The following is a 57242-nucleotide window of genomic DNA, read 5'->3' as shown; positions in this document are numbered from 1 at the left end:
CTCGACGCGCTGCTGGACGGCGGCCGGTCGCCGGAGGTCTCGGCGCGGGCGGCGGCGGGCCTGGACCTGCCGGAGCGCGGGCGGTACGCGGTGGTGGTGCTGCGCAGCGAGCGGCGGGACGTGGCGCACCGGCGGCTGGCCGGGGCGGGGCTGCGGTTCATCTGGCGGATGCGGACCGACTGCGAGATCGGCGTGGTGTCGCTGGACGAGGGCACGGGGCTCGACGCGCTGGCGGAGCTGATGGAGGGGCGGTGCCGGGGCCCGGGCGGCATCAGCCCCGTGGTGGTGGGCCTGACGGAGCTGGGCGGGGCGCGGCGGCTGGCGGAGCTGGCGCTGCGTACGTGTCCGGTGGACGCCCCGGCGATCGTGCGGCTGGACCGCCGGATGCCGGGCGCGCTGGTGGTCGGCCAGCCGGAGCTGGGCGCGCTGCTGGTCTCGGAAGTCCTGGGCGCCCTGCTGGACCTGGACCCGGCCGACCGGGCGGTGCTCCTGGAGACCCTGGACGTCTGGCTGGACTGCGAGGGCTCGGCGGGGCGGGCGGCGAGCCGCCTCTACTGCCACCGGAACACGGTCTTCAACCGCCTGCGCCGACTGGAGCAGCTCACCTCCCGCTCGCTGTCCCGGCCGCGGGACCTGACGGAGATGACCCTGGCCCTGGACGCCTTCCGCCTGACGGCGGGGCAGGGAACGTGAACCCCGCCGCGGGTGTCGTCCTGCTCGTCTGCCGGTGCGCCCTCCGCGCCCTGGTCCGGGGCCTCATGGGCGTCGGAGGAAGGTGACCGCCACCGTGGATCCCGTCGAGACGACCCCCGTCACCCCCGTCACCCCCGTCTGGAACGACCCCGCCCTCGACACCGGCACCCGCGTCCGTGCCCTGATCGCCGCCATGACCACCGAGGAGAAGGCCGCCCAGCTCGTGGGCGTCTGGGTCGGCGCGTCGGACGAGGGCGGCGAAGTGGCCCCCCACCAGCACGACATGGAGGACGCCGTCGACCTCGACGCCCTCCTGCCGACCGGACTGGGGCAGTTGACGCGCCCGTTCGGCACCGCCCCCGTCGACCCCGCGCTCGGCGCGCTGTCCCTGCTGCGTACGCAGGCCCGCGTCGTCGCCGCCAACCGCTTCGGCATCCCCGCCCTGGCCCACGAGGAGTGCCTGGCCGGCTTCGCCACCTGGAAGGCCACCGCGTACCCCGTACCGCTGTCCTGGGGCGCCGCCTTCAACCCCGCGCTGGTACGCCGCATGGCCGCCGCCATCGGGCGGGACATGCGGTCCGTCGGCGTGCACCAGGGCCTCGCCCCCGTCCTGGACGTGGTGCGCGACGCCCGCTGGGGCCGGGTCGAGGAGACCATCGGCGAGGACCCGTACCTCGTCGGCACCGTCGCCACCGCGTACGTCCAGGGCCTGGAGTCCGCCGGGATCGTCGCGACCCTCAAGCACTTCGCCGGCTACTCCGCCTCGCGCGCCGGGCGCAACCTCGCGCCCGTCTCCATGGGCGCGCGCGAACGCGCCGACGTCCTCCTCCCGCCGTTCGAGATGGCCCTGCGCGAAGGCGGCGCCCGGTCCGTCATGGCCGCCTACACCGACACCGACGGGGTGCCCGCGACGGCTGACGACGAGCTGCTGACGGGCCTGCTCCGCGACACCTGGGGGTTCGACGGCACGGTCGTCGCCGACTACTTCGGCATCGCCTTCCTCCGGACGCTCCACGGCGTGGCGGGCGACTGGGCCGAGGCCGCCGGGACCGCGCTGCGGGCCGGGGTCGACGTCGAGCTGCCCACGGTGAAGACCTTCGGCGCGCCGCTGCTGGAGGCCCTGTCCTCCGGACGGGTCCCCGAAGCCCTCGTCGACCGGGCCGTGCACCGGGTCCTCACGCAGAAGGCGCGACTCGGGCTGCTCGACCCGGACTTCAGCCCCGTGCCCGCGGCGCTGGCCGGAGCGGGAGACCTCGACGACCCGGCGGCACTGCGCGGCACGGTCGATCTGGACACCGACACGAACCGCGAGCTGGCGCGGGAGGCCGCCGAGCAGGCGATGGTGCTCCTCAGCAACGACGGCACGCTGCCGCTCGCGCGGCCTCGCACCCTCGCCCTCGTGGGCCCGAACGCCGACGAGCCGACGGCCGTCCTCGGCTGCTACTCCTTCCCCGTCCACGTCGGCGTCCACCATCCCGGGGTCCCGGCCGGAATCGCCCTGCCGACGCTGCGGGAAGCCCTGGAGCGGGAGTTCCCCGGGACGCGGATCGTCACCGCGCGCGGCGCGGACGTCGACGGGGACGACACCTCCGGCTTCGCCGAGGCGGTACGGCTGGCCCGGAGCGCCGATGTCGTGGTCGCCGCGCTGGGTGACCGGGCCGGGCTCTTCGGCCGCGGCACCAGCGGTGAGGGGTGCGACGCCGAGTCCCTCGCGCTCCCCGGCGTACAGCAGGCGCTGCTGGACGCGCTGCTCGACACCGGTACGCCGGTGGTGACGGCCCTGCTGGCGGGGCGGCCCTACGCGCTCGGCCGCGCCGCGGGCGAGGCGGCGGCGATCGTGCAGGCCTTCTTCCCGGGCGTGGCGGGCACCGGGGCCCTGGCGGGCGTGCTCAGCGGGCGGACGAACCCCTCGGGCCGGCTGCCGATCGGTGTGCCGCGCGGCGCCGGCGCGCAGCCCGCCACCTACCTGGCGGCCCCGCTGGCCCAGGCCGGCGAGGTGTCCAGCGTCGACCCGACCGCCGCCTACGCGTTCGGGCACGGCCTGTCGTACACGTCCTTCACCTGGAGCGAGCTGACCGTGGAGACCGGGGAGAGCGGTACGGACGGGGCCTTACGGCTCGCCTTCTCGGTGCGCAACACCGGGGACCGGGACGGCACCGAAGTCGTCCAGCTGTATCTGCACGACCCGGTGGCCTCGGTCGTCCAGCCGGTGCAGCGCCTCATCGGCTACCGGCGGGTGCCGCTGCGGCCGGGTGCGTCGTGCCGGCTGACGGTGACCGTCCCGGCGGACGTCGCCTCGTTCACCGGCCGCGACGGGCGGCGTGTCGTGGAGCCGGGCCGGCTGGAGCTGCGCCTGGCCGCGTCCAGCGCCGATCCCCGCCTCACCGCGACGGTGCTGCTGACCGGCCGGGCCCGGTACGTGGACCACACGCGGCGGTTCCACGTGGAGTGGGCGGAGGACGCCGGGTGACCGCCGGCGGAAAGGCCGCGCCGCCCGGCCCACGGTGGGCGGAGCGGCGCGGCCAAGGACGTCGTCCCGGTCGTTACGACAGGAAGTCGCGGGCGAGGTTCGCCGCCTGGCGCTCCAGCAGCGGGCCCGCCTCGGCGATGCACTTCGCCGTGTCCGGCTCCAGTTCCGTCAGGGCGTAGGCGCGGCGGATGCCCGCCTTCCCCAGCGCCTCGGGCGGCAGGGCCAGGCGGCCGCAGACCGCGACGACCTCGATGCCCGCCGCGCGGGCCGCCGCCGCGACACCGGCGGGGGCCTTGCCGTGCAGGGTCTGCTCGTCGAGGGAGCCCTCGCCGGTGATGACCAGCGTGGCGCGGGACAGGGCCGGGGCGAAGCCCAGCACGTCCAGCATGACCTCGATGCCGGGGCGGAAGCTCGCGCCGAGGGCGACCAGCGCCCCGTACCCGATGCCGCCCGCCGCACCGGCGCCCGGCGAGGCGGCCAGCTCGGTGGCCTTGGGGCCGATGGACTCGGCGAGGACGGAGGCGAAGTGGGCCAGGGCGGCGTCCAGCTCCGCGACGTCCTCCGGTGAGGCGCCCTTCTGCGGCCCGTACACCGCGGGCGCGCCCTTCGGGCCGGTCAGCGGGTTGTCGACGTCGCTGGCGAGGACCAGGTCGACGTCCTGGAAGCGGGCGTCGAGGCCCGACAGGTCGGCGGTCGCGAGGTCCCGGAGGCCCCCGCCGCCCGGCCCGACGGGCTCGCCGTCCTTGTCCAGGAACCGGGCGCCCAGCGCCGCCAGCATCCCGGCGCCGCCATCCGTGGTCGCGCTGCCGCCCACGCCGAAGACGATGGTGCGCGCGCCCGCGTCCAGCGCGGCGCGCAGCAGCTCGCCGGAGCCGTACGTGGTGGACGTCAGCGGCGCGAAGACGCCCTCGGGGAGCAGCTGGAGGCCCGACGCCTCCGCCATCTCCACCACGGCCGTCCCGTCGCGCAGCGCGTACGCGGCGGTCACCGGCGCGCCGAGCGGACCGGTCACCCGTACCTCACGCCGTTCGAACCCGGCCGCCACCGCGGCGGCGACCGTGCCGTCGCCGCCGTCGGCCACGGGCAGGGTCTCCACCTCGAGCCCGGGGACGACATGCCGGAGCCCGGCCGTCACCCGCTCCGCGACCTGTACGGCCGTGAGCGAACCTTTGAACTTGTCAGCCGCGACGAGCACGCGCGCGGCCTCAGTTACTGCTCCGTCCGTCACCCTTGCATCCCTTGCTATCGAACAGGCAGTCGCGCCGACGCCGACCCTATCCGGAGGGTGAGACACTGTGCCACTCCTGTCCGGCGTACGGACCCCCTGGTCAGGCCGCGGACCAGGGCCAGTGGGCCGCCCGCCCGGCCTCCAGCAGCGGCACCATCCGGAACGCCGCGTCCGTCAGGCCGCCGAAGGTGTGGCGGTTGCCCGTGCCGGAAGGGGCGTGGCCCGGGCGGTAGCCCGCCAGGTTCCAGGTGTAGACCGGCACGTGCGCCGGGACCTGCGCCGTCGGGTCACCGTAGTGGCTGTAGGCCGCCTGCTCGTCAGTGACGATCAGCACCCGGTCGTGGCCGCGGTAGTGGGCGCGTACCGCCTCGGTCGTGTCGGTGCCGCCCAGGCTGTGGAAGCGGCCCAGGACCTTCAGCACGGACTCGCCCGCGCGGTACGGCACGGGCGCACTGGTCGTACCGAACTCCACCAGGTCGGCGTCGGCGGCGCGCATCGCCACCGCCGTGCCGAAGACGGCCGCCGCGTCGGCGCGGTTCAGCTGGGAGCGCTGCGACAGGGGCGCCCACATGGAGCCGGAGCGGTCGACCAGGACCAGGGTGCGGCCGGGCAGCGCGGGCACGTTCGCCAGCGAGTGGCCCAGCGCCTGCTCCAGCGGGTACGACCAGCGCAGCGAGGGCGCGTGCTGGTACGCGGCCAGGCAGCGGAACGGGAACTGCCGCGAGGCGGCGACCGTCTCCGGGTCCGAGATGGTGGCGGCGGCCCGGGCGGCGGCCTCGTCGCTCACCCCGGCCTCGTCGAAGTTCCGCAGGTTGCGCAGGAGGGCCATCACGCCCATGGACGGGATGACGGCCTCCCAGGCGGCGGCGTCCAGCGGGCCCTGGAGCCAGCCGGCCAGGGCTTCCCAGGTCATGCCCGCCTCGGCCAGCCGCGCGGCCCCGTCCGGGCCGGTGACCACGGCGCGCCGCTCGGTGACCGGCAGCTCCATCAGCGCCCGGTGGGCGGTGAGCATCCGGTTGGAGGCGGGCGGGAGCGCGGTCTCGGGGTGGTGGCGGCGGTCCAGGGCGTACTGGAACAGCTCGCCCTGCCAGGGCTGCCTGGCCGGGTCGGGCGCGGCGTGCACCAGGTTGAGGATGTCGCCGAAGCGGTAGCCCTTGCCGGCCGTGTCGTACTTCAGCAGCGACCGGGCGGTGTAGAGGCGCCGGACGGCGTCCGCGATGCCCCGCTTGACGGGTTTGGGCACATTGCGCCCGTACTGGGAGGTCCAGTAGCCGAGCAGCTCGCCGGGCTCGTCCGCGCGCTGGAGGACGGAGGCGATGACCTGCCGGTTGGCGGGACCGTCGGTGGCTCCCGCGTCGAGGCGGGCCCTGACGTACTCGGCGGCGCCGACGAGCGAGGCGGTCCGCATGTGGGCCTCGGTGCGCAGCCAGCGCAGCAGGCCCGCGGTCCACTCCGGATCCTCGACGGCGAGCGTGCGGACGAGCGCGGCGAACCGGTCGTCGCGGTCGCCGCCGGACTCGTAGAAGGTCGTCTGCGTGACGAAATTGGCGACGGCGAGCAGGAACAGCTCGGAGCGCGGGTCGCGCAGCACACCGGCGCCGCCCTGGTGGGTGGTGGTGCGCCCGGTCGACCGTACGGGCGAGACCGGGCGGCCGGTGGCCACGGCGACGGACCGGCGGACGTTGAAACGTGCCATGTGAATCCCCCCGAATTCGGTTCTTCGGTGGGAACGCGCGGCGGAAGGGGCGCCCGGGGCCGATGTCCCCCACTCCGCCGCGCCTCCCGAGATCAAGGTGGCCGCGGCGTGATTTCGTTGGAGTGAAGTAGCCGCGGCCCGCGCACCGGGAGGTGCGTGACGTACAGATGTCCAGAGTTCAAGGCCGGCGGAACCGACAAAGGTGCTCTGCCGACTGAGCTACACCGACCCGAAGTCGATGACGGGACTCGAACCCGCGACCGCCCCATTAACAGTGGAAGTAGGTCCTGCCTTCGCACCTGGACGTCGATGACTCTAGGGAGGCAACTCTCCGGGCGCCATGGATTATTCGACCGCCTCGTCGCCCGAGTCGCGGGTGTGGGCCATTCGTGTGACGCTGCCATCATGACGTGGGCATCGTGGACGACGACCGATGTGTACACGGGTCGTGGCGGGGTTCGGACCGACGAGCTCGGAATCGTCACGGGCAATGTCACCGTGCACACCACCTGGGCGGGCGGCGAGGCACAGATCGCCGTCCAGTACAGCGGGGCGACCGACTGGTTCACCATGACGGGCAGCCCTGTGCCGTGCCGTTCGGAGAAGGACAGCAGGGATCTGCACGAGGCCGTGGTGGAGGCCGTACGGGCGGGCGGCGGGGCCGTCGTACCGTCCCCCTCCCTGCCCTCTCCATGACCTTGCGGGAGACACCGGCCGCATCCGTGGGCCCGGACCCGCACGACCGGGTCCTGGGCGGCTGGTCGGGGCGTATCGCCGGGAACATGCTCGGCAAACCGGTCGAGCGCGGCGACTACTGGACACGCGACCGGATCGACCGCTACCTGCGGGCGACCGACGCCCTCCCCCTGACCGACTACCTCCCCGAGCCGCCGCCGGACGCGGATGCCGCCGGTTTCGCGCTGCGGCCCGAGTGGCGGGAGTGCGTACGCGGCCGGATCCACGGCAGTTGCCGGGACGACGACGTGGACTACGCGATCATGGCCCTGCACCTGCTGGAGACGCACGGGTTCGCCTTCACCACCGAGCAGGTCGGCGAGCTGTGGCTGCTGCGCCTGCCCTACCTCCAGACGTTCACCGCCGAGCGGGCCGCCTACCGCAACCTCGCGAACGGCCTGAAGCCCCCGCTCACCGCCACCTACGACAACCCCTACCAGGAGTGGATCGGCGCCCTCATCCGCGCCGACGTGTTCGGCTGGACCTCCCCCGGCGACCCTGTCCGCGCCGCCTCCCTGGCCCGCCGCGACGCGGTACTGTCCCACACGGGCAACGGCGTGTACGCCGCGATGTGGGCGGCCGCCCTCGTCGCCGCGGCCTTCACGGCGCCCGGCCCGCGCGCCGCCGTCGAAACGGCCCTGGAGCGCATCCCCGCGAGCTGCCGCCTCGCCCGCGTGGTCCGGCACATGGTGGCGCTGCACGACGCGGGCGTGACCTGGTCCGACGCCCTGACGGAGGCGGAGCGCGAGACGGCCGGGCTGCACTGGATCCACGCCGTCCCGAACGCCGCCGTCATCACGGCAGGGCTGTTGTACGGGGACGGCGACTTCACCCGCACCATCGCGCTGACGGTGCGCGGCGGCCTCGACACCGACTCCAACGGCGCCACCGCCGGGTCGGTCGCGGGCGTGCTGTGCGGGGCGTCCGGCATCCCGCGCCACTGGACGGACCCGCTCCAGGACCGGGTGCGCAGCGCGGTGTTCGGCTTCGACGGCGTACGGATAGGTGACCTCGCCGAGCGGACGCTCGCACTAAGCTGACGCCGTGACCGCGAACGATTACGCCGCGTACATCGCCGGGCTCCCCCGCGTCCTGGCCGGCGCCGCAGCGCTCTTCCGCGACGGCGAGGGCCGTGTGCTGCTGGTCGAGCCCAACTACCGGGAAGGCTGGGTGCTGCCCGGCGGCACCATCGAGTCGGACACCGGGGAGACCCCGAGGCAGGCCGCCCGGCGGGAGACGCTGGAGGAGATCGGCCTGGACGTGGAGCTCGGCCCGCTGCTCGCGGTCGACTGGGTGCACGGGACGGGGCGTCCGCCGATCGTGGCGTACGTGTACGACGGGGGCGTGCTGAGCGGCGAGCAGTTCCGGGCGATCCGGCTCCAGGACTCGGAGCTGATCTCGTGGAAGCTGGTGGAGCGCGAGGACCTGCCCACGCATCTGCTCGGCTCGCTGGGCTTCCGCGTGACGTCCGCGCTGGACGCGCTGGTGGCCGGGCGTGGCGCACTGGAACTGGAGAACGGCCGCCCGGTGAGCCGTCCGGCGCCGTGAATTGGTTCGCGGGCGCGGGGCGACGCTGCGTAACCTCGGCCGCATGACTCTCGTCGCGATCCTCAGCGGTGCCGGTATCTCCACGGACTCCGGCATCAGTGACTACCGTGGGCCGAACGGCCTGTGGCGGCGCGATCCGGAGGCCGAGAAGCTGGTCACGTACGACTACTACATGGCCGACCCGGAGATCCGGCGCCGGTCGTGGCGGATGCGGCGCGACAGCGCGGCGCTGCGGGCCGAGCCGAACGCCGCGCACCGGGCGATCGCCGAGCTGGAGCGGACGCCGGGCTTCGCGGTGCGCGTGCTCACCCAGAACGTGGACGGCTGCACCAGCTCGCCGGGATGCCGGCGCGCAAGGTCCTCGAACTGCACGGCACCGCGCGGGCCGTGGTGTGCACCGGGTGTCATGCGCGCTCGTCGATGGAGGAGGCGCTGGCCCGCGTCGAGGCCGGCGAGGCCGACCCGGCGTGCGAGGCGTGCGGCGGGATCCTGAAGTCGGCGACGGTGATGTTCGGGGAGCGGCTGGACCCGGTGGTGCTGGGTGAGGCGATGGGGATCGCCAAGGCCGCCGAGGTGTTCCTCGCGGTCGGCTCGACGCTCCAGGTACAGCCCGCCGCCTCGCTCGCCGGGATCGCGGCGGAGCACGGGGCGCGGCTGATCATCGTGAACGCCGAGCCCACGCCGTACGACGAACTGGCCGACGAGGTCGTGCGGGAGCCCATCGGCACGGCTCTGCCGGCGCTGCTGAAGCGGCTCGCATGATGCCGTGCGTACGCCGGCCGCCGGCCCTTCGCCAGACGTCGGCCGGCCGGTTCCGCGGCGCTCCCGGTGCCTACCGGCCAGGGCAGGCGGACGCCGCGCGTGACCTCGGCGGTGCCGCCCAGGCGGATCAGCGGGCCTGGCGGGCCGTGCTGGACGGTGGCGGTGATCGTGCGAGGTTCCCGCCAGAGCCGGCACCCGGCGGCACTCGTCGTCACTCAACGGCACCTCGTCCATCACCGCGGTGGGGCAGCCGCCCCTGCCGGCGCGCATACACGCGCGGACGATCGCCACGGGCAGAGCGTCACGGCGCCCACTCCGCGGCATGGCCCCCCTCGCGCGCCCTTCCCCGTTCAGGGGATCACCATGATGCTTCCCCCACCAGAAGCACAAGACCGCCTAGAACAGGGCCCCGCTCTCGAAGGCGAGCAGGCGCTGCTTGCGTTCGAGGCCACCGCCGTAGCCGGTGAGGCCGCCGCTCGCGCCGATGACGCGGTGGCACGGGACGATGATCCCCACCGGGTTCTTGCCGTTGGCGAGGCCGACGGCGCGGGAGGCGCCAGGGCTGCCGAGGGCCTCGGCCAGTTCGCCGTACGAACGGGTCTCACCGTACGGGATCTTGCGCAACTGCTCCCAGACGCTGCGCTGGAACGGCGTACCGGCGAGGTTGAGGGGCAGGTCGAACTCGGTGAGTTCGCGCGCGTAGTAGGCGTCGAGCCGGCGGATCACCTCGCCGAAGGGGCGCGGGTCCGGGTCGCCGAAGGACTCCTCCGGCGGGCGGTGGCGCTGGTCGGTCATGTAGAGGCCGCTGAGGACGCCATCGGTGGCGACGAGGGTGAGCGGGCCGTACGGGCTGTCGGTGACGGTGTGCTGACGACGCATCGGTCGGCTTCCTTACGCGGGTAGGTGGTTGATGGGGTGGCTGTCGGTCGCCCACAGGTACTGGACGGCGTACGCGCGCCAGGGCCGCCACGCGGCGGCACGGGCCGTGAGCGCGGCGGGCGTGGAGGGCAGGCCGAGGCCGGCGGCGGCGCGCCGGACGCCCAGGTCGGTGGGGAGGAACGCGTCGGGGTCGCCCAGGGCGCGCATGGCGATCACCTCCACCGTCCAGGGGCCGAACCCGGGCAGCCGGGCCAGGTGTACGCGGGCCTCGTCCCAGTCGCTGTCCGGGCCGAGCCGGAGCGAGCCGTCGGCGAGGGCGCCGACGAGGGTGGTGAGCGTGGTGCGGCGGCTGCCCGGCAGGGCGAGCGCCTCGGGGTCGAGCGCGGCGAGCGCCTCGGGCGCCGGGAACAGGTGGGTGAGCCCGCCCTCGGGGTCGTCGACGGGTGTGCCGTGCGCGGCGACCAGGCGGGCCGCGTGGGTGCGGGCGGCGGCGGTGGAGACCTGCTGGCCGAGGACCGCGCGTACCGCGAACTCGGCGGCGTCGACGGTGCGCGGGACACGCCGGCCTGGCGCCTTGTCGACCAGCGGCGCGAGGAGGGGATCCGTACGGAGCTGGTCGTCGACCGCGACCGGGTCGGCGTCCAGGTCGAGCATCCAGCGGCAGCGGCTGATGGCGAGGGTGAGGTCGCGCAGGTCGGTGAGGGAGAGGCGGCAGGCGATGTGGTCGGGGTGCGGGGCGAGGGCGACGATGCCGTGGCCGTGCGGGAGGGCGAGGGTGCGCCGGTAGGCGCCGTCGCGCCACTCCTCGACGCCGGGGACGGCGGTGGCGGCCAGGTGGCCGAAGAGGTTGTCGGGGTTGAGGGGCGCGCGGTACGGCAGCCGGAGCGTGATGACACCCGGGGTCCGGGGCGTCCCCGCAACAGCCCGGGCGGCAGGGGTGTTGGCAGCCCGGGTGCCGGCGGCCCGGGCGCTGGTGGCGCGGGTGCTGTCGGTCCGGCTGGTGGTGACGCGGGTGCGCAGCTCGCTCGGGGCGAGGGCGAAGACCTCGCGGACGGTGTCGTTGAAGGTGCGTACGGAGGAGAACCCGGCGGCGAACGCGACGTCCGCCATGGGCAGTCCGGTCGTCTCGATGAGGACGCGGGCGGTCTGGGCGCGCTGGGCGCGGGCCAGGGCGAGCGGTCCGGCACCGAGCTCGGCGAGCAGCTGGCGCTCGATCTGCCGGGTCGAGTAGCCGAGGCGGGCGGCCAGGCCCGGTACGCCCTCGCGGTCGACGACGCCGTCGCGGATGAGGCGCATGGCGCGGGCGACGGCGTCGGCGCGGGCGTTCCACTCGGGCGAGCCGGGGCTGGTGTCGGGCCGGCACCGTTTGCAGGCGCGGTATCCGGCCTGCTGGCAGGCGGCGGCGCTCGGGTAGAACACCATGTTCCCGGGCTTCGGCGGCACGACCGGGCAGCTGGGCCGGCAGTAGATGCGGGTGGTCAGGACGGCGGTGAAGAACCAGCCGTCGAAGCGGGCGTCCTTGGACTGGACGGCCCTCACGCAGCGCTCGGTATCGGTGTGCATGGCTCAAGCATGGAAGACGGCGCGCGGTGGATGCTGGCGAGAATGCGACATCAGCCTGGCGCTGCCAGCGATCCGCCGATTCCCGCCCGGACCACCGTCACGACGTGAGATCATCCCGTCACGCCACGTCGCGAACGACGACCACGCAGGGGGACGGACGATGACCGAGCGGATCCTTCTCGACCCTCACACCCGGGACCACCGGGCGCAGTCGGAGACGCTGCGCCGGTGGGGGCCGGTGGCTCCGGCCGAGTGGCCGGGCGGGGTGCACTGCTGGGCGGTCGTGGGCCACGCCGAACTGGAGACCGTACTGACCGATCCGCGGTTCGCCCGCTCGCCCGCTCGCTGGCGGGCCCTGCGGGAGGGGGAGATCCCGCCGGACTGGCCGATGCTGGCGCACCTCACACGGCAGTGGATGCTGACCGCCGACGGCGCCGATCACCGGCGGCTGCGGCAGGCGGTGTCGGCGGCGTTCACGCCTCGCCGCGTCGAGGGGCTCACGCCCGCGATCACACGGACCGTCGACGCCCTGCTGGACGAGCTGGCGACAGCGGTGGCGGACGGTCCGGTCGACCTCCGCTCGGCCTACGCGCTGCCGCTTCCGCTGCGTACGCTCTGCGCCCTGTTCGGGATCCCGTCCCAGGACCAGCCGGCCGTCGTCGCGCTCGTGGGCCGGGCGTTCTCGCGGTCGGCGCTCACCCCGGAGGAGTCCGCCCGGCTCACCCGCGAGATCAACGCGTACCTGGCGGATCTGGTGAAGAGCCGGTCCGCGGCGCCCGGCGACGACCTGGTGACCGACCTGCTGCGCGGGGACGCCGCGGGCCGACTGTCGGAAGCGGAACTGCTCGACACGCTGTGGCTGTTCCTGGGCGCCGGGTTCGAGACCACGGCCGGGGCTCTGGTCAACACGGCCCACGCCCTGCTCGCGCACCCCGAGGAGCTGCGCCGCGCCCTGAGCGGGGAGGTGGGCTGGGACACGGTCGTGGAGGAGGGCCTCCGCCACGACTCGAGCGTCTACGCGCTGCCCTTCGCGTTCCCCACGGAGGACGTGGAGCTGGGCGGCCGGTCGCTGCGCGAGGGTGACGCCCTGCTGCTGTGCTTCGCGGCCGCCAACCGGGACCCGCGGCGGGGCTCCGGCCGCTTCGAGCCCCGCCGCGACGGTGAGCGCGCCCGGCACCTCGGGTTCGGGCACGGGCCGCACTTCTGCGTCGGCGCCCCGCTCGCCCGCCTCCAACTGCGCATCGCCCTGGGGGCGTTGTTCGAGCGGTTCCCGGACCTCCGCCTCGCCGCCCCGCCCGCCCCACCGGTGCCCTCGCTCATCGCCAGCACGCCCAGCGCGCTGTATGTCACCGGGCAGTCGGCTCACTGGTAGCTCATGCAGAGGCTGACCTCCGGGCAGAACATGACATACGTGGCGTTGTAGCCGGACGTCACCCTCACGGGGTTCGGGTCGGGACCGTAGTTGATGTAGGACCCGGGATCGGGTGTGACGGTCAGGGTGACCGATGTTCCGACCGGGAAGCTCGCGGTACAGGAGCCGGTCGGGTCCTGTTGTGGTGTGGACCCGTACGGATCGGCCGCCGCCTGGTGGCAGTTGATCCCGGCCGGGGTGCTGGTGACGGTTCCACCGCCCCATCCGTCGCTGACCCACACGTACAGCTGGCCCTGCTGCGTCTGGGCCTGGACGGGAGCGGCGGTGCCCAGCCTCGCCGTCGTGACGAGCACGGCGGCGCCCAGGGCCGTACGCCCGGCGTGGGTGGGGTTGGTGCTCATGAGTGGCTCCCTGCCCTGTCCACGATCACGATGCGGTGGGATACGCGTGCGGGTCCAGGACGGTGATCAGATGGATCACCTCCACGGGCAGTCCCGCCCGGCGGGCCGCCTTGCGGACCGCTTCGGGACTGGCCGCCTCGCACAGGCAGTAGACCCGGTGGTCGTCCTCGGTCACGTAACTGTGCAACCAGACCACTTCGGTACCACTGTTGGCCTCGACGATGGCCTTCACCGGCCTTCCGGCCAGGAAGTCGGCGATTCCCTTGCGGAAGTAGTGTTCGACCAGGTAGCGGGGCATCGGACATCCATCGTCGATCACGTGGAATTCGCGTGTGGAATCACGCTAAAGCCGAGCCGGGGCGGGGACATCGGGCAGCGCACCCCAGCTTTCACCGGCCCGACCCCAGATACGCGCCGCCACGGCCCGGTCACTCATCGGGAGCCGGCTGGGAGTCGAGCTTGCGCAGCGCCTCGGCCCGGCTGTGGACTCCGAGTTTGCGCAGGATCGCGGTGACGTGGTGGCCGGCGGTCTTGGGAGTGATGAACAGCCGGGCGGCGATGTCCGGCCCGGACAGCCCCTCCCTCAGCAGATCGACGATCTCCTGCTCACGCGCCGTCAAGCCGTACTGATGGGCCCGCGTGGCCGCGCGGGGACCACGGGTTCCCAGCCGGACCCCCAACTCCCTCAGCCGGGTACGCCCACGGACGGCGGCGGCCCGGGCACCGAGGGCGTCGAAGCCTGCCACCGCCTCGGCCACCGCTTCCGGGTCACCCGCGAGCCGAGCCAGCGCCGCGTCGTACGGGCAGCCCAGCCGCTGCCATGCCGTGGCGGCGGCGGCCCAGTCCCCGGCCAGCTCCAGCGCGAAGGGTCCCGCGGCCGATCCGGCGGGCGATCCGGCGGGCGATCCGGCGGGCGATCCGGCGGGCGGGCGGCCTCCGGCCAGCCGGATCCAGCGGGCGCAGGCGCCGGCCGCCCAGGGATCGTGATCCTGGCCGGCCGGGGGCAGTCCGCGCGTCGCCTCCGCGATCGCCGCCGCGTCGTCTCCCGCCAGCCAGGCCGCTTCGGCCCGGGCCTCCCACACCGGCCCCATCCGGACCAGGTCGCTCGGCTCGCCGAGGGTCGCGGCCTCGTCGAGCAGGGGGCGGACCTCGGGATCTCCGCGCCGGGCACGAACGAGGGCGAGCGCGAGCAGGGGAAAGATCCGGCTCACCGGCGGCAGCGACCGCAGGGGCAGCACCGCCGCGGCCTCCTCGGCGGCCTCGTCCCATGCCCCCTGGTGGACCAGGCCCATCGCCCGGGCCCCGCGGAGGTAGTCGAGGAACATGTCGAGGTCGTAGTGGCGGCAGAAGGCGACCGCCCGCTCGTCGTACTCCCGCGCCCGGCCGAAGTCGCGGTGGACCATGGCGACCGCCGAGATGACCGGGCCGAACATCCCGGCATGCTCGACCAGGCGCTGCGCCGCGGCCTGCCGCCAGGCGTCCTCGAGCTCCTCCCACCCGCGGTCCTCACGCAGCACCGTGGCGATCGCCGCGTGGAACCGCGCGCGCAGGACCAGCCCCGCGTCGCCGATGTGCCGGCCCACCTCGATGGCCCGGTCCGCGTGGGCGGCCGTCGTCACCACGTCGCAGTCGAAGCCGGCCTGCTCCGCCACATTGAGGTAGGCCCGCCCCAGTTCCAGCGTCGGCCCGCCGCGCTCCAGCAGCCGGACCGCCTCGATCCCGCGTTCCCGCGCCTCCCGGTTCCGGCCGAGCAACCACAGCATGTACGAGCACCAGCGCTGGTCGTCCCCCTCGTGCAGCACGTCGTTCATGGCGTGCCGAAGGCGCCCCGCCGCCTCCCACGACTCGATCGCGTCCGGCACCAGACCCGTCATGTACGAGGCGAAGGCGTGCCCCTCCAGCAGCGTCGCCCGCCGCGCCTCCGGGGCGGCACCGGCGTGGCGCAGCGCCCGGGCGAACTGGGCTGCCGCCTCACGGTGGGCCGCCAGCCCCGACGCGTGCGCAGCGGCGGCGGGTGCGTACGCCAGGACCGCCTCCGCGTCACCCGCCTCGTCCGCGTGGTAGGCCAGGCGGGACGGGTTCGCCGCCGGACCGGTGGTGGAGGACCGCAGCGCGTCCAGCACCAGCGCGTGGAGCCGTCGGCGACGGATACCGGGGATGGAGTCCAGGACCGCGCCCCTGACCAGTTCGTGCCGGAACGCCAGCTGGGTCCCTGCCGCCTCCAGCACGCCCACCGCGAGCACCTCGTCGACCGCGGTCTCCGCGTCCGCCACGATGTCGCCGAGCAGGTCGATCGGGGCGCTGGGCCCGACCACGGCCGCGGCCTCCACCACCTCGCGCGCGTGCGTGCGCAGTCGGCCGAGCCGGCCGATCACGGCCTCGCGCACCGTCGCGGGGATGCCGGGTTCCGGGGCGGCCAGCACCTCGGTGACGAAGAACGGGTTGCCGCCCGTGATCGCGTGCAGCGCGGCCGGATCGTGCGGCCCTCCGGCCGCCATCCGGGCGACCGCGGAGCGGCTCAACGGCTCCAGGTCGTACCGGGCCAGCGCCGGACAGCCGGTCAGGTCGCCGAGTACGACGGCCAGCGGGTGCAGCGGGCCCACCTCGTCGTCGCGGTAGGTCACCAGCAGCATCGCCCGTGTCGTCTCGATCCGCCGGGACACGAACCGGAGCAGGTCGAAGGTGGCGCCGTCGGCCCAATGGACGTCCTCGCAGACCAGAAGCGTGGCGTCCGGGCCCTGACGCAGGGTGTGCAGCAGGGATCGGAAGACGGCCGGGCTCCCGGCACCGGCGGCGAGCGTCTCCTCCACCTCGGGGCCCAGATCCGCGGCCACATCGACCAGCGGGCCCAACGGGCGGGGAGTGCTGAGCGGATCGCAATGGCCGACGAGCACCCGCGCGTCGCGTCCCCGCGCCCGCTCGGCGAGGGCGCGCACCACCGCGGTCTTGCCGATGCCCGCCTCGCCACGGAGCAGGACCACCCGGCCCCGGCCGCGCACCGCCTCGCCGATGTGCTCCTCCAGCGCCTCCAGGACGCCGGCCCGCTCCAACAGCTCCATAGTCACGGCGTATCACGACAGCCGGTACCGGTCGAGTCGTCACGCCGCGCACCGGACCGTCACTCCCCGTGCGCGTCGCTCGTCGGCGGACCGTCTCCTCGGCGACGCACGTCACGCGGTCCGGAGTCGCAGGAGTGCGGTGGCCGTCACCGCACCCAGGAGAGCCACGGGCATCGGTGCCCGGTACCGCCGAAGCAGGAGCACGACCGCGAGTCCGGCGAGCGCGGTGAGAGTCGGCGGACCGGGCGGGCCCGTGATACGGAAGGGGCCCCAGGATGGGTCTGACGAGGGCGACGAGAGCGGCGGTGGCCGCACCGATCAAGGCCGGTCCGGTGGGCAGGAACGAAGCAGCTGCCATCCCTGACCCGACTGTGAGACCGGAACGAAGGCGCTCTGCGCACACGCCTGACGCGGACGTGTCATTCGTCGGTGGACACCCGGTACTGGGCATCGCCAACACCGTGGCATGGCGGACGGGCCCCCGCCCGCCGCGCCGAGCGGGTGACGGGCGCCACGGCCTGGGCGAGATGGGCGGCCGTCGCCGGACTGCTCACCCCGCGACAGTCCTCGGATCTGCTCGTGGCCCTGGCGGCGGCCGGGCACGACGAAGCCGAGCGCCAACTGGCCACGCCGCACCGCCTGCGCGCCCTGCTCTGGCCTGTCCTGGATGCCCTCGTCGACGGCGAGCCCGCGCCGCCCGAACAGTGGGACGAATTCCACCGGTCGCTGCTGCTGGCCCGCCAGAACGCTGAGCTGCCGCCCGCCTTCCCGCTGCGCTGGCAACCCGCCAAAGGCCGGCTCACCGACCTGGGTCAGGCACTCGCCCTGCAAGCCGAAGAGCTGCTGGGCGGGCCGTCCGGCTCGCGAAATTGGGCGCGCGTAACCGGGTGGAGGCGGCCATCGCCGCGTACGAGGCCGGCCTGGTCCCGTCGCGCCCCCGCTGAGCGGTGCGCCGGGCAGCGGGCCAGTTGCTCGTCGTAGCGGGTTACGGTCCTGGGCGGTTTCCATGGTGAGGCTTGCGCACCTGCTCGGCGAACGCCTCGTACGCACGCTCGTCGAAGAGGACGAACCGGGCCTCCTCGACCGCCGTTTCCGTGGACCGCACGGTCTCCACGGCGATGCGGGCGGCGTCGTCCATGGGCCAGCGGTAGACGCCCGTGGAGATGGCGGGGAAGGCGACCGTGCGGGCGCCCAGTTCGTCGGCGAGGCGGAGGGACTCGCGGTAGCAGGAGGCGAGGAGGGCGGAACGGTCCTCCTCTGTGGAGAAGACCGGGCCGACGGTGTGGATCACCCAGCGGGCGCTCAGGCGGCCGGCGGTGGTGGCGACGGCTGTGCCGGTGGGCAGGCCGCGGCCGTACTTCGAGGCGCGCAGCGTGCGGCACTCGGCGAGGATGTCGGGGCCGCCGCGCCGGTGGATGGCGCCGTCGACGCCTCCGCCGCCGAGGAGGGAGGAGTTGGCGGCGTTGACGATGGCGTCGACGTGCTGGTCGGCGATGTCTCCGCGTACGAGGGTGATGTTCACCGCCGGGCCTTTCGCAGGTGGCGCCAGACCGCCTTGGCCGCGTTGTGCCCGGACATGCCGTGGACGCCCGGGCCGGGCGGCGTCGCGGAGGAGCAGAGGAAGACGGCCGGGTGCGGGGTGTTGTAGGGGAAGAGGGAGAGCCGGGGGCGCAGCAGCAGTTGGAGGCCGGAGGCGGCGCCGCAGGCGATGTCGCCGCCGATGTAGTTGGCGTTGCGCGCGGCGAGTTGGGGCGGGCCGGCGGTGGCGCGGGCGAGGACGAGGTCGCGGAAGCCGGGGGCGAACCGCTCGATCTGCCGCTCGATCGCCTCGGTGAGGTCGCCCTCCCAGGCGTGCGGGACGTGGCCGTAGGCCCAGAAGACGTGCTTGCCCTCGGGGGCGCGGGACGGGTCGACGAGGCTGGGCTGGGCGGTGATCAGGAACGGGGTGCGGGGGGCCATGCCGCCGGACGCCTGGTTCAGGGCGGTGCCGATCTCGCGGCTGCTTGGGCCGACTTGGACCGTGCCGGCGCGCCGGGGCTCGGCGGCGGTCCAGGGGACGGGGCCGTCCAGCGCGTAATCGATCTTGTAGACGGAGGCGCCGTAGCGGTAGCGGTCGTAGAACCGGCCGAAACCGGCGATGCGGGCCAGCGCGGTCGGTGAGGTGTCGAAGACGTACGCGCGGGCGGGCGGCAGGTCGTCGAGCCGCTTGACCTCGTACCCGGTGTGGACGGTGCCGCCGAGGTCCTTCACGTACGCGGCCAGGGCGTCGGAGATCGCCTGCGAGCCGCCGCGCGGGAGCGGCCAGCCGCCGGCGTGCGCGGCGAGCGCGAAGACGAGCCCGATCGCGCCGGTGGCGAGGCCGCCGAGCGGGGCGATGACGTGGGCGACGAGCCCGGCGAACAGGGCGCGGGCCCGGTCGTCGCGGAAGCGGCGCATCAGCCAGGTGGAGGGCGGCAGGCCGTCGATGCCGAACCGGGCGAGGGTGACCGGGTCGCGCGGGAGGGCGGTCAGCGGCAGGGACATGAAGTCGCGGGCGAGGGTGTCCCACGTGCCGAGGTACGGCGCGACGAGGCGGCGGTACGTGCCGGCGTCCCGGGGCCCGAAGGAGGCGGCGGTCTCGGAGACGGACCGGGACAGCACGGCGGCCGTGCCGTCGTCGAAGGGGTGCGCCATGGGCAGCTCGGGGTGCAGCCACTCCAGTCCGTACCGGTCCAGCGGCATGGCCTTGAAGGCGGGCGATCCGACGCCCAGCGGGTGTACGGCGGAGCACGGGTCGTGCCGGAAGCCGGGCAGCGTGAGCTCCTCGGTCCTGGCTCCGCCGCCGACCGTGTCGAGAGCCTCGAACAGGGCGACGGAGAACCCGCGGCGGGCCAGTTCGGCGGCGGCGGTCAGTCCGTTGGGCCCCGCCCCCACGACGACGGCATCGAGCATCGACGGCACGTTGGGACTCCTTCGTCAGCCAATGGCCAAGGTATCTCAGGATATTGGGCCGGTGGGCGGCCCCTGGCGGCGGGAGGTCACCGGCGTGCGGGCATGGCCGCGCCGCGCGTCCGGAAACCGCCTACCGGGCGGTCAGCAGCGTGCGTATGCGCTCCGCCGTGGCCCGGTCGCGGGCGGCGGTGAAGGGCAGTGCGTTGGCACCCGTGACACGGAACGGGGCGCCCGTCAGGGTGGCGTGGGCGCCGCCCGCCTCCTCGACCAGGAGCAGACCGGCCGCGTGGTCCCAGGCGTACTCCCAGGAGAAGGCGACCGCGTCCAGGGCGCCCCGGGCCACGCCCAGGTACTCCAGGCCGGCCGAGCCGCACGGGCGGGCGTGGACGCCCTCGGTGTCGAGCCCGAGGAGCGCCGCCTTCTGCTCCGGGGTGGTGTAGTCGGGGTGGGACATGGCGACCTCCAGCACCGCGCCCGGTACGGGCGCCCCGGACCGGATCTCCGCGCCGTTCAGCCGCGCGCCGCGCCCGCGCACCGCCACGGCCATCTCGTCCAGCGCCGGGGCGTACGTCCACGAGGCCAGGACCTCGCCGCGCACCGCCAGCGCGACGAGCGTGCAGAACCCGGGATCGCCGTGTGCGAAGTGCCAGGTGCCGTCGACGGGGTCGACGATCCACACCGGCGCGTCGCCCTGCAGCGCCTCGTACACCGCCGGGTCGGCGTGCACGGCCTCCTCGCCGACCACCACCGAGCCGGGCAGCAGCTCGGTGAGCGAGGCGGTGAGATGGGCCTCGGCGGCCCGGTCGGCCACCGTCACCAGATCGTGCGGCCCGCTCTTCTCGACGACCTCGTGCGCGGCGAGCTGCCGCCAGCGCGGCACGATCTCGGCGGCGGCCGCCGTGCGCACCGCCTCCTCGACCGCGGAGGACACCGCGGCGGACAGGGATCCGGAACCGTCGAGAAGCTCATCGATCATGCGTCCAGCTAAGCACGGCCCACTGACATCGCGTGGGCGGGTCAGCGCCCGACCGCGTAACCCTGCATCCCGCGCGGGTTCGCCGCCGCCGACAGGATCCCGGTGCTCGGGTCCCGGGCCACCGCGCACAGCCGCCCTTCCGACCAGGGGCCGCCGATGGTGACGTCGTGTCCGCGGCGGCGCAGGTCCACGACGACGGCCGGGTCCGTCCGGGACTCGACGGTGAGGCCACCGGGCCGCATGCCGCGCGGGTGGAAGGAGCCGGGGAAGCCGTCGTTGTGCCAGTTCGGCGCGTCGATCGCGGCCTGGAGGTCCAGTCCGCCGTGGGTGACGGCGAGGAAGAAGTGCAGCGCCCACTGGTCCTGCTGGTCGCCGCCCGGCGTGCCGAACGCCATGACCGGCTCTCCGTCGCGCAGCGCCAGGGACGGCGTGAGCGTGGTGCGGGGGCGGCGGCCGGGCGTCAGGGAGTTCGGCAGGCCGGGGTCCAGCCACGCCATCTGGAGCCGGGTGCCGAGCGGGAAGCCCAGTTCGGGCACGACGGGGTTGGACTGGAGCCAGCCGCCGCTGGGCGTGGCCGCGACCATGTTGCCCCACCGGTCGACGACGTCGAGGTGACAGGTGTCGCCCCGGGTGGCGCCGTCGCGCTGGACGGCCGGCTCTCCGGCCGTCGGGGCGTTGCGGGCGACCGTCGGCCCGGCCGCCGGCGGGGCCTGGCCGTCGACGGTCGGTTCGCCGGCCCCGGCCGCCACCGGGACGGCCGGGGCACCGAAGCCGGGCCGGCCCTCGGCGACGGCGACGGCGTGGGCGCTCAGACGCGGCGTACGGCCGCCGGGGCTGCCGGGGCGCAGCTCGTAGGAGGCCTTCTTCCCGACCAGTGCGCGCCGTTCGGCGTTGTACGGGGCGGAGAGCAGGGTGTCGAGCGGGACGTCGGCGGCGTCCCCGTACCAGGCCTCCCGGTCGGCCATGGCGAGCTTGCAGCCCTCGACGAGCAGGTGGACGTAGTCGGCGGAGCCGTACGGGGGCAGGCGGCCGGGCAGCAGGGCCAGTTGCTGGAGGAACACGGGGCCCTGGCTCCAGCCGCCCGCCTTGCACACGGTCCAGCCGTTCCAGTCGTACGTGACCGGGTCCTCGTACGTCGCGGACCAGCCCGCCAGGTCGGCGGCGGTCAGGGTGCCGGTGTGGTGGGCGCCGCTGGTGTCCATGGTGGGGCGCCCCGCCTGGCGTACGAGCGCCTCGGCGATGAAGCCCTGCCGCCAGATCCGCCGGGCCTCCTCGATCTGGCCGGTCCGGTCGTCACCGGCCGCGGCGGTCGCCTCGTCGATGAGGCGGCGCCAGGTACGGGCGAGGGCGGGGTTGCGGAACAGCCGCCCGGGGGCGGGGGGCCGGCCGCCCGGGAGGTAGACGTCGGCGGAGGAGGTCCACTCGTTCTCGAAGAGCGCGCGTACGGTCTCCACGGTGGCGCCGACCCGCTCCACGGGCGCGTGCCCGGCCTCCGCGTACTCGATGGCGTACCGCAGGACCTGGGCGAGGGACCTGGTGCCGTGGTCGCGCAGCAGGAGCATCCACGTGTCGAAGGCGCCGGGCACGGCGGCGGCCAGCGGCCCGGTGCCGGGCACCAGGCCGAGGCCGAGGGAGCGGTAGTGCTCGATGGTCGCGCCGGCCGGGGCGGGCCCCTGGCCGCACAGCACCCGCACCTCGCCGCCGGCGGGCGCGAGGATGACCGGCACCTCGCCGGCCGGGCCGTTGAGGTGCGGCTCCACGACGTGCAGGACGAACCCGGCGGCGACGGCGGCGTCGAAGGCGTTGCCGCCGTCCTCCAGGACGGCCATGGCCGACTGGGAGGCGAGCCAGTGGGTGGAGGACACCATCCCGAAGGTGCCCTGGAGGGTCGGTCGGGTGGTGAACATACGGCCTGTCACCTCACTGTGCGGCCTCGGGGAACGGGACGTCCGTGATCGGCGGGCGGGCGGTCGACCGCGTTCAGGAGGCGACCGACGGGTTCGAGCCCGCTCGGGAGCGGCGCAGTTCCTCGTTGAGGCGCTGGGCTTCTTCGAGTTGGTCCTCGAGGATGATGATGCGGCAGGCGGCGTCGACCGGGGTGCCCTGGTCGACGAGTTCGCGGGCACGGACGGCGATGCGCAGCTGGTAGCGGGAGTAGCGGCGGTGGCCACCCTCGGACCGCAGCGGGGTGATGAGCCGGGCGTCGCCCAGGGCGCGGAGGAACGCGGGCGTGGTGCCGGTCAGTTCCGCGGCGCGGCCCATGGTGTAGGCGGGGTAGTCGTCGTCATCGAGTTTGTCGGCGGCGTTCTGTGGGGTCTCTCGGGTCACTGGCACCTCTTCGTGGGGACGCAATCGAGGGGCCCTGGTGCCGTACGGCACCAGGGCCCCGAGGGGTTTCAACACCATCTACCGGCGCTGGGCGCCGTTCTGCGGTTCCGCGTGTCCGCCCCGGAGGGCGACAGATGCGGGGATCGTCGATGCGTGACCGGGGACCACCTTCCAATCCGGGGCCTGCGAGTCCCGGGCGGCTGCGTCCTCGCCCGGGCGATCCTGATGGCGTCTGCTCCTCTCTCGAACTTCTGGCTACGGGTGAACCCTAGCCCGGGCATCCGCCAATGTCTACAGCGGCGGGTGCAGATTTCCCTCTTCCTTGACGGCAGGATCGAAGAGGCGGGGCCCGTGGACCCCCGTCGGCGCCCGGCCCGGCCCCCACCCAGTCCCGGTCCGACCCCTGCCCGATCCCCGCCGGCCCGCCTCGGGCCACGTCGGCGCGCCGCGGCGCGACCAGCGTGAGGCGACACCCTCGCCGATGGTGAATATCTACCCCGGCAACTACAGAATTTCTGGGACTGTTTTTCGAATGCGGGAAAGCATCCGTGCACGGCTGCCCGTTCCGTGCTACTGTCGATTTCAGTTGCAGTTGTGGTTCCCAAAGACTTCAAGTGCCCTCACCGGTCCAAGTACCGACGAGAGCACTTTTGTATTTCCGGTGATATTTTCCGGACGGGGCGATCATCGCGGCGACTCGGGGTTCGCACAGTGCGAGCCCCTGGGCACTGCCCCGAAGGAGATATGACATGGCTACTGGCACCGTGAAGTGGTTCAACGCGGAAAAGGGTTTCGGCTTCATCGAGCAGGACGGTGGCGGCCCCGACGTCTTCGCCCACTACTCGAACATCGCCTCGTCCGGCTTCCGTGAGCTGCAGGAAGGCCAGAAGGTGTCCTTCGACATCGCGCAGGGCCAGAAGGGCCCGACGGCCGAGAACATCGTCTCCGTCTGACGCGACGCGTACCACCACGTAGCTGGGGCCCGCACCTTGGGTGCGGGCCCCAGCTCGTTGCTTTTCCCCGAGCGTCCCGCCCGCCCTGTGGTCACGGGCTCGCGGCCCGCCGCTCACCCCGCACCGGCACGCTGAATTCGGCCTGCTCGGTCCGTCTCATTTCTTCGGCTCGATCTTGCGATTCTCCCCGCGGCTGCGCCGCTGGAAATTTCCTCGATACGTGCCGCATCGAGGAAGGTTCCGCATGAACCGCACGTCCCGTTCGAACGACCGTTACTCCCGCAACCGCACGGGCGGATCCGCCGCCACGGGCGGAAAGTCCTTCCGCTCCGGCTCCCCGGACCGCTCCGGCGCGCCGAACCGGTCGGGCGGCCCCGGCCGCTTCCGCGGCCACGGTCGTCCCGCGGCGCCGCAGGGCGAGTTCGCCCCGCCCGTCACCCTCACCCCGGCGCTCCCGCCCGTCGAGACGTTCGCCGGCCTCGACATGCCGGCGCCCCTGCTCGCGGCGCTCACCGCCGAAGGCGTGACCGTACCGTTCCCGATCCAGGCGGCGACCCTGCCGAACTCGCTGGCCGGCCGGGACGTCCTGGGGCGCGGCCGCACCGGCTCCGGCAAGACCCTGGCGTTCGGGCTCGCCCTGCTGGCCCGCACGGCCGGGAAGCGCGCCGAGCCCAAGCAGCCGCTGGCCCTCGTCCTCGTACCCACCCGGGAACTGGCCCAGCAGGTCACCGACGCGCTCACTCCGTACGCCCGCTCGCTGCGCCTGCGGCTCACCACGGTGGTCGGCGGCATGTCGATCGGCCGCCAGGCGGGCTCCCTGCGCTCCGGGGCCGAGGTCGTCGTCGCGACGCCCGGCCGGCTCAAGGACCTGATCGACCGTGGCGCCTGCCGGCTGGACCAGGTCGGCATCACCGTCCTGGACGAGGCCGACCAGATGGCCGACATGGGCTTCATGCCCCAGGTCACCGCGCTGCTCGACCAGGTACGCGCCGGAGGCCAGCGGATGCTGTTCTCCGCCACCCTGGACCGCAACGTCGACCTGCTCGTCCGCCGCTACCTCCACGACCCGGTGGTCCACTCCGTCGACCCCTCCGCGGGGGCCGTCACCACGATGGAGCACCACCTGCTCCATGTGCACGGCGCCGACAAGCACGCCACCGTCACGGAGATCGCCGCGCGCGACGGCCGGGTGATCATGTTCCTCGACACCAAGCACGCCGTGGACCGGCTCACCAAGGACCTCCTGGCCATCGGGGTACGCGCGTCCGCCCTGCACGGCGGCAAGTCGCAGCCCCAACGCACCCGTACGCTGGCCCAGTTCAAGACCGGGCACGTCACGGTGCTGGTGGCGACCAACGTCGCGGCACGCGGCATCCACGTCGACAACCTCGACCTCGTCGTGAACGTCGACCCGCCGACCGACCACAAGGACTACCTGCACCGCGGTGGCCGCACCGCCCGCGCGGGCGAGTCCGGCAGCGTGGTCACCCTGGTGCTGCCCAACCAGCGCCGCACGATGAGCCGCCTGATGGCCGATGCGGGGATCACCCCGCAGGCCACCCAGGTCCGCTCCGGCGAGGCCGAACTGAGCCGCATCACCGGGGCCCAGACCCCTCCCGGCGTCCCCGTCACCATCACGGCGCCGGTCGTGGAGCGGGCCAAGGGCGGCGGCGCTCCTGCCGCCGGCCGCCGCAGCCGCCCGGGCCGGGCGCGCCGCCGCCCGGTGCGCAACGGCACGGCCGCGTAACCGGTCGCCTTTACGCGCCGCCGCGTAACCTGCGCCTTTACGCGCGGCCGCGTAATCGGTCTCCTTTACGCGCGGCCGCGTAACGCGCTCCCTTATGCACGGCCGCGTAATCCGCGCCCTTACGGGCCCTTACGGGCCCTCAGGCGCACGTGCACGTATTTGCTGTCCCCTCCGAACCAGTCACGGGCCGGCTCAGCTCCGAGCCCCTCTCCCCAACCTGCCGAGGCACCATGCGCTGCGTCATCGCCCGTTTCCCCTTCGACCTCGTCAAGCACGAGGTGCAGGAATCGATGAAGGGCATCAAGCCCGAGCCCATCACGGGCGAGTCCGTGATCATCGGCCGCCGCCACTATCCGGTGAAGCAGGTCGGTGAGGTCATCACGAGGCAGGACCGCCGTGACTTCACCGCCGCCGAAGTGACCCGAGCGCTCACCCGCCTCGGCTTCACGTGCAACAAGGCGCCGGCCGTCGCCGCCGCCGACGCCGTCGCCGCCCTCACACCGCTCCAGGCGGCATCGGCGATGCTCGGCGCGCCGGCCGCCCACCCGGCGTGACGACGGGGCGCTCAGCCCAGGCACGCACCGAGCAGGCACACCTGCGTCGGTGATGTCGGTTCGTCCGCCGAGGAACCCGGCAGAAGGTTCGCCAGTGAGGTGCCGGTGGGCGCCGTGGTGGCGTCTTCGGTGGGAGCGGGCGGTACGGGTGCCTCCGTGGCCGGGGCCGAGTCGGCGGCGGCCGGGGGCGGGGCGTCGGCGTTGCCGGCGTCCGTCCTCTCGGCCGGCTCGGGCGCGGCGGGGGCGTGGGGCGCCGGGCTGGCGGGCGCTGGGGGGCGGACCGTGGTCGCGGCGTCCGGCCGGTGACCGGCGGCCGGCGAGGCAGGCACCGCGGCGGCCGTGTTCTGCTGCCGCGTGCTGGGGTGCCGGGTGGCAGGCGTGCCCGGGGTGTCCGGCTGCGTGGACGACGCGTCGCCGGTCGCCGTCCGGGACGTGGACGTGGACGTGGACGTCGGCGTGGCCACCGGCTCCGGCGGCGGAGCCGCGTGGGTGTGGCTGGTGGAAGGCCTGGCGCTCGGCAGCGCGGCAATGGTGAGGCCGCCGCCGACGAGGGCGACGGCCGTCGCGGCCACGGCCCGGCGCCGGTGCTTCTTCCACCGCGCCAGTTGCCTGCGCCGCGCGGCGCGGCCCTGGCCCGTGGGCGAGGCGCCGCTCTCGAAGTCACTGGAGGAGCCGGCTGCGGGCGCGCCCGGCCCGCCCGACGCGCCGGACGTGTCCGCCGTCGCGTCGTGGGATGCCTGCAGCGTCGCGGCGGGGGACGCCACCGCGCTGTGGAGGCGAGGGGCGGCAGGGGCTATGTCGGGGGCGTAGGCGCCGCAACCCGGACACACGAATGCCCCGTTGAGATTCCGGCGGCACGCGGAGCAATAGTCCATCGGCGGTCTTTCTGTGTTCACGTTCGCGCGCGGTTCACGTTCGCACGCGGTGGGAGCGGCCAGTAACGCTAATGGCGTCTGCCGGAGGTAACGCGCAGCCCTTGTGATGCTCCTGCGAAGATTCGACGCCATGAGGCCCGTGCACGTGAAACACGGGCCTCACCGGCGTACCGGGAGCACCCGACCGGAATTCGGTCAGAGGCGACGTACCCGTGCGGCGATCCCATGCCCGAGCAGAAGGTAAATCACCGCGGGCAGACCGTAATTGAGGAGGACACGCAGGCCTTCGGTCTCCATGGTGAAGATGTCCTGGGACCAGCCGGCCAGCCAGTCCGCCACACTCTGCACAAAACCGACGAAGACGTTTCCCTGGTTGGCGTCGAGCAGATACAGCAGGATCCATAGCGCCAGAAAACCTGCCGCGATGTCCGCAATCGTATGGATGGCCAGGGCCACCCGATTCACTCCGGCGCCGTCCCGATGGGGCGCGTAGGTGTTCCGGTTCGGGTCATAGGGGTTGTAGGGGTCATTCACGGGCATGCCCTCTTGGGGCTGGGGACGGGGATTGCTCATGCCCTCCCTGCTTGCCCCCTCCGCATGCGCGAAACGCTTTTCAAACCTCCGATTCGATATCGATTTCCAGCCCAGCGCAATCCAGGCATAGCCTGATATGACGGTTGTCCGGAGGCGGGAGAACGGGATACCGGGAGTGAGACGTGCACGGTGAATACAAGGTGCCCGGCGGCAAGCTCGTGGTCGTCGACCTCGACGCGGAGGACGGTGTCCTGCGCCGGGTGAGGGTCGGCGGCGACTTCTTCCTGGAGCCCGACGAGGCGCTGCTCGCCATCGATGGCGCCCTGGAGGGCGCACCGGCCGACACCGACGCGTCGGGGCTGGCCGCCCGGATCGACGCGGCGCTGCCGCCGGGGACGCAGATGTTCGGGCTCACCACCGAGGGGATCGGGGTCGCGGTACGGCGCGCCCTGGCGCACGCCACCGACTGGACCGACTACGACTGGCAGCTCGTCCACGACGGGGCGCAGCCGCCCGCCCTGCACATGGCGCTCGACGAGGTCCTCACCACCGAGGTCGCCGCCGGGCGCCGGCCGCCGACGCTGCGCGTGTGGGAGTGGGGCGCGCCGGCCGTGGTGATCGGCAGCTTCCAGTCGCTGAGCAACGAGGTGGACGCGGAGGCCGCCGAGCGGCACGGCATCGCCGTCGTACGCCGGATCAGTGGCGGCGGGGCCATGTTCATCGAGCCGGGCAACACCATCACGTACTCACTGTCCGTGCCGGACGCCCTGGTGCAGGGGTTGTCCTTCACGGACAGCTACGCCTACCTCGACGACTGGGTGCTGGGCGCGCTCGGCGACATGGGCATCAAGGCCTGGTACCAGCCGCTCAACGACATCGCCACCGAGGCGGGCAAGATCGCCGGGGCGGCGCAGAAGCGCGTGGTGGGCGGCGAGGGAGCCGTACTGCACCATGTGACCATGGCGTACGACATCGACGCCGACAAGATGACGGACGTGCTGCGCATCGGCCGGGAGAAGCTCTCCGACAAGGGCACGAAGAGCGCGAAGAAGCGCGTCGATCCGCTGCGCCGCCAGACGGGGCTGCCCCGCGCGACGGTCATCGAGAAGATGATCGGCTCGTTCCGTGAGCGGTACGGGCTGTCCGAGGGCGCGGTCACGGACCAGGAGATGGCACACGCGCGTGAGCTCGCGCGGACCAAGTTCAGCTCGCCGGAATGGACGGCGCGGGTGCCCTAGACGTCGGCCGCCCTGGTCGTCTGGTTCCGCACCCGCTCGTGCACCAGTTCCTACGGGGACTATTGACATGCCCACACTCTCCTGGCTGTATGAGCACCGCGCATGGGAGCGCTCCCACCTCTGTATGTGTATCCCCTTCCTCCCCCCTCGACGGAAAGGCAGCACCACAGTGGACGGTCCGTTGCGCTCGGCCCGCACACCGGCGCTCGCCGGGGCGCTTGCCGCCGGTCTCCTGCTCCCCCTCCTCCCCCTCTTCCCCTCCACGTCCTCGGCCGCCGCCGCGCCCGCGTTCAACTATGGCGAGGCCCTCCAGAAGTCGGTCCTGTTCTACGAGGCCCAGCAGTCCGGCACGCTCCCGGACACCAACCGCCTGAACTGGCGCGGCGATTCCGCCCTCGACGACGGCAAGGACGTCGGACTCGACCTGACCGGCGGCTGGTATGACGCGGGCGACCACGTCAAGTTCGGGCTGCCGATGGCCTTCTCGGCCACCATGCTCGCCTGGGGCGGCGTGGAGCAGAAGGCCGCGTACACGTCCGCCGGACAGCTCGACCACCTCAAGGACAACCTCCGCTTCGTCAACGACTACTTCGTCAAGGCGCACCCCTCCCCTCATGTGCTGTACGGGCAGGTCGGCAACGGCGCCAAGGACCACGCCTGGTGGGGCCCGGCCGAGGTGATGCCGATGGAGCGGCCGGCCTACAAGATCGACGCGTCCTGCCCCGGATCGGACCTGGCGGGCCAGACGGCCGCCGCCATGGCCTCATCGTTCATGGTGTTCGCCGACAGCGACCCCGCGTACGCGGGCAAGCTCCTCACGCACGCCAAGCAGCTGTACGCCTTCGCCGACACCTACCGGGGCAAGTACAGCGACTGCATCACCGACGCGCGGTCGTACTACAACTCCTGGAGCGGCTACCACGACGAGCTGGTCTGGGGAGCGATCTGGCTCCACAAGGCGACCGGCGACCCCGCCTACCTCGCCAAGGCCGAGTCGTACTACGACAGACTGTCGACGGAGCCCCAGACGACCACCCGCTCCTACCGGTGGACCCTGTCCTGGGACGACAGCTCCTACGGCGCGTACGTGCTGCTGGCGCAGCTCACCGGGAAGCGGAAGTACGTCGACGACGCGAACCGCTGGCTCGACTGGTGGACCGTCGGCGTCAACGGCAACCGGGTCCGGTACTCGCCCGGCGGTCAGGCCGTCCTCGACAGCTGGGGATCGCTGCGGTACGCCGCCAACACGTCGTTCGCGGCCCTGTCGTACGCCGACTGGCTGACCGGTGACCCGGTGCGCAAGGCCCGCTACCACGACTTCGCCGTCCGCCAGATCAACTACGCGCTGGGCGACAACCCGCGCAAGTCGAGCTACGTCGTCGGCTTCGGCGTCAACCCGCCCACCAAGCCGCACCACAGGACCGGCCACGGCTCGTGGACCGACCAGATCAACAACCCGGTCGAGAGCCGCCACGTCCTGTACGGAGCGCTGGTCGGCGGCCCGAGCGCGCCGGACGACTCCTACACCGACGACCGCTCCAACTACGTGAACAACGAGGTCGCCACCGACTACAACGCGGCCTTCACGGGGGCGCTGGCGCGTCTGTACGCCGAGTACGGCGGCAGCCCGCTCGCCGACTTCCCGAAACCCGAGCGGCCCGACGGCCCGGAGATGTCCGTCCAGGCGTCGGTGAACGCCTCGGGCCCCGGCTTCACCGAGATCAAGGCCTACCTGATCAACAAGTCGGCTTGGCCCGCCCGGGCGTTGACCAACAGTTCGCTGCGCTACTACTTCACGCTGGAGCCCGGCGTCACGCCCGCGCAGATCAGCCACACCACGAACTACAACCAGTGCGGCAAGGTGACGGGCCCGACGCAGTACAAGGACAACGTGTACTACGTGACCGTCGACTGCTCCGAAGCGACGATCGCGCCGGCGGGCCAGTCCGCGTACCGCAAGGAGGTGCAGTTCCGGATCACCTCCGCCGGGGCGTGGGATCCGGCGAACGACTGGTCGTTCCGGTCGGTCCCGACGGCTCCGGGGAGCACGCCTGCCGACGCCCCGAACATCGTCCTGATGGAGGGCGCGGACAGGCAGTGGGGCGCGACGCCCGACGGAACGACGCCCGGCCCCGGCCCCGGCCCCGGCCCCGGCCCCACGCCGACCCCGACGCCCACGCCGACGCCCACACCCACGCCCACACCTTCAGCGGGATGCGCCGCCCAGCAGAGGGTCACCAATTCCTGGTCGGGCGGGTTCCAGGCCGAGATCACCGTGCGGAACACCGGCGCCGCGCCACTGACCGGCTGGGCGGTGAGCTGGGACCTCGGCGGCCGGACCGTCACCAGCGTCTGGAACGGGTCCCTGACGGTGGACGGCACCAGGGCCACCGTACGCAACACCGCCTGGAACGGCGGCGTCCCGGCGGCGGGCACTGTGTCGTTCGGCTTCACCGCCACCGGCAGCCCGGAGGCGCCGACCCTGCACTGCCTGAGCTCCTGACCCGATCCGACGCCCGCACCCCCGACGGAAAGGACCACCCCCGTGCGCCACCTCCTGTCCCGCAAGGCCGCGACCGCACGGCTCAGGCGGGCCGCCTCCGCCGCTGCCCTGTGCGTCTGCACCGCCCTGGGTGCCCTCGCGCTGCCCTCGACCGCCCACGCGGCCGACACCCCGCTGCGGGACCTCGCCGCCGCCAAGGGCATCCACATCGGCAACGCGGTGGCCGGGTACAAGCTGAGCGGGAACGCCCAGTACGCGGCCATCGCCGGTACGCAGTTCACCTCCCTCACCCCCGAGAACGCCATGAAATGGAGCTCCGTCGAGCCGGCCCGGGGCTCCTACAACTGGGCGGAGGCCGACCAGATCGTCGCCTTCGCGCAGGAGCACGACCAGCAGGTGCGCGGCCACACCCTGGTGTGGCACAGCCAGAACCCGGGCTGGCTGACCAGCGGTGGCTTCAGCGCCGCCGAGCTGCGGGCCATCCTCGAACGGCACATCGCCACCGAGGCAGGCCGGTACCGGGGGAAGATCGCCGCCTGGGACGTCGTCAACGAGATGTTCAACGAGGACGGCACGTACCGCTCCTCCCTCTGGTACAACGCCATGGGTCCGGGGTACGTGGCCGACGCGCTCCGGTGGGCCCGGCAGGCCGACCCGAACGCGAAGCTGTACCTGAACGACTACAACGTCGAAGGCATCAACGCGAAGAGCGACGCCCTGTACAACCTGGTCAGGTCGCTCAAGGCGCAGGGCGCGCCCATCGACGGCGTCGGCCTTCAGGCGCACTTCGTTCTCGGCCAGGTGCCGTCCACCCTCCAGGCCAACATCCAGCGGTTCGCCGACCTCGGTCTCGACGTGGCGATCACGGAGCTGGACGTACGGATGCAGCTCCCTGCCACCGACGCCAAGCTGGCCCAGCAGGCCGCCGACTACAGCGCCGTGGTCAAGGCGTGTCTGGCGGTCGGCCGCTGCGTGGGCATCACCGGCTGGGACATCTCCGACGCGGACTCGTGGGTGCCGGACGTCTTCCCCGGTTACGGTGCCGCCACGATGTACGACGCGAACTACCGGCCCAAGCCCGCCTACCACGCCGTGGCCACGGCCCTCGGCGGCGGCGGGACAACGCCTCCGCCGGGCGGCGCCTGCACCGCCACCTACGCGGTCGCCAACCAGTGGGGCGGCGGCTTCACCGCGAACGTCACGATCACGTGCCCGCCGGGCTCGTCCCTGACCAACTGGCAGGCGGCCTGGGACTTCGGCGCGGGCCAGCGGCTCACCCAGGCGTGGAACGCCGGCTGCCGGCAGGAGGGCACGCGCGTCACCTGCTCCCCCGCCTCCTGGAACGGTTCCGTCCCCTCCGGCGGATCGGTCTCCTTCGGTTTCAACGGCACCTGGAGCGGCAGCAATCCGGTTCCCGCCGTCACCGTGAGCTGACCCACCCACATCGACCCCCCACACACAGGAGTTCCGTATGAGATTCCGAACAGCCCTGGCGGCCACCGTCCTCGGCCTGACGGGCGTGCTCGGGGCATTACTGACCCCGGCTCAGGCCACGACGGCGACGGCAGCCGCCACTGGCTTCCGCATAAGCGACAGCGGACGTCTGCTCGAGTCCAACGGCGACGACTTCGTCATGCGGGGCGTCAACCACGCCCACACCTGGTACCCGACCAGGACCAGCTCCCTGGCGGACATCAAGGCCCTGGGCGCCAACACCGTACGGGTGGTGCTCAGCACCGGTGACCGGTGGGCCCGCAACGACACGGCCGACGTCGCGGCCGTCGCCGCGCAGTGCAGGCAGAACCGGCTCATCTGCGTGCTGGAGGCCCACGACACGACCGGGTACGGCGAGCAGAGCGGCGCCGTGTCCCTGTCCCGCGCGGCCGACTACTGGATCGGCGTGAAGAGCGCGCTGGAGGGCCAGGAGCGGTACGTCATCGTCAACATCGGCAACGAGCCGTACGGCAACACCGGCGCGCACGGCTGGACCTCCGACACCAAGGCCGCCATCCAGAAGCTGCGTGCCGCCGGGTTCGCCCACACGCTGATGGTGGACGCGCCCAACTGGGGCCAGGACTGGTCGTTCACGATGCGGGACAACGCCGCCTCCGTCTTCGCGGCGGACCCGGAGCGCAACACCGTCTTCTCCGTCCACATGTACGGGGTCTTCGACACGGCCGCCGAGATCAACGCCTACCTGAACCACTTCGTCGCCGCCCGGCTCCCGATCGTGGTGGGCGAGTTCGGGCACAACCACTCGGACGGCGACCCCGACGAGGACACCATCCTGGCCGCCACCCAGGCCCTGGGCCTGGGCTACCTCGGCTGGTCGTGGAGCGGCAACGGCGGCGGGGTCGAGTACCTCGACATGGCGGCCGGCTTCGACGCCACCGCGCTCACCCCCTGGGGCCGGCGGATCTTCCACGGCCCCAACGGCATCGCACACACCTCCAAGGAGGCGACCGTCTACGCGGGCACGGGCGGCACCGCGCCCTGCGCGGTCACCTACCGCGTCACCGGCCAATGGACGGGCGGCTTCCAGGGCGAGCTGACCGTACGCAACAGGGGCTCCGCCCCTGTCAACGGCTGGACCCTGGCCTGGACGTTCCCGAACGGCCAGAACATCACCCAGATGTGGGGCGGCACCCCCACCCGCAACGGCCCCACGGTCACGGTGACACCGGCCCCGTACACCTCGATGATCCCGGCGAACGGCTCGGTGAGCCTCGGGTTCCTGGGCACCTGGAACGGCTCCAACGAGCCCCCGGCGGCCTTCACCCTGAACGGAGCCGCCTGCTCACCGGCCTGAGAAGGGGCGCGGGGCCCTCAGAACTCCGTGGTGTCGAGCTCGATCCCGAACGGCTCCGGGAGCCGTACCGGTGTCCCGAAGGGATGAGGGCCGTTCACCTTCGTATAACCGAGCGGACCTGGCTCCGCGTACAGGGTGCAGGTCCGCTCCCGGCGGTCGACCAGCAGGTAGAGCGGCGCCCGGTACTCGGCGTACCGGCGTCGCTTCACCGTGCGGTCGGTGTCGCCGTTCGACTCGGAGGTCACCTCGACGATCAGGAGGGTCTGATCCGGCAGCAGCGCCCCCGCGGCGTCAGCCATGTCCTCCGGTACGACGGCCCGGTCGGGGACGTACCAGTTGCTGCTGCCGGGCAGGTCCGGATTGCCCGAGCCCGCCAGGCAGCCGAGCGTGCGCAGCGTCGGGCCGAGCTGTTCGCGGATCAGGTACACCACGTTTTCGTGATCCCACATCGGCACGACAGGTTCGATGAACCCCTCGACGATCTGCACCCGGTCGGCCCGGATGTGCTGGATCGCATACTTCAGCGCGGTTTCGGGGTCGTCGACTGCGTACGCATGCCGCTGAGCGCTCATGGGATCTCCGTCGGACGTCGTGACTGCACGCATGACCACCGCGTTCGGTCTATCGCAATACGGGTATTTCCGTCGGCGTTCTCCCACGCGCATCACCCCTTTCGGTGATCACCCGGCGGCGGAGTCCGCTCGTACCACTTCTGGTCGGCCTCCACCTGGGCGGCGAGCGAGATGAGCCGCTCCTCGCTGCCCGCCGGGCCGAGGAGTTGGGCGCCGACCGGGAGGCCGTCCTGGGTGAAGCCGGCGGGGATGTTGACGCCCGGCCAGCCCAGGACGTTCCAGGGCCAGGCGTAGGGGCAGGCGGCGGCCATGGTGAGGTCGGTGCGCCAGGCGGGGAGGGTGTCGAAGGTGCCGATGCGGGGCGGGGGCGCCGCTGTGGTGGGGGCGAGGAGGACGTCGTACGTGGCGAAGAGGGCGCCGATCCGGCGGTGCTGGTGGGCCTCGCGAGCGCGGGCGGCGCGCAGGGCCCGGCCGGCGAGCCGGCGGCCGGTACGGGTGGCGCTGCGGGTGCGCGCGTCCAGCAGGGAGGGGTCGGGGTGCCGGTCGGCGTAGGCGGCGATCCCGGCGGTGGCGCGGGGCAGGAAGCTCAGGCCGATGAGGCCGTAGCGCGGGCGGGCCTCCTCGACGGTGTGGCCGAGGCGGGCGAGGGCCTCGGCGAGGGCGGTGACGGCGCGGCGTATGCCGGGGTGGAGCGGGTTGTGCGTGGCGGTGAACGCGGAGCGCCAGGCCAGGGCGAAACGGAGGCGGCCGGGTTCGCGGCGGGCGGCGGCGGAGGCGTCGACGGGCGCGGGGTGGTACCGCTCGGCGGGGTGGGCCCCGGAGGCGGCGTCGAGGAGGAGGGCCGCGTCGGCGACCGTACGGGCGAGGGGGCCGTTGACGGTCAGGCCCTCGAAGCAGTCGGTGTACGGGTGGACGGAGACCCGGCCGCGCTGCGGTTTGATGCCCACCAGGTGGGTCCAGGCGGCGGGGATGCGGATGGAGCCCGCGCCGTCGGAGCCCAGGGCGGCGGGGACGAGCCCGGCGGCGACGGCGGCGGCCGAACCGCCCGACGAGCCGCCGGGAGTGTGGTCGGTGTTCCACGGGTTGCGGGTGGCGCCGAAGGCGGGGCCCTCGGTGAAGGGCCACTGGCCCAACTCGCAGGAGTTGGTCTTGCCGACGATGACGGCTCCGGCGGCGCGCAGGCGGCGTACCGCCTCCCCGTCCTCCCGCGCCGGCGGTATGTCGCCGTCGCAGCCGAAGCGGGTGGGCAGTCCGGCCACGTCGGTGTCGTCCTTGACGGCGACGGGGACGCCGAGCAAAGGGGCCCGCTCCCCTGCCGCGAGGCGGCGGTCGGCGTCCTCGGCCTCGGCGAGGGCCATGGCGGCGCGTACGCAGCGGAAGGCGTTCACCGTGCCCTGGGTGGCCTCGATCCGGTCGAGCGAGGTCTGCACCAGGGATACGGACGAGACCTGACCATCCGTCAAGGCGTCGCGCATGGACGTGATTCCGTCGAAGGACATGAACCGCAGGCTACTGGAGAGTAAGTACGGTGTCAGGGAGTCCGGCGCGCCATCAGCGCCACGTACAGCGCCAGCGAGGCCGCCAGCCCCACCGCCCACCCGTAGTCCGCGAGCGGTTTCAGCAGCGGGATCAGCCCGTCCTCCGGGAACGGCCCCTTTCCCGGCGCCGAGTGCGATCCGCCCACCGCGAGTACGCCCCCGACCACGAACGCCGCGACCGCCGCCGGGTTCCACCCGCGCACGTACCAGTAGCGGCCGCCCGGCCGGTAGAGGTCGGCGAGGTCCAGGACGGTGCGCCGGACGATCCAGTAGTCGGCGATGAGGATGCCCGCCACCGTACCGAGCAGGCCGCCCACCAGCCCCAGCCAGGTGAAGATGTACAGCTCGGGTGTCTCGGTCAGCTTCCACGGCATGATCAGCACCCCGACCACGCCCGTGATCAGCGCCCCCGTACGGAAGTTGATCAGTTTCGGGGCGAGGTTGGCGAGGTCGTACGCGGGTGAGACGACGTTCGCCGCGATGTTCACCGAGATCGTCGCGACGAGCACGGTCACGAGGGCGAACAGCAGCCCGAAGACGTTGTCCGTCCGGGCGGCGAGCGCGACGGGGTCCCAGACGGCCGCCCCGTACACCGCCTGGGAGCCGGACGTCACGAAGACGGACAGCAGCGCGAACAGCGTCATGGTGGTGGGCAGGCCCAGCGCCTGGCCCCAGATCTGGGCGCGCTGCCCGGCGCCGAAGCGAGTGAAGTCGGGGATGTTCAGCGACAAGGTCGCCCAGAAGGCGATCATGCCCATGAGGGAGGGGAAGAAGACCGGCCAGAAGTCCGCGCCCCACCCGAGCGCCGACGGCTGGTCCAGCAGCGGACCCGGACCGCCCGCCTTGGCCGTGATCCACGCCAGCAGCACCAGCGCGCCGACGATGACGAAGGGTGCCGCCCAGTTCTCGAACCGCCGCAGCGCCTCCATGCCCCGGTGGATGATGGCCAGTTCGAGCGCCCAGAAGAGCACGAAGCACAGCCACAGCGTCCACGGCTGGCCACCGACCCGCGCCGCCTGGGCCCACTCGCCGCCGAAGACCTTGCCGAGCAGGACGAAGATGCCCTGCCCGCCGATCCACGTCTGGATCCCGAACCACGCGCACGCCACCCCGGCCCGGATCAGCGCCGGCAGATTCGCGCCGCGCAGCCCGAACGACGCCCGTGCCAGGACCGGGAAGGGGATGCCGTACTTGGGGCCGGCGTGCCCGGTCAGCAGCATCGGTACGAGGACGATGACGTTGGCCAGCGCGATGGTGAAGACGGCCTGCTTCCAGTCCATCCCGAGCGCGACCAGCCCCGAGGCGAGCATCCAGGACGGGATGTTGTGGGCCATGCCCACCCAAAGAGCCGCGAAGTTGTAGGTGGTCCAGCGTCGTCGTTCCACCGGGACGGGCAGGAGGTCCTCGTTGACGAACCGGCTGTCGGCGGGGATGTCGGTGGGCGTGAGGTCGACGCGCCCCCCGGATATCGGAACGGTATCGGTCATGGCGGCGCAACCCTTCGTTCCCGGACCGGTCAGGCGGTCAGGCGTTCAGCGCGGGGATGATCTCGGAGCCGTACGCGTCGATCGTCGCTTCCTTCGCGTCATGCATGTCGTACACCGCGAACTGGTCGACGCCCAGGGCCTTGAGCGCCTTGAGCTTCGCGATGTGGGCGGCCGGCGGGCCCAGCAGGCAGAAGCGGTCGACGATCTCGTCCGGGACGAAGTCGGTGGAGGGGTTCCCGGCGCGGCCGTGATGGCTGTAGTCGTAGCCCTGACGGGCCTTGATGTACGAGGTGAGCGCCTCGGGCACCAGGTCCGAGTGCTCGCCGTACCGGCTCACCAGGTCGGCGACGTGGTTGCCGACCATGCCGCCGAACCAGCGGCACTGGTCGCGCGCATGCGCCAGGTCGTCGCCGACGTACGCGGGCGCGGCGACGCAGATGGTGACCGAGGACGGGTCGCGCCCGGCTTCCTCGGCCGCTTTCCGTACCGCCTTGATCATCCATTCGGTCAGGAACGGGTCGGCGAGCTGGAGGATGAACCCGTCCGCCTTCTGGCCCGCGAGGGCGAGCGCCTTGGGCCCGTACGCCGCCATCCACACGGGCAGTTTCCCGTTCCGTACCCAAGGGATGCGCAGCGGCTGCCCGTCGACGACCGCCTCACGGCCCTCCGCCAGGTCGCGGATGACGTCGATCGCCTCGCCGAGCCGGGCGAGGGTGTTGGGTTTGCGGCCCGCGACGCGCATCGCGGAGTCGCCACGTCCGATTCCGCAGACCGTGCGGTTGCCGTACATGTCGTTGAGGGTGGCGAAGGTGGAGGCGGTGACCTCCCACGTCCTGGTGCCCGGGTTGGTGACCATCGGGCCGACGATCAGTTTCCTCGTGTGCTCCAGGATGCGGCTGTAGATGACGAACGGTTCCTGCCACAGCACGGCGGAGTCGAAGGTCCAGCCATAGCGGAAGCCGTTGCGTTCCGCGCGCCGCATGAGACCGACCACGGCGGAGCCCGGCGGGTCGGTCTGCAGGACGAGTCCGAAGTCCACTGTCCTGGCCTCCTAGTTCAGGTACTGGCAGGTGGAGCGAGGGGTGTAGATGCCGTGCCCGGCGCGGCCGGTGTAGGTGCGCCGGTCGATGACGACCCGGCCGCGCGACAGGACGGTCTCGACCTGTCCTGTGACGGTCTTCCCTTCGTACGCCGAGTAGTCGACGTTCATGTGGTGGGTGGCGGCGGAGATGGTCTGCTCGGTGTGCGGGTCGTAGACGACGACATCGGCGTCGGCGCCGGGCGCGATGGTCCCCTTCTTGGGGTAGAGGCCGAACATCCGGGCGGGGGCCGCGCAGGCGATCTCGATCCAGCGGCGGCGGCTGATGTGCCCGTCGAGGACGGCCTGGTGGAGGAGGTCCATCCGGTTCTCGACGCCGGGCAGCCCGTTGGGAATCTTGGAGAAGTCGCCCCGTCCGAGCTCCTTCTGGCCGGTGAAGCAGAAGGGGCAGTGGTCGGTGGAGACCACCTGGAGGTCGTTGGTACGCAGCCCCCGCCACAGCGCCGCCTGGTGCTCGCGCGGCCGCAGCGGCGTACTGCACACGTACTTGGCGCCCTCGAAGCCGGGCTCGGCGAGGTTGTCGGTGGACAGGAAGAGGTACTGGGGGCAGGTCTCGCCGAAGACGTCGAGGCCCTTGTCGCGGGCGGCGGCGAGTTCGGCGACGGCCTCCTCGGCGGAGACGTGCACCACGTACAGCGGGGCCCCGCCGGCGACCCGGGCGAGCTGGATGGCGCGGTGAGTGGCCTCGGCCTCCAGCAGCACCTTGCGGACCTCGCCGTGGTAGCGGGGGTCGGTCTCGCCACGCGCGAGGGCCTGTTCGACGAGGACGTCGATCGCGATGCCGTTCTCGGCGTGCATCATGATCAGCCCGCCGTTGACGGTGGCGCGCTGCATGGCGCGGAGGATCTGCCCGTCGTCGCTGTAGAAGACGCCGGGGTAGGCCATGAAGAGCTTGAAGGACGTGACGCCCTCCTCCACCAGCAGGTCCATCTCCTTGAGCGAGGACTCGTCGACGTCGGAGAGGATCATGTGGAAGGCGTAGTCGATGGCGCACTTGCCGTCGGCCTTGGCGTGCCAGGCGTCGAGGCCGTCGCGCAGGGCGTGGCCCCTGGACTGGACGGCGAAGTCGACGATGGTGGTGGTGCCGCCCCACGCGGCCGCGCGGGTGCCGGTCTCGAAGTCGTCGGAGGCGAAGGTCCCGCCGAAGGGCAGTTCCATGTGGGTGTGGGCGTCGACGCCGCCCGGGATGACGTACTTGCCCGTCGCGTCGATCGTCCGCTCGGCTGTCCACGACTCGGAAGCGGTGGAGCCGTGGGCGGCGAGCGCGACGATGCGGCCGTCCTCTATCAGGACGTCGGCGTGGGTCTCGTCGGTGGCCGTGATGACGAGGCCGCCTCGGATGAGGGTGCGGGTGGTGCTCATGGCGTGTTTCGCCCCCTTGGGTCAGATGGAGCGCAGGGCCCGTTCGAGGATCGCGGCGCCCTCCTCGGCCTCGGCGACGGTCAGGGAGAGGGGCGGGGCGATGCGCAGGACGCTGGTGTTGTGGCCGCCGCCCTTGCCGATGAGCAGCCCGCCCTCGCGGGCCGCTTCGAGGACGGCGGCGGCGGCTTGCGGGTGGGCCTCGTCCGAGCCGGGTTTCACCAGCTCGATGCCCAGCATCAGACCTCGGCCGCGTACTTCCCGTACCAGAGGGTTGCTCGCCGTGATGGCGCGCAGCCGTTCGATGAGCAGCCCGCCCACGCGCCGGGCGTTGCCCTGGAGGTCGTGTTCGAGGAGGTAGGAGAGGTTGGCGAGGCCGGCGGCCATGGTGATGGGTGAGCCGCCGAAGGTGGAGATGGAGTTGGCGTTCAGGCAGTTCATGACCTCGGCGCGGGCGACGACACCGCCGATGGACATGCCGTTGCCGATGCCCTTGGCGAAGGTGAGGATGTCGGGCGGGCCGCTCGCGGCGTGCGCCTGCCAGCCCCAGAAGTGCTCGCCGGTACGGCCCCACCCGGTCTGCACCTCGTCGGCGATCCACAGGATGCCGCGGGGGGCGAGGACCTCGCGGAACGCGGCGTACAGCCCGTCCGGCGGGGAGGTGAAGCCGCCGACGCCCTGGATCGGCTCGGCGATCAGCGCGGCGACGTCGGCGGTATGCCCGAGCAGGTCTTCGAGGTCGGCGACGCACGCCTCGATGAACCGGGCGTCGGTCAGGTGCGCGTACGGTCCGCGGCTGCGGACGCCGCCGTGCACGTACAGCGTCTGGAGCGGCGAGAGGGTGGTCGGCGACCAGGCGCGGTTGCCGGTGACGGAGACGGCGGAGAAGGACCGGCCGTGGTAGCTGTTGCGCATCGCGAGGATCTGGTTGGTGCGGCGGTACGCGGTGGCCAGCAGCAGGGCTGTGTCGTTCGCCTCCGTACCGGAGGTGGTGAAGAAGACGCGGGCGTCGGGGATGCCGGAGAGGTGCGCGATGCGTTCGGCGAGCTCCACCATGGGGCGGTTGAGGTAGAGGGTGGAGGAGTGGATGATCCGCCCGGCCTGTTCGGTGACGGCCTTGGTGACCTCGGGGAGGGCGTGGGCGGTCATGGTGGTGAGGATGCCGCCGAAGAAGTCGAGGTAGCGCTTGCCGGTCGCGTCCCAGACGTACCGTCCCTCGCCGTGGGTGATCTCGATCGGGGCCTGGTAGTAGAGCGAGACCCAGTCGGGGATGACGGCCTTGTGGCGCGCGTACAGATCGGTCGCGTGGAGATCGGTCGTCATGGCTGCACCAGCCCCTCGTACGCGTCGGGGCGGCGGTCGCGGTAGAACGCCCACGTCTGCCGTACGTCGTCGATGAGGCGGAAGTCGAGGTCGCGGACGAGCAGTTCCTCCTCCTTGTCGGAGGCGACGTCGCCGACGAACTGGCCGCGCGGGTCGACGAAGTAGCTGGTTCCGTAGAAGTCGTTGTCCCCGTACTCCTCCTGTCCGACGCGGTTGATGGCGGCGACGTAGTAGAGGTTGGCGACGGCGGCCGCGGGCTGCTCCAGCTGCCAGAGGTGGGAGGACAGACCGCGGTGGGTGGCGGAGGGGTTGTAGACCAGCTGGGCGCCGTTCAGGCCGAGTTGGCGCCAGCCCTCGGGAAAGTGGCGGTCGTAGCAGATGTAGACGCCGACGCGGCCGACGGCGGTGTCGAAGACCGGCCAGCCGAGATTGCCGGGCCTGAAGTAGTACTTCTCCCAGAAGCCCCTGACCTGGGGGATGTGGTGCTTGCGGTATTTGCCGAGGTAGGAGCCGTCGGCGTCGATCACGGCGGCGGTGTTGTAGTAGAAGCCGGGGCCGTCGATCTCGAAGACCGGCACGACGATCACCATGCCGGTCTCGCGGGCCAGGTCCTGCATGCGCCGGACGGTCGGGCCGTCGGGGACGGGCTCGGCCCAGCGGTAGTGCTCCGGCTCCTGGACCTGGCAGAAGTAGGGGGCGTTGAACACCTCTTGGAAGCCGATGACCTTGGCACCCTGCCGGGCCGCCTCCCGGGCGTGCTCCTCATGCTTGGCGATCATGGATTCGGTGTCGCCGGTCCAGGTCGCCTGGACGAGGGCGGCGCGCACGATGTGGGACATGAGCTGCTCCTTCGGCACGGCGTCAGAGAGCCTCTACGCACGTAGACGGGGTGCGTAGGAAGCGAACGTAAGCCTCGTCACACCCCTGGGCAAGACCGCCGCCATTAACCGCCGGAGTCGATCATGTTTCGTACCCGAGTGGTCCACATCGGCCAAGATTCGGCGGGTTGTCGTTCAGGTCAGACTGCCGTTCAGGCCAGGCTGCCAGGCCAGGCTGCCGTTCAGGCTTCAGGCTCCGGCCAGGCCCGCGACGCGGAGGGCGTGCACCAGGTCCCGTTCGCGCGACGGGGAGGTGGCGGCGAGGGCGCGGGCGGCGGCCAGCAGGTGCGGCACCAGGCGGTACGGCGCGTACGCGGCGAGGCGGGCGGCGTCCTCGGCCGTACGGGACCGGACGAACGCGTCGATCAGCGCCTGGGCCTCCTCGGCGCGGCCGGCCTCGTGCAGCGCCAGCACGGCGGCGGCCGTCTCGGCGGTGGGCCGGGCCACGCCCTGGCGCAGCAGCTGCCGGGCGTCCTGGTCCCGCCCCGCGGCGGTGAGCGCCCCGGAGAGGTCCACGAGCCGCTCGGGCGGGAGGGAGGCGGCCTCCCACAGGAGGGTGGCCCAGTCGGGGGCCAGGCCGGCCCGGTGGAGCTCGGCGGCGAGCAGCGGCAGCCGCGCGGCGGGCCAGGCGGCGGCCTCGCAGAGCAGGGCGTGCGCCTCGCCGCCCCGGCCCTCGGCGCGGAGGCGCAGCAGGGCGGTGACGGTGTCGTGGGCGGCGCGGCGGGCGGCCTCATCCGGGTTCTCGTACGGCTGTTCCGGTTCCGGCTGCTGTCGTTCTCGTTCGGGCCCGCCGTGTCCGGGGCCGCCGCCGAAGCGGGCCCCGCGTGGGGCGGCGGCGGTGGGGGGCAGGTCCGGTACGGGATCGGGCTCGGGGGCGGCGTCCGGGAGGGCGTCCTCGTCCACGTCCTCGAGCCAGGCGTACCGGGCGCCCCGGGGGCGTTTCCTGGGCTTGGCGCCGGCGACGGTACGGCTCCGCCCGCGGGGCGCGGGAGCCGGCGCTTCGGGGAGCGCCGCCAGGCGGGCGCCCAGCTCCTCGATCCGGGCCGTCGCCCTGGCATGGTCGTCGCGCACCCAGGCGAGGTCGTGGGCGAGCCGTTCCGCGTCCGGTGAGCCCTCCGGGACCGTCCCCAGCAGGGCGACCAGCTCCTCCCCGCGCCGCACCGCGCCCGCCTGCTCCCGCACCATCAGGGCGAGCCGCTCACGCAGCGCCTCCCGGCCGCCCGGGCGCCGGTCGTGCGCGGCGGCCGCGGCGGCGTGCAGGTGCCGTACGCGTACCGTCTCGGCCCGTACCGCCGCCTCCGACCCCGGCAGGGCGCCGCCCCGCACGGCGGCGAGGTCCTGGAGCAGCGACTCGACCACGTCCCAGGGCGGTACCTCCGCGCCGTCGAGGCAGGCCCGCATCCCGTCGGGGTCGCGCTGCCGGAAGACGCCGTACCAGCCACCGCCCTCGTCGAGCTCCGCGACCAGGAGCCCGAGGTGGCGCGCGAACACCTCGACCTCCTCCGGGAGGTGATGCACCGTCATGTATGCCCCTGCCCACAGCCGACTGGAATCCTCCGGTCCGGAGGCATTCGACCTCAGCCGTGTTACAGCCGGGCTACGGGAGCTTTTCGGGCGTGAGTTTCACGGCGATGCCGACGTGCGGCCGCCTGCCGCGCCGCACCAGCGCCGCCGGCAGGTCGACCAGCCAGAACTGCCAGCCGTATTTGCGGGCCAGCAGCTTGCGTACGCCCTTGAGGTCGTCCAGCAGCCGTGCCGTGCCCTCGGCGCGGGCGGCGCCGTCCGCCACCCGGCCGCGCACGTCGCACGCGGTGACGACGACCCGGCTGTCGCGGCGCAGCCGCTTGACCTTCCAGGAGTCGGCGCGAGTCCAGACGTACAGTTCGTCGCCGTCCACCGCGTACCAGACCGGCGCGGCGACCCCCGTACCGTCCTTGCGGAACGTGGTCAGGCTGAGATAGCGGCCGTGCCGCAACCCTTCAGGTATCACGGCCGCGACCCTACGCCCCGCGCGCACCACCTTCGTACGCCACCCTCGCCTCGGTGGGGCGCAGGCCCCGACAGCTACGGGATCTGTGCGGGACTGCGCGAAGTCTCTGTTGATGTTCCGCCTGACGGCCCTTAACCTGACTCCATACCAAACCTTTTGGTATGGAGGGACGGGGGAAGCCACATGGCTGATCGGGAATGGCTGGACGAGGGCCTGGCGCTGCTCGCCGAACAGGGCGCACCAGCACTGACGCTGGACGCGCTGTGCGAGCGCGTGGGCAAGTCGAAGGGCGCCTTCTACCACCACTTCGGATCGATGCCGACGTACCGGGCCCGGCTGCTCGAACACTGGGAAGCCGGCTGCACCACGGCGATCATCGACGCGGTGGAGGACGACGGCACGCTTCCGGCGCGGGAGAAACTGCGCAACCTCCTGGCGCGCGTGGTCACTGATGAGGGGCCGGATCTGGAGGTGGCGATGCGGGCGTGGGCGAATCAGGACCGCATGGCGGCCGCGGTGCACGAGCGTGTGGACGCGACCCGGATCGCGTACCTGCGCCGCCTGTGCGGAGACGCCGGCCACCCCGCCCCGGACCGGATGGCAACGCTGCTCTACACGGTGCTGATCGGCGGCGCGCACCTGATTCCTCCGCTCCCGCCCACCGCCAAGCACGAGACCTACGAGCTGCTCCTCCCCCTTCTGGACCAGCTGCCGTCCGGCGACCGGGCCGGAGCACGCACAGCCGCTGCGGAGGCAGGGACGAGGAGCACACCGTCATGACAACTGCCACCAGGCAAGGTTCCGGCTCAGCACGGCACACCGGGCTGCGGCGCTGGGTTCCCCCGCTGATCCTCACCGCCGCCATCGCGCACATGCTGGTGGGAGCGGTAGTCGCCGGCCCGCACTGGCGCGGCATCGCGGCGGACGGGTTCTGGAACACCGTCAGCGGCGACGACTCACGCATGATGGCCCTGTGGTTCATGGTCAGCGGAGTGGCCCTGTTCGGCCTCGGTCTCCTCACCAGAAGGACCGTAGCGCTGACCGGCCGCCTACCCGCGGAGACCGGGTGGATCCTGCTGGTCACCGGCGTCCCGGTGTCACTGCTGGATCCGGTCTCAGGCGGCTGGGCACTGGTCGCCATCGGCATCCTCGCCCTGATGGAATCGCGGCGCGCCCGCCCGTGAACTCCTCCCCGGCAGGCCGGCGCGCCGCCTCAGGACGGCACCAGCGCGCACCGGGACACGAGGTCGTCCATCGACAGGTCCAGCACCCCTGCCAGCGCAGCGACCGTGAAGAAGGCGGGGGTCGGGGCGCGGCCCGTCTCGATCTTGCGGAGGGTCTCCGCCGAGAGCCCGGCGGCGGCCGCGATCTCGACCATGCTGCGCGGACCGCGCGCCTCGCGCAGCAACTGACCGAGGCGCTCGCCGCGTTCACGCTCTTCGGGGGTGAGGGGGGTTCGGACCATGAGCCCATACTAATACCGGTATAGTAATTGGCATGGTGGAGATCAAGACCGATGCCTCCCTGGAGGCCATGCGCGCCTCGGGCCGCGTCGTCGCCGAGACCCTGGCGGCGGTACGAGGGGCGGCGGCCCCCGGGGTCACGCTCGGCGCGCTGGACGTGGCCGCGCGCGAGGTGCTGCGTCAGGCGGGCGCGGGCTCGCCCTTCCTCGGCTACCGCCCGGAGTGGGCGCCGGTGCCGTTCCCGGCGGTGATCTGCACGTCCGTCAACGACGCGATCGTGCATGGCATACCGGACGGTTACCGGCTGCGCGACGGCGACCTCGTGAGCGTCGACTGCGGTGCCGTCCTGGGCGGCTGGGTGGGCGACGCGGCGATCAGCTTCACGGTCGGGCGGGCGCGCCCGGCGGACACGCGGCTGATCGACACGGCGTACGAGGCGCTGGACGCGGGTATCGCGGCGGCGGTCGTCGGCAACCGCGTCGGTGACATCGCGCACGCGATCGGCCGCGTGTGCCGCGCCGCCGGGTACGGCATCCCGGACGGGTTCGGCGGCCACGGGGTGGGGCGCCGGATACATGAGGACCCGGGCGTGCCGAACGAGGGCCGGCCGGGTCGCGGGATGCCGCTGCGCCACGGCATGGTGCTGGCCATCGAACCGATGCTGACCGCCGGCGGCGGCGACGACCACCGCACGGACCGCGACGGCTGGACGGTCCGCACCCTGGACGGCAGCCGCGCGGCGCACACGGAGCACACGGTCGCGATCACGGACGAGGGGCCGCGTGTACTGACGGCGCTCTGAGGCCTCCGTACGGCGTCAGTAGAGGATGGACGGCAGGTACGCCCCGGCCGGCTCGCTGTAGAGGCCGATGGTCATCAGGCTCATGAGCTGCTGCACCTTGAGCCCGTTGCCGAGACACCACTGCAACAGGGCGCTGTTGCCCGCCGGTACGAGGATGCCGGGACCGCCGAAGGCGGGCGCGGCGGCGATGAGCGCCCGGACGTCCTCGGTGGTCTCGCCGACCGCATGGGCGAAGAAGGACAGGTCCGTGGCGTATCCGGTGATCCGTCCGCCGTGCTCGGTCACGCGGGCGGTGCCCGCCTTGAGCGCGTCGACGAGCTCTCCGCCACGGTCGGCCCCGTGGACCCTCCGGCACAGGTCGTTGCAGGCCGCCAGGTCCGCGTCCGTGGCCGCCCGCACCTCGTACCCCGGCACGGCCCCTCCGATGGGAGGGCCCTGCAGGCAGGCCACCGTCTCGCGGAACTCGAACCCGAGCCCGGCGTAGAGCGCGAACGACCGGCAGTGGTAGCCGCTCTGCAACAGCCGGATGCCGGGCGCCTGCCGCTCGGCCGCCCGCTGCATCACGTCGAGCATGAGCCGGCGCCCGATTCCGCCGTTCTGTACGGCGGGGTCGACGGTGATCGGCCCGACGCCGGCGACGGGTGACCGCTCGTCGAGGCAGTTGCTGCCCACGATCCGGCCGTCGAGTTCGGCCACCACGGTGTAGAAGCCGGGGTGGTCGAACACCATCCGGAACATCTCCGTGGCCGGTTCGACGCCCGGCATGTCCGACCGGAACCCGTGCCCGCGGGCGATGCCGTCGAATGCCTCGAAGCAGATCCTGCCGCAGTCCTGGGCGTCCTCGGCTCTTCCGGGACGCAGTACGAGATCCACGATCGCCTCTCCTTCCGAACGGACGGCCCGCCAGGAGCCAGGGGCTCCCTTTCCATCAAACGTGCCCGCCATGCCTGCGGCAATCCGGCCGCGAAGCGGCGGGAACCCGAGTCGTACGCAGCCCTTGACGCGGCCACCCGCCCCTCACATACTGGCGGCCAAATCGATTTGGCCCCCGCGGTTCCGCCCCCGTCTCGGGCGAGTCACGGCCCAAACCCGAGCGAGCCGAACGGAGCTCGAACGTGTCCAGTCCCCATCCCACGCCCCGCGTCCCGTCCCCACCGCAGTCCACCCCCGACCACACCGAGCCGGGCTCCCCGCCGGCCCCCGACGCCCAGCTCACGTCCACGTCCACGTCCACGTCCGAAGCCGGGTCCACGCCCATGTCCGCGTCCACGCCTACGCCCGACTCGCCGCTCGAGTCCGCGACCGCGCCGGACTCCGGATCCGCGACCGGCACAGGCCCGGCGCTCCACCCCGACGCCCCGGCCGAGCCCGGCACCGACCCCCAGCAGGCCGAGGAGGCCAAGGCGGCCCATGGGCCCGGCGGCCCGCCTTCCGAGGCCCCCCATCCCGTGGACGAGTCGCGGCCGCTCAGCCGGATCCTGCTCTTCGGGCTCCAGCACGTGCTGGTCATGGCCGCGACGCCCATCTCGGCGATCTTCCTGATGAGCGCCACGCTCCGGCTCGACCCCGGCCTGACGGTCGATCTGCTCTCGGCCGCGTTCATCCTGTCCGGGATCGGGTCCCTGATCCAGTCGCTCGGGCCGTGGAAGTTCGGGCCCAAGCTGCCGTTCGTGATGTTGCCCGGGGGCGCGCCGCTCATCCTGTTCCTGGCCATCGCCGAGCAGCACGGTCTGCCCACCGCCACCGGGGCGGTGATCATCACCGCCGCGTTCTACTTCGTCGTGCTGCCCGTCTTCTCCCGGCTGCTGGCGTTCTTCCCCGCCCTGGTCATCGGCACGATGATCGTGATCGTCGGCGTGAACCTGGTGAAGGTCGGGGCCGTGCTCGTCACCGGCCGGCCCGGCACGCCGGGGTTCGCCGATCCCACCAACCTGCTCCTCGGCATGGCGACGATCGGCTTCACCGTCGCGTTCTACTGGCTGTTCACGGGCGTGCTGCGCCAACTCGCCGTCATGCTGGGCCTGATCGCCGGTACCGTCCTCGCCTTCCTCCTCGGCGGCGTCGACTTCTCCGCGGCCACCGAGGGCGGACTGCTGAACCTGCCGCAGGCACTGCCCTTCGGCTCGCCCGAGTTCAACCTGCTCGCCGCGCTGCCCCTGATGCTGTACAGCCTCGCCTCCATGGCGGAGGCCACCGGCCAGACGGTGATCAACGCGGAGGCGGTGGGCAAGGACATCGACAAGCGCGAGGACGTACCGAAGACCATCCGGGGCGACGCGCTCACCTCCCTCTTCGGCGGCTTCTTCGGCCTGCCGCTGATGGTCACCAGCGGCGAGAACATCGGCATCGTCCGCGTCACCGGCGTACGCAGCCGGTACGTCACCGCCGCCGCCGGAGTCGTCCTGATCGTCATCGGCTTCCTGGCCCCGATCACCCGGGCGATCAGCGTCATCCCGTCGGCCGTCGTCGGTGGCACGGCCATGGTGGTCTTCGCCGTCATCACGGTGCTCGGCGTGCAGATGCTCGGCCGGGCAGGGCAACTGGACCGCCACACCAACACCTTCATCTGCGCCGTCGCCCTCGCCCTGGGCCTGCTGCCCATCCTCATCCCGGGCGTGTACGGCGGCTTCCCGCCCAACGCCCGGATCCTCCTGGAGAGCGGCGTCGCCGTCGGCGCCACCACCGCCGCCGTCCTGAACGTCCTGTTCCACCACATCAAGCTGCCCCGCCCCCGTACCCGTACCGAAAGTGACCGATGAACGACCTGACCCCCGACCGCCTTCATCCCGACGGCGGCGGACTCCTCCTCGCCCCCGACGCGGTGCTGACGCCCGACGGGCTGAGGGACCACTACGCGGCCGTCGTCGCCGGTGACACCTTCCGCGCGGTCGGACCGGCCGAACGGCTGGCGCGGGAGCATCCGCACCTCACGCCCGTCCGGCTGCCCGGGCACGTCCTGATACCCGGCTTCGTCGACGCCCACCACCACCTCACGCAGAGCTTCGGCGCCGCGCTGGCCTTCGGGGAGCCGTCGGAGATCTTCCGCCGGGTGTGGGTGCCGCTCGAAGGTGCCCTGGACGAGGAGGCGGTGTACGTGGCGGCGAAACTGGCCGCCCTCGAATCGCTGCGCGGCGGGTTCACCACGGTTGCCGAGGCGGGCACCCGCGCGCCCGTGGACGTGGAGCTGGTGGCCGCCGCCGCACGGGACGCCGGCGTCCGCTGCGTACTCGGCCTGGTCTGCAACGACGTGGACGGGGACACCGACACGGTGCTCGCCTCCGCCGAGAAGCACCTGACCCGGTACGGCGCCGAGGAGCTGATCCACCCGTCCCTCGCCGTCTCCGTCCCGGAGGCCGCGACCGCCCGCACTTTGGGCCGCACCGCCCACCTCGCCGCCGAGGCGGGCGCGGTCGTCCAGATCCACGTCAACGAGCATCTCGCCGCCGTGGAGCGCTCCCTGGTCCAGCACGGGCTGCGGCCGCTGGAGTACCTGTACGAAGTCGGCGCCCTAGGGCCGCAGTTGCTGGCCGCGCACGCCACCCTGGTCACGCCCCGGGAGGTCAGCCTGCTCGCCGACAGCGGGGCGGCCGTCAGCTACAACCCCGTGGCCAGTGCCTGGAAGGGCAACGCCGTCGCTCCCGCGACGACGATGGCCGAGCGCGGGATCCGGTTCGGGCTGGGCACGGACGGGACGCGGGGTGACGCGTTCCGGCTGGCCGACGCCGCCGAGTCCGCGCAGCGCCTCACGTACGGGCTGGCCACCGGCGACTCGTCGTGCGGCGCCGGCTGGACGTGGCTCGACCGGGCCGCCCGGGGCGGCGCGGACGCGGTCGGGCTCGGCGCCCGTACGGGCCGGGTCGCCGAGGGCGCCGCCGCCGACTTCCTGCTCGTCGACGTCTCCGGGCCCGAGACGGCACTCTCCTGGGACCTGCCCTGGGAGCTGGTACGGCGCGGCAACCGTGACCAGATCAGCGCCGTGTTCGTGGCCGGCCGGCTGCGCCTGTGGCGCGGATGGCCGACCGGCTGGGACGGCCGGGCGCTGGTGCGGCGGGCGGCCGAGCTGGCCCAGGAGGTGATGCTGCGGGCGCCGGTGACCCGCGTCCACCCGACGTCCGCCGATGCCTGGGCGGCCTGCTCGTGAGTACGGAGACGATCGTCGTCCTCGCCGTCACGGTCGCCGTCGCGGCGTTCGTGCAGGGCGCGAGCGGTCTGGGCTTCGCCCTGATCGTCGCGCCCGTGGCGGGGCTGCTGGACCCGCAGCTGGTGCCCGTGTTCGTGCTGGCGTCGATGATCCCGCTCAACCTGTACGTCGCGTGGCGCGAGCGTGCCGCGCTGGACCTGCGGGGCGCGGGCTGGATCACGGCGGCGCGGCTCGCGGCCACCCCGGGCGGGCTGGTGCTGCTGTGGGTGATCCCCGATCGGCGGCTCGGCCTGTTCGTGGGCGTGGCGACCGTGCTGGCGGCGGTGGTGAGCCTGGCCGCGCCCGCGTTCACGCCCGGCAAGGGCGCGTATCTGGGCGCGGGGCTGGTCACCGGGCTCACCGAGACGGCGACCGGCGTGGGGGGCCCGCCGCTGGCGCTGGTGTACCAGCACCGGCCTCCTGCGGAACTGCGCGCCACGGTCGCCGTGTGCTTCCTCGTCGGTGAAGTGGCCTCGCTGGCCCTGCTGTTCGCCACGGGCCAGGGCAGCGCGGCCCAGCTGGGGTGGGCGGCGGCACTGCTCCCCGCCCTGGCGGCCGGCGCGTGGCTGAGCCGGCTGGTCCACCAACGGCTCGACGCGCGCCGGATGCGGCTCTTCGTGCTGGTCTTCGCCCTGGTTTCCGGGGCGGGGCTGATGCTGGGCCTGTGACCCACGGGCGGCCGCGCCTGGCCCCCGCGGTGACGCCCGGTGGGGTGGGGGCGTGGCCCCTCCGGGCTCACCTCCTCGAGGCCGGCGGCCTTGGGTCACGTCGGACAGGGGATCCTCCCCCTGCAGCCAACCTCTGCGGGGGCGACCCTGCACGGCCCCACCCCGGTCGTACGCCGGGTGCGGGCCGGTTCGCCGACCGTTTGTGGCACAAACGGTCCGCAGACGGAGCGGGTGTCCGGGGCGGGCTCACGCCGGGGGCCGTGACCCGGTGCGCTTCGCCCCGAGCCCCCGGGCCGGGGCTCAGGGGGCTGTGGCCCGGCGGGCTCCACCCCCGGCCTCGGGGGCGGGGTCTTACGCCGGGGCCGTGCCCCGCAGCGACGAGGCGCGCGGTACGACGCGCGGCTCCGGTGCGGTGGCCGTCGCGGCGGTGGCCTCGCCGCGCAGCCGGCCGAGCAGCAGCTCGACGGCGTCGGCGGCGGCCCGGTCCAGGTGGAGGTCGACGGCGGTGAGCGGTGGCTCGCAGGTGCGGGCGCGCAGCCCGTCGTACCGGGTGACGACCATGATGTCGTCCGGGATCCGCCGGCCGCTGTCCCGGATCGCCCGGACGGCGCCGACCGCGAAGGCGTCCACCAGCGCGCAGACGGCGTCCACGTCCGGGTGGTCGGCGAGCAGGGCGGCGCAGGTGTCGTATCCGGCCTGCTCGCCGCCCTGTTCGGGGGCCGTGGCGACGACCGGCGCCCAGCCGTGCTCGGCGGCGGCGCGCTCGTACGCGGCGCGGGCGTCGACGGCGGAGTGCCGTGACCCGGCGCCGATGAGCAGCGCGGGGTGCCGGGCGCCCTGCTCGTGCAGGTGGGCGAGCAGCAGGTCGACGACGAGTCCGCCGCGCAGGTCGACGTACGGGGCGTCGTCCCCTTCCGCCATGGGGCGCCCGAGCGCCACGTACGGCAGTCCGCGCTCGTGGAGCTGCGCCACGGCGACATCGTCCCGGTCGGGCTCGACGACGATGGCGCCGTCGATGTCCACCGAGTACAGCGCCGAACCGGACTGCACGGGCGGTACGAGCACGAGGGCGTACCCGTGCAGCAGTGCCCGCTCGGCGGCCGCGGCGGCGACCTCCATGTAGAACCCGAGCCGCGACGGCCCACCGGCCACCGCGAACGGCATCGACGAGGCCAGCGCGATGGCCTTCGCCTCGCCGCGCCGCAGCCGCTGCGCCCGCAGGTTGGGCCGGTAGCCGAGCTCGGCGGCGACCTTCTTGATGCGCTCCCGCGTCCGCGGGTCGACCTTGCCGATCCCGTTCAGGGCGTGCGAAACGGTCGTCCGCGACACCGACGCGGCCCGCGCCACATCGGCGATGGTGGGCGGCCGGGCTCCGGCACCGGAAGTGGCCATCTGCGTGGACGCTCCTCGCTCGCGCTGCTCGTACTACTCGTACGGCTCGTACTGACCGTGCTGCTGACAGCCCCATCTTCGCCGACCGGCCGCGGCGGCCGGAAGGCGCGTCCGGGCGACGGCCCCTTCCGCGGCGCGCTACGGCGTTCCGGCCGGGTGGACCACCATCGCCGAGCCGCCGCCCCGGCGGGTCTTCTCGGCGGCGGCGAGCCAGCGGCCGTCCGGGAGGCGTTGGACGCCGGTCGCGGCACCGATCTCGGGGTTCCGGCGGAACGCGTGGCCCAGGGCTTCCAGCTCGGCGCGCAACGGGCTGTCGTAGAGCGCCGGTTCGAGTTCCGTGGTCGGCTGGTTGCGCTGGCTGGCGCGGGGGGCGGCGATCGCCTCGACGAGCGGGAGGCCGCGGTCCAGGACGCCGGTCAGGGTCTGGAGGACCGTCGTGATGATGGTGGCGCCGCCCGGGGAGCCCACGGCCAGGACGGGGCGGGCGTGGTGGTCCAGGACGATGGTGGGCGACATGGAGGAGCGGGGGCGTTTGCCGGGGCCGGGGAGGTTCGGGTCGTGGACCGCCGGGTTGGCCGGGGCGAAGGAGAAGTCGGTCAGCTCGTTGTTGAGCAGGAAGCCCCGGTCCGGCACGGTGATGCCGCTGCCGCCCGTCGACTCGATGGTCAGCGTGTACGCGACGACGTTGCCCCACCTGTCGGACGCCGTCAGGTGCGTGGTGTTCTCGCCCTCGTACGTCGTCGGCGCCGCCGTCCCGCCCGTCGCGCACGGCCGCGGATCGCGCGGGTCGCCGGGGGCGAGCGGGCTCACCAGCACCGCGTCGTCGCGGATCAGGCACGCGCGCGAGTCGGCGAACCGCTGCGACAGGAGCCCCTTCACCGGGACGTCCTCGAAGGCCGGGTCGCCGACCCACCGCCCCCGGTCGGCGAACGCGATCCGGCTCGCTTCGATGAACCGGTGCAGGTACTGGGCCTTGGACAGGGACGAGAGGTCGGTGCCCTCCAGGATGTTCAGCGCCTCGCCCACGCTCGTGCCGCCCGACGAGGAGGGTGCCATGCCGTAGACGTGCAGGCCGCGGTACGACACCTTCGTGGGCTTGCGCCGCTCCGTCTCGTACCCCGCCAGGTCACGCTGTGTCAGGTCCCCGGCGCGGACGTTGCGGGTGGCGCCCTCCCGGACGGGCGGGTCCTGCACCGTGCGGATGATGTCGCGGGCCAGCTCGCCCTTGTACAGCGCCCCGACACCGTGGCGGCCGAGCTTCTCGTACGTACGCGCGAGGTCGGGGTTCTTGAAGACCGACCCGACGGCCGGCAGGCGTCCGCCCGGCAGGAACAGCTCCGCCGAGTCGGGGAAGTCCCGGAAACGGGCTTCGTTCGCGGCGGTCTGCGCCCGGAAGGTGGCGTCGACGGTGAAGCCGTCCCGGGCCAGCCGCTCGGCCGGCCTCAGCAGGTCCCGCAGCGGCTTGCTGCCCCACGCGTCGAGGGCGGTGTCCCAGGTGGCGGGGGTACCGGGCGTGCCGACGCTGAGCCCGCTGGTCATGGCCTCCTCGAAGGGCAGGGGCTTGCCGTCCTCGCCGAGGAACAGCGACTCGTCCGCCGACATCGGCGCGGTCTCGCGGCCGTCGATGGTCCGCACCTTGCGCGTCTTGGCGTCGTAGTGCACGAAGTAGCCTCCGCCGCCGATGCCCGCCGAGTACGGCTCGGTGACGCCGAGCGCCGCGGCCGTGGCGACCGCCGCGTCCACCGCGTTGCCCCCGCGCCGCAGCACCTCGATACCGGCGGCCGAGGCGTCCGCGTCGACGCTCGCGACGGCGCCGCCGTAGCCGATGGCCTCGGGTGTCTTCACCGGCGTCGTACGTTCCGTCGGCGGCGCCGCCGCGCCGACCGAGAGGACTGTCGCGGCGACCGCGGCGAGCGAGACGCCTCGTGCGGTGGACCGTGCGGTGGACCGTGCAGGGGACCGACGCATCCGAACCTCCAGTCAACGACCGTCCGCGCAGCCTAACTTCGCCGGAGGCCCCTCGCCAGGACCGCCTCGAACAACGTTCCGCTCCCCCGCTACCATGCGCGCCCATGTATGAAGACCTGCTCAACATCGTGCTCGGCGTGGTCGCCACCGGGGTCAGCGCGTCGCTCGGCTGGATCGCCCGCACCGCGCTGTGGCGCCGCAAGCAGGCCTTCTTCGGGCTGCCGGGGAACGCGGAGTGCGTGCTTGTCGTGAACCGCGAGGCGGGCCGCGAGGGCGCGGTGCACCGTTTCGACGTGTTCGCACTGCTGGAACTGTCCGCGCTCATCAAGGGCTGCGGCGCGCACGCCCGCATCGTGCAGCACGACCTGGCGCATCAGGGCTTCGGTGAGCGCACGGAGTTCTGCGTCGGGGGCCCAGGGTCGAACCAGCGCATGGAGGCGCATCTGCGGACGCTGGTGCCGGGGCTCTCCGTCAGCACGGACCCCGAGCCCGTCGAGGACCGCAGCTTGCTCGTGATCGGCTCCGAGCGCTACCGCATGGACCCGGGTACGTCCGAGTACGTCATCCTCGCCCGGCTCACCGCCGGTGAGGGGGCCCGGCCGGTGTTCCTCTTCTGCGGGCAGCGCGCGATAACCAACCAGGCGGCCACCCGCTATCTGGTGCGTCACCACGAGAAGCTGGCCCGGAAGTACGGGACCGACGGTTCGTTCGTGCTGCTGCTGAAGGTGGTCAATTCGCAGGCGTACGGTCCCGACGTCGTCGAGCTGGTCGCGGATGTGACCCGTACCGCGCGGTCGGCACCGGTGGTGGAGGCCGGCTAGCACCCCCTATCCGGCACAGACGGAAATTTCCGGCACCCGTAGGCAACCCGGGCCCTCCGCTCGCCCTCTCACCGAGGGACGAAAGATCGCATCGGAGGTTTTCCAGGTGACCCGCACACGCCCGCTCGCCCCCTTCCGCACCGCCGCCCTGGCCGGCACCGCGGTTCTCGCCGCGGCCGCCCTGACCGCGTGTTCGGGCGGTTCGGGCACCGGGAAGGCCGACGGGGAGGACGGCAAGCCGGACACCCGGATCTCGGTGAACCTCTCCGGGAGGCAGGCCGAGGCCGGCGAGCCGGTCCGGGTCACCCTCGCCGAGGGCAGGCTCCAGCAGGTCACCGTGACCGACTCCAAGGGCGCCACGCTGGAGGGCGCGGTCTCCGCCGACGGCAGGACCTGGACCTCCGTCCGCAAGGCCGCCCCCGGCACCGCTTACACCGTCGAGGCGCGCTCCACGGACGGCGGGACCGCCAAGGCGGGCTTCGCCACGGCCGCGCCGGACAAGGTGAACAAGCTGACGCTGGCGCCCGGCAAGAACAGCACGGTCGGCATCGCCCACCCCCTGTCGATCGTGTTCGACCACCCGGTGAAGAACAGGGCCGAGGTGGAGAAGCACCTCAAGGTGACGACCTCGGACAACACGGTCGGCTCCTGGGGCTGGATGGAGGACTGGTCGGGCAAGGACCGGGTCGACTGGCGGCCCAAGGAGTACTGGAAGCCGGGCACCAAGGTGACCCTCCGGGCCGAGCTGAACGGCATCGACTCGGGTCAGGGCGGCTGGTTCGTCCGCGACTACACGACCACCATGACCATAGGGAAGAACCAGCTGGTCGAGGTCGATCTCGACAACCACCGGCTCACGCTTCTCCGCGACGGCCGGGAGGTGAAGGACATCCCGATGTCGGGCGGCACGCCGGGCGGCGACAAGGCGTCGTGGCGCGGCAGGACCGTGTTGATGTCCAAGGAGGGCACGATCAACATGCGCTCCGAGACGGTCGGCCTGGGCGACGCGTACGACAAGATGGTCGACTATTCGATGCGCCTGACCTGGTCCGGGATGTACGCGCACGCGGCGCCCTGGAACGCCGCCTACATGGGCAACGCCAACAGGAGCTCCGGCTGCATCGGCATGGACACCCCGGACGCCCGGTGGGTGTACGACCAGGTGCAGGTGGGCGACCCGTTCGAGGTCGAGGGCGCCGACGCCAAGGGCACGCAGGCGCTGAACAACGGGTACGGCGAGTGGAACCTGTCGTGGGCGGACTGGCAGGCGAAGAGCGCCCTGCGTTGACACGACGTCCAATAATCGTTACCAGCGCGTAACTTACCGACGGGTTACCTCCAGTAAGCCACCCGTGTTTTCCTTCGGTTCACCTTTCAAGCGTTGACCAGCGATGGGGGAACGAACCGTGGGAAAGCGGCACACAGCCCTGCGTACGACGACGACCGGCGCCGTCTCGGCCGCCCTGCTGGCCGGGACGGCCCTGGGGTTCGCCCCCTCCGTCGCCGCCACCGAGACGACGGCCACCGACACGGCCGCCGGTATACGGTTCGTCGACATCGCCGGCGACGGCGGCACCGTACTCAAGGCCAACGTCATCACCCCGGCGGGCTCGGACGGAACCCGCCGCTACCCGGTCATCGTGCTGCCCACCAGCTGGTCGATGCCGCAGATCGAGTACCTCGCCCAGGCGCGGAAGCTCGCCGACGCCGGATACGTGGTGGTCAGCTACAACTCCCGCGGCTTCTGGCAGTCCGGCGGGAACATCGAGGTCGCCGGCCCGCCGGACATCGCCGACGCCTCCAAGGTCATCGACTGGGCGCTGGCCCACACCCCCGCCGACCCGGAGC

The 57242-nt window shown here is 72.8% G+C and carries 50 protein-coding genes, 1 tRNA gene and 1 pseudogene (2 of these 52 cut by a window edge); 24 read left to right on the top strand and 28 right to left on the bottom strand.

Features of this window, described 5'->3' with window-relative positions; all coding sequences use genetic code 11:
- Both BKD26_RS20875 and BKD26_RS20870 read left to right on the top strand, forming a co-directional pair.
- Nucleotides 1–693 carry the 3' portion of a helix-turn-helix domain-containing protein gene (locus BKD26_RS20875; RefSeq protein WP_084900295.1) on the top strand. It extends 504 nt beyond the left edge of the window, so the window shows 693 of its 1197 coding nt (coding positions 505–1197); its start codon lies beyond the left edge, outside the window; the stop codon is at nt 691–693.
- Nucleotides 694–775: 82 nt separating this feature from the next.
- Complete coding sequence (locus tag BKD26_RS20870; RefSeq protein WP_084900293.1) at nt 776–3163, top strand: glycoside hydrolase family 3 N-terminal domain-containing protein; 2388 nt, start codon at nt 776–778, stop codon at nt 3161–3163.
- Between the two features lie 73 nt (nt 3164–3236).
- On the opposite strand, the gene BKD26_RS20865 is transcribed toward BKD26_RS20870, so the two are convergent.
- The 3 genes from BKD26_RS20865 to BKD26_RS40405 all read right to left on the bottom strand — a co-directional run bounded on the left by BKD26_RS20865 (nt 3237) and on the right by BKD26_RS40405 (nt 6393).
- Nucleotides 3237–4391, bottom strand: coding sequence for a glycerate kinase (locus BKD26_RS20865; RefSeq protein WP_084900290.1), 1155 nt, complete (start codon nt 4389–4391; stop codon nt 3237–3239).
- A 100-nt stretch (nt 4392–4491) separates the two neighbouring features.
- Nucleotides 4492–6087: a TROVE domain-containing protein gene (locus BKD26_RS20860; protein WP_084900287.1), complete on the bottom strand. Its 1596-nt coding sequence runs from the start codon at nt 6085–6087 to the stop codon at nt 4492–4494.
- Nucleotides 6088–6323: 236 nt separating this feature from the next.
- A tRNA-Asn gene (locus BKD26_RS40405) sits at nt 6324–6393 on the bottom strand.
- 99 nt (nt 6394–6492) lie between these two features.
- Here BKD26_RS40405 and BKD26_RS20855 point away from each other — a divergent pair.
- From BKD26_RS20855 to BKD26_RS20840, 4 genes and pseudogenes are all read left to right on the top strand, one after another.
- Complete coding sequence (locus tag BKD26_RS20855; RefSeq protein WP_084900283.1) at nt 6493–6783, top strand: hypothetical protein; 291 nt, start codon at nt 6493–6495, stop codon at nt 6781–6783.
- Nucleotides 6780–7862 carry an ADP-ribosylglycohydrolase family protein gene (locus tag BKD26_RS20850; RefSeq protein WP_084900280.1) on the top strand — a complete coding sequence of 361 codons (1083 nt, stop codon included), beginning with the start codon at nt 6780–6782 and terminating at the stop codon, nt 7860–7862. The genes BKD26_RS20855 and BKD26_RS20850 overlap by 4 nt, the downstream gene beginning before the upstream one ends.
- Before the next feature lie 4 nt (nt 7863–7866).
- Nucleotides 7867–8370 carry an NUDIX hydrolase gene (locus BKD26_RS20845; protein WP_084900277.1) on the top strand — a complete coding sequence of 168 codons (504 nt, stop codon included), beginning with the start codon at nt 7867–7869 and terminating at the stop codon, nt 8368–8370.
- Between the two features lie 43 nt (nt 8371–8413).
- Nucleotides 8414–9132: pseudogene (locus BKD26_RS20840) on the top strand (Sir2 family NAD-dependent protein deacetylase).
- A gap of 396 nt (nt 9133–9528) precedes the next feature.
- Here the strand turns inward: BKD26_RS20840 and BKD26_RS20835 are convergent.
- Both BKD26_RS20835 and BKD26_RS20830 read right to left on the bottom strand, forming a co-directional pair.
- The gene (locus tag BKD26_RS20835) at nt 9529–10011 is read right to left on the bottom strand and encodes a methylated-DNA--[protein]-cysteine S-methyltransferase (RefSeq protein WP_084900275.1); all 483 of its coding nucleotides are present in this window, start codon (nt 10009–10011) and stop codon (nt 9529–9531) included.
- A 12-nt stretch (nt 10012–10023) separates the two neighbouring features.
- A complete protein-coding gene (locus BKD26_RS20830) occupies nt 10024–11574 on the bottom strand; it encodes an AlkA N-terminal domain-containing protein (protein ID WP_084900272.1) in 1551 nt (516 codons plus the stop codon).
- Nucleotides 11575–11734: 160 nt separating this feature from the next.
- Between BKD26_RS20830 and BKD26_RS20825 the strand changes: the two genes are divergently transcribed.
- A complete protein-coding gene (locus tag BKD26_RS20825) occupies nt 11735–12946 on the top strand; it encodes a cytochrome P450 (RefSeq protein ID WP_084900270.1) in 1212 nt (403 codons plus the stop codon).
- Here the strand turns inward: BKD26_RS20825 and BKD26_RS20820 are convergent.
- From BKD26_RS20820 to BKD26_RS20810, 3 genes are all read right to left on the bottom strand, one after another.
- Entirely contained in the window at nt 12937–13347 is a 411-nt protein-coding gene (locus BKD26_RS20820) for a hypothetical protein (protein ID WP_084900267.1), read from the bottom strand. The two genes, BKD26_RS20825 and BKD26_RS20820, sit on opposite strands and share 10 nt — an antisense overlap.
- A gap of 25 nt (nt 13348–13372) precedes the next feature.
- Nucleotides 13373–13645: a DUF4242 domain-containing protein gene (locus BKD26_RS20815; protein WP_084900264.1), complete on the bottom strand. Its 273-nt coding sequence runs from the start codon at nt 13643–13645 to the stop codon at nt 13373–13375.
- Nucleotides 13646–13775: 130 nt separating this feature from the next.
- Nucleotides 13776–16406 (bottom strand): LuxR family transcriptional regulator, encoded by a 2631-nt coding sequence (locus BKD26_RS20810; RefSeq protein ID WP_084900261.1) that lies wholly within the window; start codon nt 16404–16406, stop codon nt 13776–13778.
- A gap of 429 nt (nt 16407–16835) precedes the next feature.
- On the opposite strand from BKD26_RS20810, the gene BKD26_RS40400 reads away from it, so the two are divergent.
- Nucleotides 16836–17387 carry a hypothetical protein gene (locus BKD26_RS40400; RefSeq protein WP_179166627.1) on the top strand — a complete coding sequence of 184 codons (552 nt, stop codon included), beginning with the start codon at nt 16836–16838 and terminating at the stop codon, nt 17385–17387.
- 4 nt (nt 17388–17391) lie between these two features.
- Here BKD26_RS40400 and BKD26_RS20800 read toward each other — a convergent pair whose 3' ends face one another.
- From BKD26_RS20800 to BKD26_RS20780, 5 genes are all read right to left on the bottom strand, one after another.
- On the bottom strand, nt 17392–17928 hold the full coding sequence (locus tag BKD26_RS20800) for an O-acetyl-ADP-ribose deacetylase (RefSeq protein WP_084900255.1): 537 nt from the start codon (nt 17926–17928) through the stop codon (nt 17392–17394).
- Nucleotides 17925–19346 carry an NAD(P)/FAD-dependent oxidoreductase gene (locus BKD26_RS20795; protein WP_084900252.1) on the bottom strand — a complete coding sequence of 474 codons (1422 nt, stop codon included), beginning with the start codon at nt 19344–19346 and terminating at the stop codon, nt 17925–17927. Before BKD26_RS20795 ends, BKD26_RS20800 begins: the two co-directional genes overlap by 4 nt.
- Nucleotides 19347–19467: 121 nt before the next feature.
- Nucleotides 19468–20313, bottom strand: a complete 846-nt coding sequence (locus BKD26_RS20790) for an inositol monophosphatase family protein (protein WP_084900249.1) — start codon at nt 20311–20313, stop codon at nt 19468–19470.
- 41 nt (nt 20314–20354) lie between these two features.
- Nucleotides 20355–22220, bottom strand: coding sequence for a gamma-glutamyltransferase (locus BKD26_RS20785; protein WP_084900246.1), 1866 nt, complete (start codon nt 22218–22220; stop codon nt 20355–20357).
- 73 nt (nt 22221–22293) lie between these two features.
- Nucleotides 22294–22641 (bottom strand): MerR family transcriptional regulator, encoded by a 348-nt coding sequence (locus tag BKD26_RS20780; protein ID WP_107417926.1) that lies wholly within the window; start codon nt 22639–22641, stop codon nt 22294–22296.
- Nucleotides 22642–23390: 749 nt separating this feature from the next.
- Here BKD26_RS20780 and BKD26_RS20775 point away from each other — a divergent pair.
- From BKD26_RS20775 to BKD26_RS20765, 3 genes are all read left to right on the top strand, one after another.
- Entirely contained in the window at nt 23391–23594 is a 204-nt protein-coding gene (locus tag BKD26_RS20775; RefSeq protein WP_073754952.1) for a cold-shock protein, read from the top strand.
- Between the two features lie 244 nt (nt 23595–23838).
- Nucleotides 23839–25341: a DEAD/DEAH box helicase gene (locus BKD26_RS20770; RefSeq protein WP_084900239.1), complete on the top strand. Its 1503-nt coding sequence runs from the start codon at nt 23839–23841 to the stop codon at nt 25339–25341.
- Between the two features lie 230 nt (nt 25342–25571).
- Nucleotides 25572–25895 (top strand): SCO5918 family protein, encoded by a 324-nt coding sequence (locus BKD26_RS20765; RefSeq protein WP_084900236.1) that lies wholly within the window; start codon nt 25572–25574, stop codon nt 25893–25895.
- Nucleotides 25896–25906: 11 nt separating this feature from the next.
- Here the strand turns inward: BKD26_RS20765 and BKD26_RS40395 are convergent, their stop codons facing one another.
- Nucleotides 25907–26659 (bottom strand): hypothetical protein, encoded by a 753-nt coding sequence (locus BKD26_RS40395; protein WP_084900233.1) that lies wholly within the window; start codon nt 26657–26659, stop codon nt 25907–25909.
- Nucleotides 26660–26965: 306 nt separating this feature from the next.
- Nucleotides 26966–27310, bottom strand: coding sequence for a hypothetical protein (locus tag BKD26_RS20755; protein WP_084900230.1), 345 nt, complete (start codon nt 27308–27310; stop codon nt 26966–26968).
- A 176-nt stretch (nt 27311–27486) separates the two neighbouring features.
- Between BKD26_RS20755 and BKD26_RS20750 the strand changes: the two genes are divergently transcribed.
- The 4 genes from BKD26_RS20750 to BKD26_RS20735 all read left to right on the top strand — a co-directional run bounded on the left by BKD26_RS20750 (nt 27487) and on the right by BKD26_RS20735 (nt 33854).
- Nucleotides 27487–28542 (top strand): biotin/lipoate A/B protein ligase family protein, encoded by a 1056-nt coding sequence (locus BKD26_RS20750; RefSeq protein WP_084900228.1) that lies wholly within the window; start codon nt 27487–27489, stop codon nt 28540–28542.
- A gap of 169 nt (nt 28543–28711) precedes the next feature.
- On the top strand, nt 28712–31045 hold the full coding sequence (locus tag BKD26_RS20745; protein WP_241518755.1) for a glycoside hydrolase family 9 protein: 2334 nt from the start codon (nt 28712–28714) through the stop codon (nt 31043–31045).
- Nucleotides 31046–31153: 108 nt separating this feature from the next.
- The gene (locus tag BKD26_RS20740; RefSeq protein WP_107417935.1) at nt 31154–32479 is read left to right on the top strand and encodes an endo-1,4-beta-xylanase; all 1326 of its coding nucleotides are present in this window, start codon (nt 31154–31156) and stop codon (nt 32477–32479) included.
- 37 nt (nt 32480–32516) lie between these two features.
- On the top strand, nt 32517–33854 hold the full coding sequence (locus BKD26_RS20735) for a cellulase family glycosylhydrolase (RefSeq protein ID WP_084900223.1): 1338 nt from the start codon (nt 32517–32519) through the stop codon (nt 33852–33854).
- A gap of 17 nt (nt 33855–33871) precedes the next feature.
- Here BKD26_RS20735 and BKD26_RS20730 read toward each other — a convergent pair whose 3' ends face one another.
- The 9 genes from BKD26_RS20730 to BKD26_RS20690 all read right to left on the bottom strand — a co-directional run bounded on the left by BKD26_RS20730 (nt 33872) and on the right by BKD26_RS20690 (nt 44100).
- Nucleotides 33872–34426: a Uma2 family endonuclease gene (locus tag BKD26_RS20730; protein WP_084900220.1), complete on the bottom strand. Its 555-nt coding sequence runs from the start codon at nt 34424–34426 to the stop codon at nt 33872–33874.
- Between the two features lie 92 nt (nt 34427–34518).
- On the bottom strand, nt 34519–35925 hold the full coding sequence (locus BKD26_RS20725) for an amidase (RefSeq protein ID WP_084900217.1): 1407 nt from the start codon (nt 35923–35925) through the stop codon (nt 34519–34521).
- A gap of 32 nt (nt 35926–35957) precedes the next feature.
- A complete protein-coding gene (locus tag BKD26_RS20720; RefSeq protein ID WP_107417923.1) occupies nt 35958–37451 on the bottom strand; it encodes an NCS1 family nucleobase:cation symporter-1 in 1494 nt (497 codons plus the stop codon).
- Nucleotides 37452–37488: 37 nt separating this feature from the next.
- Nucleotides 37489–38490 carry a TIGR03842 family LLM class F420-dependent oxidoreductase gene (locus BKD26_RS20715; RefSeq protein ID WP_084900213.1) on the bottom strand — a complete coding sequence of 334 codons (1002 nt, stop codon included), beginning with the start codon at nt 38488–38490 and terminating at the stop codon, nt 37489–37491.
- A 12-nt stretch (nt 38491–38502) separates the two neighbouring features.
- Entirely contained in the window at nt 38503–39912 is a 1410-nt protein-coding gene (gene hydA / locus BKD26_RS20710) for a dihydropyrimidinase (protein WP_084900210.1), read from the bottom strand.
- Nucleotides 39913–39933: 21 nt separating this feature from the next.
- On the bottom strand, nt 39934–41232 hold the full coding sequence (locus tag BKD26_RS20705; protein WP_084900207.1) for an aspartate aminotransferase family protein: 1299 nt from the start codon (nt 41230–41232) through the stop codon (nt 39934–39936).
- Complete coding sequence (locus BKD26_RS20700) at nt 41229–42071, bottom strand: nitrilase-related carbon-nitrogen hydrolase (protein WP_084900203.1); 843 nt, start codon at nt 42069–42071, stop codon at nt 41229–41231. The genes BKD26_RS20705 and BKD26_RS20700 overlap by 4 nt, the downstream gene beginning before the upstream one ends.
- 228 nt (nt 42072–42299) lie before the next feature.
- A complete protein-coding gene (locus BKD26_RS20695; RefSeq protein WP_084900200.1) occupies nt 42300–43634 on the bottom strand; it encodes a hypothetical protein in 1335 nt (444 codons plus the stop codon).
- A gap of 73 nt (nt 43635–43707) precedes the next feature.
- On the bottom strand, nt 43708–44100 hold the full coding sequence (locus tag BKD26_RS20690) for a PPOX class F420-dependent oxidoreductase (RefSeq protein ID WP_084900197.1): 393 nt from the start codon (nt 44098–44100) through the stop codon (nt 43708–43710).
- 183 nt (nt 44101–44283) lie between these two features.
- Between BKD26_RS20690 and BKD26_RS20685 the strand changes: the two genes are divergently transcribed.
- Complete coding sequence (locus BKD26_RS20685; protein ID WP_084900196.1) at nt 44284–44880, top strand: TetR/AcrR family transcriptional regulator; 597 nt, start codon at nt 44284–44286, stop codon at nt 44878–44880.
- On the top strand, nt 44877–45284 hold the full coding sequence (locus tag BKD26_RS20680; RefSeq protein ID WP_084900193.1) for a DUF6463 family protein: 408 nt from the start codon (nt 44877–44879) through the stop codon (nt 45282–45284). The genes BKD26_RS20685 and BKD26_RS20680 overlap by 4 nt, the downstream gene beginning before the upstream one ends.
- 29 nt (nt 45285–45313) lie before the next feature.
- Here the strand turns inward: BKD26_RS20680 and BKD26_RS20675 are convergent, their stop codons facing one another.
- The gene (locus BKD26_RS20675) at nt 45314–45565 is read right to left on the bottom strand and encodes a helix-turn-helix transcriptional regulator (RefSeq protein WP_084900190.1); all 252 of its coding nucleotides are present in this window, start codon (nt 45563–45565) and stop codon (nt 45314–45316) included.
- Nucleotides 45566–45597: 32 nt separating this feature from the next.
- Here BKD26_RS20675 and map point away from each other — a divergent pair, with 32 nt between their 5' ends.
- Nucleotides 45598–46365 (top strand): type I methionyl aminopeptidase, encoded by a 768-nt coding sequence (map, locus tag BKD26_RS20670; RefSeq protein ID WP_084900188.1) that lies wholly within the window; start codon nt 45598–45600, stop codon nt 46363–46365.
- Nucleotides 46366–46380: 15 nt separating this feature from the next.
- Here the strand turns inward: map and BKD26_RS20665 are convergent, their stop codons facing one another.
- Nucleotides 46381–47238, bottom strand: coding sequence for a GNAT family N-acetyltransferase (locus BKD26_RS20665; protein ID WP_206603696.1), 858 nt, complete (start codon nt 47236–47238; stop codon nt 46381–46383).
- A gap of 242 nt (nt 47239–47480) precedes the next feature.
- Here BKD26_RS20665 and BKD26_RS20660 point away from each other — a divergent pair, with 242 nt between their 5' ends.
- The 3 genes from BKD26_RS20660 to BKD26_RS20650 are packed head-to-tail and all read left to right on the top strand — an operon-like array spanning nt 47481 to nt 51213.
- Nucleotides 47481–49124, top strand: a complete 1644-nt coding sequence (locus BKD26_RS20660) for a solute carrier family 23 protein (protein WP_241518754.1) — start codon at nt 47481–47483, stop codon at nt 49122–49124.
- Nucleotides 49121–50506 (top strand): amidohydrolase family protein, encoded by a 1386-nt coding sequence (locus BKD26_RS20655; RefSeq protein WP_084900182.1) that lies wholly within the window; start codon nt 49121–49123, stop codon nt 50504–50506. The genes BKD26_RS20660 and BKD26_RS20655 overlap by 4 nt, the downstream gene beginning before the upstream one ends.
- Nucleotides 50503–51213, top strand: coding sequence for a sulfite exporter TauE/SafE family protein (locus BKD26_RS20650; RefSeq protein ID WP_084900180.1), 711 nt, complete (start codon nt 50503–50505; stop codon nt 51211–51213). The genes BKD26_RS20655 and BKD26_RS20650 overlap by 4 nt, the downstream gene beginning before the upstream one ends.
- 351 nt (nt 51214–51564) lie before the next feature.
- Here BKD26_RS20650 and BKD26_RS20645 read toward each other — a convergent pair whose 3' ends face one another.
- Together BKD26_RS20645 and ggt are read right to left on the bottom strand one after the other, a co-directional pair.
- Nucleotides 51565–52605, bottom strand: coding sequence for a LacI family DNA-binding transcriptional regulator (locus BKD26_RS20645; RefSeq protein ID WP_084900177.1), 1041 nt, complete (start codon nt 52603–52605; stop codon nt 51565–51567).
- A gap of 138 nt (nt 52606–52743) precedes the next feature.
- Entirely contained in the window at nt 52744–54573 is a 1830-nt protein-coding gene (ggt, locus tag BKD26_RS20640; RefSeq protein WP_107417922.1) for a gamma-glutamyltransferase, read from the bottom strand.
- Nucleotides 54574–54677: 104 nt separating this feature from the next.
- On the opposite strand from ggt, the gene BKD26_RS20635 reads away from it, so the two are divergent.
- From BKD26_RS20635 to BKD26_RS20625, 3 genes are all read left to right on the top strand, one after another.
- A complete protein-coding gene (locus tag BKD26_RS20635) occupies nt 54678–55394 on the top strand; it encodes a hypothetical protein (RefSeq protein ID WP_084900172.1) in 717 nt (238 codons plus the stop codon).
- A gap of 106 nt (nt 55395–55500) precedes the next feature.
- Entirely contained in the window at nt 55501–56682 is a 1182-nt protein-coding gene (locus BKD26_RS20630) for an Ig-like domain-containing protein (RefSeq protein WP_107417921.1), read from the top strand.
- A 118-nt stretch (nt 56683–56800) separates the two neighbouring features.
- On the top strand, nt 56801–57242 hold the 5' end (the start) of the coding sequence (locus BKD26_RS20625) for a CocE/NonD family hydrolase (RefSeq protein ID WP_084900166.1). Its footprint extends 1148 nt past the window's final position; only the first 442 of its 1590 coding nucleotides appear in the window; the start codon lies at nt 56801–56803; the stop codon falls past the right edge of the window.

Source organism: Streptomyces sp. CB03238 (assembly GCF_002099185.1).
In the GTDB taxonomy this organism is placed as follows: Bacteria; Actinomycetota; Actinomycetes; order Streptomycetales; family Streptomycetaceae; genus Streptomyces.
Note: the sequence above shows the minus strand (reverse complement) of the source record. Positions and strands in the feature narration are given on the sequence as shown.

Bases quoted from the DNA above. Each gene is read 5' to 3' on its own strand.
- BKD26_RS20765 (WP_084900236.1), top strand. From the start codon at position 25,572: ATGCGCTGCGTCATCGCCCGTTTCCCCTTCGACCTCGTCAAGCACGAG.
- hydA (WP_084900210.1), bottom strand. From the start codon at position 39,912: ATGAGCACCACCCGCACCCTCATCCGAGGCGGCCTCGTCATCACGGCC.
- map (WP_084900188.1), top strand. From the start codon at position 45,598: ATGGTGGAGATCAAGACCGATGCCTCCCTGGAGGCCATGCGCGCCTCG.
- BKD26_RS20635 (WP_084900172.1), top strand. From the start codon at position 54,678: ATGTATGAAGACCTGCTCAACATCGTGCTCGGCGTGGTCGCCACCGGG.
- BKD26_RS20790 (WP_084900249.1), bottom strand. From the start codon at position 20,313: ATGATCGATGAGCTTCTCGACGGTTCCGGATCCCTGTCCGCCGCGGTG.
- BKD26_RS20725 (WP_084900217.1), bottom strand. From the start codon at position 35,925: ATGTCCTTCGACGGAATCACGTCCATGCGCGACGCCTTGACGGATGGT.
- BKD26_RS20755 (WP_084900230.1), bottom strand. From the start codon at position 27,310: ATGCCCGTGAATGACCCCTACAACCCCTATGACCCGAACCGGAACACC.
- BKD26_RS20820 (WP_084900267.1), bottom strand. From the start codon at position 13,347: ATGAGCACCAACCCCACCCACGCCGGGCGTACGGCCCTGGGCGCCGCC.
- BKD26_RS20655 (WP_084900182.1), top strand. From the start codon at position 49,121: ATGAACGACCTGACCCCCGACCGCCTTCATCCCGACGGCGGCGGACTC.
- BKD26_RS20695 (WP_084900200.1), bottom strand. From the start codon at position 43,634: ATGACGGTGCATCACCTCCCGGAGGAGGTCGAGGTGTTCGCGCGCCAC.
- BKD26_RS20685 (WP_084900196.1), top strand. From the start codon at position 44,284: ATGGCTGATCGGGAATGGCTGGACGAGGGCCTGGCGCTGCTCGCCGAA.
- ggt (WP_107417922.1), bottom strand. From the start codon at position 54,573: ATGCGTCGGTCCCCTGCACGGTCCACCGCACGGTCCACCGCACGAGGC.
- BKD26_RS20810 (WP_084900261.1), bottom strand. From the start codon at position 16,406: ATGGAGCTGTTGGAGCGGGCCGGCGTCCTGGAGGCGCTGGAGGAGCAC.
- BKD26_RS20720 (WP_107417923.1), bottom strand. From the start codon at position 37,451: ATGACCGATACCGTTCCGATATCCGGGGGGCGCGTCGACCTCACGCCC.
- BKD26_RS20815 (WP_084900264.1), bottom strand. From the start codon at position 13,645: ATGCCCCGCTACCTGGTCGAACACTACTTCCGCAAGGGAATCGCCGAC.
- BKD26_RS20775 (WP_073754952.1), top strand. From the start codon at position 23,391: ATGGCTACTGGCACCGTGAAGTGGTTCAACGCGGAAAAGGGTTTCGGC.
- BKD26_RS20730 (WP_084900220.1), bottom strand. From the start codon at position 34,426: ATGAGCGCTCAGCGGCATGCGTACGCAGTCGACGACCCCGAAACCGCG.
- BKD26_RS20705 (WP_084900207.1), bottom strand. From the start codon at position 41,232: ATGACGACCGATCTCCACGCGACCGATCTGTACGCGCGCCACAAGGCC.
- BKD26_RS20785 (WP_084900246.1), bottom strand. From the start codon at position 22,220: ATGTTCACCACCCGACCGACCCTCCAGGGCACCTTCGGGATGGTGTCC.
- BKD26_RS20855 (WP_084900283.1), top strand. From the start codon at position 6,493: ATGACGTGGGCATCGTGGACGACGACCGATGTGTACACGGGTCGTGGC.
- BKD26_RS20700 (WP_084900203.1), bottom strand. From the start codon at position 42,071: ATGTCCCACATCGTGCGCGCCGCCCTCGTCCAGGCGACCTGGACCGGC.
- BKD26_RS20770 (WP_084900239.1), top strand. From the start codon at position 23,839: ATGAACCGCACGTCCCGTTCGAACGACCGTTACTCCCGCAACCGCACG.
- BKD26_RS20850 (WP_084900280.1), top strand. From the start codon at position 6,780: ATGACCTTGCGGGAGACACCGGCCGCATCCGTGGGCCCGGACCCGCAC.
- BKD26_RS20645 (WP_084900177.1), bottom strand. From the start codon at position 52,605: ATGGCCACTTCCGGTGCCGGAGCCCGGCCGCCCACCATCGCCGATGTG.
- BKD26_RS20825 (WP_084900270.1), top strand. From the start codon at position 11,735: ATGACCGAGCGGATCCTTCTCGACCCTCACACCCGGGACCACCGGGCG.
- BKD26_RS20680 (WP_084900193.1), top strand. From the start codon at position 44,877: ATGACAACTGCCACCAGGCAAGGTTCCGGCTCAGCACGGCACACCGGG.
- BKD26_RS20830 (WP_084900272.1), bottom strand. From the start codon at position 11,574: ATGCACACCGATACCGAGCGCTGCGTGAGGGCCGTCCAGTCCAAGGAC.
- BKD26_RS20860 (WP_084900287.1), bottom strand. From the start codon at position 6,087: ATGGCACGTTTCAACGTCCGCCGGTCCGTCGCCGTGGCCACCGGCCGC.
- BKD26_RS20675 (WP_084900190.1), bottom strand. From the start codon at position 45,565: ATGGTCCGAACCCCCCTCACCCCCGAAGAGCGTGAACGCGGCGAGCGC.
- BKD26_RS20835 (WP_084900275.1), bottom strand. From the start codon at position 10,011: ATGCGTCGTCAGCACACCGTCACCGACAGCCCGTACGGCCCGCTCACC.
- BKD26_RS20735 (WP_084900223.1), top strand. From the start codon at position 32,517: ATGAGATTCCGAACAGCCCTGGCGGCCACCGTCCTCGGCCTGACGGGC.